Source organism: Microbacterium sp. Cr-K32 (assembly GCF_000708345.1).
GTDB lineage: Bacteria > Actinomycetota > Actinomycetes > Actinomycetales > Microbacteriaceae > Microbacterium > Microbacterium maritypicum_A.
The window spans coordinates 110,500-167,640 of record NZ_JARD01000009.1 but is presented as its reverse complement, the minus strand read 5'-3'; the positions used below and the strand labels follow the sequence as shown (position 1 = coordinate 167,640).

Sequence of the window (57,141 nt, the reverse complement as noted above, 5' to 3'; positions counted from 1 at the left end):
GGAAGTCCTTCGCCTCGTCGCCCATGTTCGCGAGCAGCGGGGTGTCGATGAAACCGGGGCCCACGGAGTTCACGCGCACGCCCTTGGCGGAGTACTCGAGCGCCGCCGACTTGGTCATGCCGACCACGCCGTGCTTGGCGGTGACGTAGGCGGGCGAGCCGGCGAAGCCGACGCTGCCGAGGATCGAGGCGATGTTCACGACCGAGCCGCCGCCGTTCGCGAGGATCGAGGGGATCTGTGCCTTCATGTTGCGGAAGACCGCGTTGAGGTTGATCGCGATGACCTTGTCCCACGCCTCGTCCTCGTACTCGGCCGTCGGAGCGCTGGCGCCGCCGATGCCCGCGTTGTTGACGCCGATGCGCAAGGGAGCGAGCGAGTTGGCGAGTTCGATGGAAGAAGCGATCCAGGCCGCATCCGTCGCATCGCCGACTGAAGCCTCTGCCGTGCCGCCGGCAGCGCGGATCTCTTCGACGACCGCGTTCGCGTGCTCCGCGTTCAGGTCGTTCACGACGACGGATGCGCCGTTCTTCGCCAGCAGGAGAGCGGTCGAGCGTCCGATTCCGCTGCCTGCTCCCGTCACGATCGCCGAGCGGTTCGAGACGTCGTACTGAGCCACGAGTGACTCCACTTCCGGGCGGGCGCGGTGCCGGGAGATCTTCTCGGACGGTCCGTCCTTCACTCCAGCCTACGCCTCAAAATGTGGAGTGGATTCACGTGAATGGATGTCGGCGACGCGAGGCCGCCGGCACCAGCGGACTCTGCCGGAGCAGGCGTCCCGACGAGCCTGGCCGGGGCGGTCGTTGGTCGCGCCCGTCGCGACGGAGCGTCCTCGACCGATCGGCGAGGACGCTCCGCGGCATGTGGTGGACGGTCTTCGTCGCCGTTCAGAGCACGCGCACGAGGCGGAATCCGAACATGTTGGTCGCGGTCTCCGACGAATAGTAGGCACTGCGATAGTCCAGTCGCAGATTCTGGGGCTGATAGTTCCACGCGCCCCCACGCACGACGGGGAACGGTACTCCGCCGTCATGCGGGCTCCCGTCGTTCGCTGCGGCGGAGAGATCCTGTACCCAGTCGTCCGCGACGAATTCACGCGCGTTCCCGGTCACGTCGTACAGCCCGTACCCGTTGGGCGCGAAGCTCGCCACCGGCGCGGTGTACGGGTAGCCGTCATCGACGCCGGTGCTGTCCCAGCCGAATCCGTTGGTCTCCTTCGACGAGAGGTCGAAGCTGTTCGCGTACTCGTTCACGCGAGAGAGGTCGTCACCCCAGTAGAACGTCGTGGTCGCACCGCCACGCGCCGCCCACTCCCATTCATCTTCGCTGGGGAGTCGATAGGTTTCCCCCGTCTTCGCACTGAGCCATGACGCGTATGCGCTCGCATCTTCACGCGTGATCGCGACGACGGGAGAATCGGCCGTCTGGGGGAATCCAGGATTCAGGTAGTCCAGCGCAGCGTTGAACTGCATGGCGGAAGGATCCTGCGGGTTCCACCATCGAGCTCCACCGCGAGGACGATACTTCGTCTCTTTGACGAACGCACTGAACTGACCGACCGTCACCTCGGTCGTGCCGAAGGCGAGTGCCTCACTGATCGTGACGTCGCGCTGGGGCGTCTCGAAGTCACGCCGGTTCTCCGGGACGTTCCAGATCTGCTGTTCCTCGGCTGTCGCCCCCGCAACGTAGTCGCCCTTCGGCACCACGACCATCTCCGGGAGGCCGGGAAGATCGCGGAACACCGTGCCCGGCTGCGTCTGAGCGCTGACATCGGCGCGCGATCCTTCCACTCGCGCCGGGCGGGTCTTGTCGCGCTTCTTCAGAGAGTCGTCCATCGAGGCCACGCGGTACTGCCATTCCGCCACAGAACCCTGAAGGAACATCACGGAATCGAGCACGCCCGGCTGGTATCCGGGCTGCGTGGCGAGATCGAGCAGATAGGTGGATTCCACCTGAAGCCGCTCCAAGGCCGTCTTGAAGCTCTCGTACTGCGGGATCCTCGAGCGATCTTCGTCCAGAGCGAGGATCGCTTCGTTCACGGCGGGAACGACGGCGCCATAGGTGGTCTTCGCGTCGGATCGCCACACCAGCGACTCCTCGAGATCGTCGAGTGCGCGATGGGCGGCATCTGCTCCACCGCGACCCATCGGGGATTGGGCGAAGACCGGCGTGGTCGAGGTGGCGACGAGAGCCAGCGTCAGAGCGACCGCGGCGGAGACCCGCGCCGCCGTCGTGGAACCCTGCGTCGGCCCGGAATCAATATTACGTAACATGTTAAGTGTTCCATTCTGTTGATCGGGGAGTATACCCACCCCGTCTATGGCGCGAGAGTGCGATCTCGACACTTTTGTCGGAAACGGATCGAGATGACACGGAATGTCACTCGACTGAGACTGTCTGACGCCCTCGAGCTGTTCTTTGCCGTGACACTTTCCCGATCGCGCTGCCGCCTTTCGCATCCCTGCGATCGCGACGTCTAGCGTCCTGCGCAGCGCAACACGCTCTAGGCCTCGATTCGCGCTGAAGGCGAATCGAGCGGGGGAGTGGTCCGCATAGTCGAAATTATGTCAGTCGACTCGGTGGACCGTCGCCTAACACCCGAGGACAGCGCTGGCATGGATCAGACGCGCCCGCCCATTGGGTGAAAAGGCTCAGTTCCCGCCGTTTGCTGCACGCCCAGCCCGCGCAGAGGGCATTGTCCGGCTAGAAGATCGGCGAGTTCAGTGAGCACCGGAACGTCGTAGAGTTCCGCCATGGCACTTACACCTGATGAGATTGCAGCCCTTGATGAGCGCGCCCGCGAAGTAGGCGAGAAGATCGGCTGGCGCCTTCGGTTGTGGTAGCCGGAAACCCGGATTTTGTGGGAGTAACGGCTGGCCCGAGCAACATTGTGGTGCTCGGGCCAAACCGCCGTTCCGAACTAGCAGCGTACGAGGTCGACCTCACACTCGATGCACTCGAGCGTGGCGAGCAGGTGCTCTTTCTCGACGAGGACGGCGATCCTCGGCTCGGTACTCCAAGTCAGAGATAAGACTTCACGTCTTCGCGGAGCAACAGCCTGCGAAGAGAACACCGTCCCCTGCGCCTCCGAGGTGTCCGCCACGGAGCAGCCACGCGAACTTTCAGGCCGTTGAGCTGCTGCCTCGACTCCAGCGGGCCGCTGTGAACGCTGCGTCCAGCCCCGAGTGCAGCGTTCACGCGACACTCACATACGCAGTGGCCTCTACAGCGGCGGGAGGTTGTCCAGGTTGTTCTTCGTGGTGGTGTCGGCGGTTGTCTTGAGGAACTTGTACCCTCTCGCGGTCTTCGCGATAACGACGTTCGCCCGCTGCGGGCACATCACGAAGAACGTGTTGCTCCCTGCCTCGATCGACGACACTACCTGGGCCACGGTCCAGTCCCAGCGTCCGGTCACGCCTACGTGGGTGATGTCGCCCTCTCGGTTCTTCCGAACGTTCTTGATCTCTGCATCTGCCATGTTGCTTCTCGCTTTCGTTATCTCGAACCGGATCTGGTTCGCTGTCGACTCTTAGATCACTCTGTAGCCGCTCTCCGTCAGCAGCGGCGGGGACAGGCCATGACGACACTCATCCCCACCGCTGCAGCGACTAGTCCCGCTCGGTGAGGCTCGTCTTCGGGTGTCTCCCCGCAGCAGCCGGAGAAATGAACTGTCCCGAGATAGCGCTGCGGTGGTGAGTTCCGCTGGACCGGTTCGCTCCTCCTTCCGTCACGCTCGTGCGCGGGTGCCGCGCTGCCGCGGCGTTTGAGATGTACCGACCACTGATGGAGCTGCGATTCGCCATGATGTTGGCCCTTCGTGTTGAGACGTTCTGCAGGCCTGTGCCTGCATTGCTTAGTATTCTAAGCAGACATGTCGACCGTATGCAACTTCTTCGATGCGAAGCTTGGCGAACTACGCAAGAATAGAGCTATGACCCCTCGAGCCGCTCAGACCACGAATGACCTCGGCCCCTACCTCAAGAGCGCACGACGCTCAGTTGGACTCACGCTCCGAGACGTCGAAGCGAAGACCGACATCACCAATGGCTACCTCTCCCAGATCGAGAACCAACTCATCGCGAAACCATCTCCTAACGTCCTCTTTCAACTTGCAGAGCTCTACGGAGTCGAATACTCCGACTTGCTCGTGAGAGCCGGCCATCGGGTGCCGACCGCGGTGTCCGGTCAACGCGCCGACCTGCTCAATGGAATCCCGCTACGCGCCCTGGAGGACCTCACCGAGACAGAGAAGGACGACCTCATGGACTATTTGAAGTACCTGAAGAGCAAGAGGTAAGTGCAGTGGTTGATGGCGCCGCACCCAAAGCGAAGATCCGACAGTATGCGAAAGGTGCGTTGAACGCGGCCGGCATCGAGGATGTCTCGCGTGTTCCGGTGGATCAGATCGCGGCCGCAGTTGGGCTGCATCGGAGAGACCTGTTCGAACTTGGTGAGGAGGTGCCCCGACGCTTCCGGGATGTCGTAAGCAAGTTGAAGGGCAAGGTTCTTGGCCTGCTCGCGATCGAGAAGCGAGAGTACTTCGTCGACAGGACCGTCCCGATCGCTCGGCAACGGTTCACCGAAGGCCATGAGATCGGGCACGACGCATTGCCGTGGCACGAGGCGGCATTCTGGGGCGATGATCACACCACGTTGCATCCCTCGACGAAGAATGTCTTGGAGAGCGAGGCGAATCGGTTCTCAGCAGAGCTTCTGTTCGGCGCAGGCCGATTCACCAAGCAAGCCGATCAGTATGCGCCAGGTCTTGAGGTCGCCTTGTACCTAGCGCCCGAGTACGGTGTCTCCGCGCATGCAGCCATACGAAAGTATGTCGAAGACAGCGAGCACGCCATCGCGGTACTGGCACTCGGGCAATACCCAAGTCAAGCTAGGACGGTCAGGCACATAGAAGCCCAGAGCTTCGAATCTCCCCGCTTCGTCAAGCGTTACGGACGATTGAGCGCCATGCTCCGAACCTTTGTCGGGGCCGCCACGTACCCCGAGCTCGAAGCGTTGCTCGCACTATCGACCGGAAGCGTGCCGCCTTGCGAAGTCGTCCTCGACACAGCGCGCGGATCTACTCGATTCACCGCCGAGGGTTTCACCAACGGCCGCCTAAACTTTGTCGTTCTACATAAGAAGAGTCGACTGGACGGTCAGAAGCTTCGCCTAATGTCAGTCGACGGATTTGAACTCCTGCCCGCCAGCTGAGTTCAGTCTCGCTGAGGAACCTCACGGCTGAGGCATTGGCAGTGTCATTCGTAGAGTGGCCGCCGCAGGCTGGAGTCACCGAACCCGAGCACTTGTCCGACGCCTTCCCAGCTCTGCTGGTTAGCGCGCCTCCGCTCCGCCGCCACGAGACGACTTCGAGCTCAGGACTCCTTGCGGACTCCTTTGAAGCTGCCACCGGACTTCTTGGCCTGAACGAATCGGCCTGTCGAAGTGTCGCGCTTGACCCAAGTCCCGGATGCTGTACGGACCTGCGATCGATTCGTTACAGCGCCTTGCCGGGACCCGCGACCTGTGTTCTTTGCCATGCGTTCCTCCTTCTCTGGATGCTAGCTGAAACTACGGACATGAGGACCCCAACACGTACAAGATGGCGGCAGTTCCAATGAGGGCAATCATCGCCACGATCAGACAGGTTGAGCTCCAGAACCGCAGACGTGACCCGAGGGTCGTCGGATCTCGAGTCAGAAGAACGGAGGCCGCCAGAGCACTAGGACCAACTATGAGTGCAAGGTCGCCCAGCTGAGTTGGTCGATCAATCCACAGAGCAACAGTGAGCGCAATGAGCAGAAGTGCAGCGAGATACGGCACGACCTGAAGCCGCCGCAGAGACGCCAGACGGAAGCTGAGCCTGATTCGGTAGTCGCGGTCAGGGTCATGAGCGTAGAAAGCGCGACTTTGAGCATCAGTGCGCGACTGGAATGCGCCGTATGCCGGGGTTGAAGAAGAAGGATGATCGGCCCGGAACTCGGTGATCCTAACGTTGGCGTCTGGCACGCGGAACGTCACGTGATTTGATTGCGCGTCGGCGATCACCAGATCCTGGTGCCCGCGGTTTCCAAGAGTCAGTGTGAGGTCCCGCCGCTCCGAGTACTTCACGAGGAATGGCTCATCAAGAGGAACCTTCATGGCGACGATGAGGTCGTATGAGTTCGAGTAATCGGCGAGTGCGACCAGGAACTCTTCCGCGGCTCCTCCGCTGTTGCTCTCCTGTGCGTGTGCATCAAGTCGCTCGAGAGCCGCAGCGTAAGAGCCGAGGAGGGCCGTTGCCTCTTCATCCGTCGAAACCAGCCCCGTTTCGTACAGTTGAGGAAGTACGAGCGACGGATTTTCCGGCGCCGAGTACCCATGAAACTCGTCCAAACGGGGGCGAAGAATGGTGCGGCATCGGAGTGCGATATCGTTCCAGCTCGAAAGAACCTGACCCGCAACGGGCCGCCCGAGCCCGTCGCGGAAGTAGGCGCCAACGTCGGTCGGTTCGCCCTGGGCGAGGAGTTCACCGGTAAAACCGAGTACCGCGATGAGTAAGCCCATCACCTCGTGTGAGAGCTCTACTCGCGACGAACTGGCAAGCTCCTGCAGATACCTCGCTTGTCGTACAGCGATCTCGGTGCGAGGTAGAAGCCAAGCATCGCCATCTGGCCCCTCGACATCAAAATCCATCAAGGGTCCGCGCGGCATCGGCGCAACGTTCAACGCCAGTAGGGCATGGGTTGCTCGCCGCGGTGCGAGACCGCCCAGAAGACTGCGGAGCGGGGCCGACTGCAGCGACCGACGACGAGTGCAGGATGTCGCCGAGTCGATGTGGATCTCTTCGACTACGCGCACGCGCCAGCCGAGCGGATTTGCCAGAAGAGCCACAGTCACAGCGCGGTTGTCTATGAGGTTGGCGGTACCACCTACCATCGCTGCCTCTCTGTCATGAGCAAGAAAACCCGCGACCGGGTGCTAGTTAGCTCCGCGGACACGAGTCCCCAGACTGACGCGATCCTATCTGGACCCCCGCGCGAGGAGGTGGAGATGTTTTGAACCGCTAGCGCGGCAAAGCTGGCGAACTGGGACCGAGCGCTGGTGTGACACGCGCAGAACGCGCATGCCGGCCTTGCTGAAATTGTGGCGCGTTCAGGTTGGGGCAGGTCGTTGTCAGCGAGTTGCGCGGCTGGTCAGTGACGCCGCTCGCCCTCCGGAACGATCGTTCCTGCCAGGCGACTCGATCGCGTACCGTGGCCGTCATGACTGAGCTTTCACCGCCGACGCCGACGCCGACGCCGCCGGACAGGCGGAAGCACGTGCAGCCGTGGTGGCAGCCCCCCGAAGATGGTGTGCCCGCCATTCTTCCCATCGTTGCTCCGATCGTGAGGACCTCGACGGCCGCGCTGACTCTCGTTGGCGCCCACGTGTACCGCGAGGGCGTTGAGCTGTTGCTCGAGCGACGGATGCGACGTTGGGGCGAAACGGATGATGAGTGGCAAGCGAAGATTCGCGAGTTCCTGCAGACGCCCGACAAACCGGCTGTGCCTGGTGGAACCGAGAGCTTGCAGTACTCCATCATCACGGGCGGCGAAGAGGTGTTCGCGAACTCGCTATTCCGCGGCCTCGCCGACGTAAACGAAAAGCCGTCGAGCCTCTCGGTGATGCACACAGGCTCTGGGGCCAGCGGCGACCCGTGGCTGTGCAAATCGAGTGAGGGGCTATGGCTGTGGACGATGCCGACCGTTGATCATCTCGAGCTAGTGGTGCGATGGCCCGCTGTCGGAGTCTCAGTTGCTTCGATCTTCGTCCAGATCGCACAGCTCGAAGAGATGTCGCAACGGTCCTCGCTCCTATGGGAAACCACGCCATAGCGGCGTCTTCAAATAGACGCGCGCTGGACTGGCGCATCGGGACCATGGGTTGCTTTCGAGCCCTCAACGGCTGACTCGTACCTGACGCCACGCAGGCGGGAGGACCGAGTGTGGGGACCCGCCGAAAACGGTAGTGCTGAGGTTGCGGCGGAATCCGGTTTCGGCAGGGGGTTTCGGCGGCTCGTTCCTCGGCGAGTCGCGCTCCTGGCTGTCGGCGTGACCAGCCTGCCGTAAACCATCGTTTCCGGTGGGCGCAGGTGGAAGTCGCGACGCTTAGGAGCGAAGCCTTGCGCGCCCGCCTACCGCCCTGTCATCGGCCCGACGTCGTCATCGTGCTCGATGGCTCGCAGGGCTCGAAGTACTCGCGAGGGCCGCCAGCTTCCAGAGAGCGTCGACCGAGGAGTCGACCTGTTCGCGATCAATAGCGCCGCTCACGAACTGCAGTACGAGCCCGTCGAGTGCAGCGAAGACGGCGCGTGCGAGAGCGTGGTCCTCATCATTGGCCGACTGGCCGAAAATGCTGCGCGAGATCTCGGAGGTGTACTGGTCGTACATCGCGACGATCTGATCTCGGATCGCTTCGTCACGACTGGCCTCGAGGACCATCTCGAATTGGTAGACGTGAAGGTGCTTCTCTTCGCTGAGCGTCGACCATAGCGCGGACCTGTAGTCCTCCCCCGAGTCGAGGAACCCACCGAGATGCGAGTCGTTCAGTGCGGTCGTCGCGGACCACGCGAGCGCAGCAGATGCCAGCGATGACAGCGAGCCGAAATGGTGGGCGACGAGAGAATTGTTGACGCCGGCTTCCTGCGCGACCTTACGAAACGTCATACCGTGCAGGCCATGGCGGGCGACGACGCGGACCGCCGCTTCGATGAGGGCCTCACGACCCGTCCCGTATTTGATGCGCTGTGATTCCTCGGCCATGTTGGCACCCTACCTCTCCCGGGGTTCCGTTGCCGGCACGATTTGAGCAAATGCTTGACATTGAATTCAGCAGCTGCTCAAATGGCTTCACCATCCGCCTTGTTCAAAGGAGAACGCCATGGCGTCGACCAGCACTGAATCACCCGCTGAGCAGACCACAGCGCTGAAACGCAACAGTCTCGGCGTCGTCGGCGTCGCGTTCTTCGTTATCGCCGCGGCCGCACCCATGGCCGCCTTCGTGGGTGCCGCCCCGGTCGTCTTCTCCATCGTCGGCAGCGGCGCACCCGCCGTGTACATCATCGTCGCCGCCATAATCGCGGTGTTTGCCGTCGGGTACTTGAAGATGAGCCGCCACATCACGAACGCCGGCGGGTTCGTCGCCTATATCGCACGGGGACTGGGATCGCGCGCCGCGACCGGATCCGCGGGCATCGTCGTGGTGACCTACCTCGCGCTCCAGATCGGGCTCGTCGCCCAGTTTGGAGTGTTCGCACAGCAACTGGCGGCGAGTGCCGGACTCGACGTTCCCGTGTGGGTGTGGGTCATGTTGGCGATCGTCATCACGACCGTGCTGGTCATGCGTGGCGTCGACCTCAACATGCGCGTGCTCGGCATCATCATCGCGCTCGAGGTCATCGTCGTGGCGGTGCTCATCGTCGGCATTCTCATCGCCTTCCCCGGGCAGGACGCGTCGCTGGTGAGCTTCAGTCCCGCCGTGCTGGCGAACCCCGGCGTGGGAGTCGCAGGCCTGTTCGTCTTCACCTGCTTCACGACCTTCGAGGCGACGACGGTGTTCGCCGAGGAGGCACGGAACCCTCGCAGGACGATCCCCATCGCACTGTTCGTCGTCATCGGTTTCGTCGCCGTCTACTACACGCTCGCCACGTGGGCCGTGAGCTACGGGCTCGGCGCCGACAATGTCCAGCAGGCCTCGGCCGACAACCTCTCCGGCGTCATCTTCGATCTCGCGTCACGCGCTGTGGGACCCTGGCTCTCCCTCGTCTTGCAGATCCTGGTCCTGACGAGCTTCCTCGCGATGTTGATTGGCGTGCAGAACATGTTCGCCCGGTACTGCTTCGCGCTCGGTCGTGCGCGTGTTCTTCCGCAGATCTTTGCCCGTGTCTCGAAGACCAAGCGTGCACCCCACGTCGCCGCGCTGGTGGATGCCGCCGTCTGCGTGATCGTGTTGGGGATCTTCTTCGCCGCTGGCGCCGACCCCATCGTCGTTATCTACGCGTGGTTCGTTGCACTGGGCACCATTGGATTCATCACGATGATGACGCTCGCTTCGGTGGCCATCCTCGCCTTCTTCCTTCGCGAACGCCTCGAGACGGGGTTCTGGAGCACCAAGTTTGCTCCCACTCTCGCGCTGCTCCTGAACGGCGCCGTGCTGGTGATCGCGTTGTCCAACTTCGACGTCCTCTTGTTCGGCGACGGCACGGTCGCGAAGGCGATGCTCTGGCTCATTCCGATCGCTTTCATCATCGGGTTCATCGTCCCGAGCTTCCGCAAGGACATCGATTTCAAGGTCGTCGCGATCGCCTGACGAACGCCCGTCCCGACATCTGCCGCCCCCGAAAGGAATCTCCACTGTGAACATCTCCACCGATTCGAAGGTCCACACGCAGGGCTTCATCGCCCAGGAGGACTGGCCCGACGTCTCCGCGATGATCGACGGCTTCGGTGAGCCGAGCCTGCCGGCAAGCGACGCGCTGGCCGGTCAGACCATCGACGTCCGCTTCGACGACGGTCAGACGATCCGATACGAGTTCCACTCTCCGCGGGAACTCACTCGAACGGTTCTCGTCGGCTCCGGCACCGGCTTATCCGCGACGCTCGCCTATCGAGCCGTGGAGGTGCGACCGGGAGTCCAGATCATCGATGTGGTGGCGGGCGAAGGCGCGGACACCCGCGCGATCACATTCGTGATCGACCTCGCGGACGGCAGGGTCACGGCCGCTGAGAGCGCCATCACGCTCACCGATGGGGTCGGTCGCACCAACACGCTCTTCGTCTCCGGGCGCATCGAAGGGATGGGCGAGATCGAGCCGCGGCAGAGCTCCGATGCGCTCGTCGGCAAGCGGATCTATTACCGCTACAGCGAAACGGAACGCTACGAGCACATCTACCTCAACGGCGGCACGTTCGTTTGGCATTGCATCTCAGGAGCGGAATCCGGGCTCGCCGACGTCGACCAGACGAAGACCTTCGAGTTGGCCGACGGCCTCGTCATCTTCTTCTGGAAGGAGAGCGTGATGCCCGTGGAGAGCTTCCTTGTCGTGGATCTGAATGAGAAGCGTTCCATCGGCCGGATGTTCTGCTGGGAGAACTCCACGCAGAGCGTCGTTCACATCCCGTTCGACAGCCGATTCACGATCCTCAACGACACCACCTATCCCAACGACTGATCCGCGCACGGACGAGAGAGACGACGATGTCCAACTTCACCACCACAGCACAGTACGACCGCTCAGCCGCCGAGCCCTTCGAGGTCGGAACAGTTCAATGGACCCGCCGCCCCGGGCAAGGCGAGCGCGAAGCGCTCTCCTCCGGGTTCTGGTTCATCACCCCGGAGGAGACCCCCGGCCCGATGCGAGTGGTCGGGCACGCCGACGAGACGGTGCACATCATCGAGGGCCACCTGAGGGTCGAAGTGGAGGACGGGGACGCATTCGAGCTGACTGCCGGATCCGTGGCGACGTTCAACAAAGGAACGGCCGCGCTCTGGACCGTGCTCGCCCCGACCGTCGAATTCTTCGTCTACTCCTGACGGCCCGGTCATGACAGAGCAGGAATACGACGTCGTCGTCGTGGGAGCCGGGTTCGCGGGCCTCACAGCTGCCCGCGAGCTCACGTGGAGCGGTAGACGCGTTCTCATCCTCGAAGCGAGGGACCGCATCGGCGGAAGGACCTGGCTGGATCGCCGCCTCGGGCTCGACATCGAACTCGGCGGAACGTGGGTCCATTGGGTCCAGCCCTTCGTCTGGGCGGAGCTGCACCGGTATGGGCTCGGCCTGGTGCCCAGCCCCGAACCGGTAGCGGCCTGGCGGCCGGTCGACGGGCGCCCTGCGCCGATCGCGCCCGACGCGCTCCTCGAACTGCTCGACGAGCCGAACCGGGAGCTCGGACGCACGGCGCGCGAAGTCTTCCCGCTGCCCTACTCGCCTCGTGTCTCAGAGCAGGGCGCCTTCTTGGACGACATGCGGCTGATCGACCGTCTCGATGCCCTCGGACTCGACGAGGAACGAAACGCGTTGCTGCGATCCTTCTGGGCGTTGAACTTCAACGGGCGACTCGAGGACGCCGCCTACACGCAGGCGCTGCGATGGCTGGCGGTGGCGAACGGCGACTGGCGTGTCCTGTTCGAGGCGTGCGCGAGCTACAAGATCGATGGAGGAACGCGGGCGCTCGCGGAAGCGATCCTCTCGGACACGGATGCCGACCTTCGGCTCGGCGCCGACGTCTCCTCCATCACGGATCGCCCCGAAGGCCTCACCGTCGTCGTCGCCGACGGCACCTCCGTCAGCGCTTCATCGGTCGTCGTCACGGCGCCTCTCCACGCTCTCGAACGCATCCGCTTCGAGCCAGAACTCTCCGTCGACGCAGCGGGCACGCTCGACAACGGACAGGTGGGACTCGGAACGAAGATCTGGTTCTCCGTCGAGGGTGAACATCCGCACTTCGTCGCTTTCGGCGAGCACGACGCACCCCTGAATTTCCTGCAGTCGGAGTATCACATCGACGGACGCACCATCATCATCGGATTCGGTTCCGACGCTCGCGCGATCGACGGCGACGACCGGTCAGCCGTGCAGCAGGCCGTCGACCGGCTGGTGGACGGCCTCACCGTCGTCGATGTCGCCGGACACGACTGGACGAGCGATCCGCTCTCCGGCGAGACCTGGCCAATGCACCGCGCCGGCTATCTGAAGCACGGGCTTCCTGCCATGCGCGCACCGCACGGACAGGTGGTCTTCGCGGGCTCGGACTTCGCCGATGGATGGGGTGGATTCATCGACGGGGCCATCGAGAGCGGACTCTCTGCAGCGCGCAGCATCCTCGAGCGTCAGCCATCCGAGTCCGCCGCCGAGTCGGTCTCGATTCTCACCTCACACGATCAGGAGTCATCATGACAACCGCAACCAGCATCCTCGACACCATCACCGTTCCCGAATCCGTCGGACGAGCGATCCCCGACGCCGCGACTCGCGAGACCATCGGTCACGCACCTGTCCACACGCTCGCAGACCTCGAGAAGGCGATCGCGTCAGCTCGAGATGCGCAGCCCGCATGGGAAGCGCTCGGCCACACCGAGCGCAGCCGCATCCTGCACGCAATCGCCGACGACCTCGAGGCCAACGCCGAAGAACTCGCCGTGCTCCTCTCCCGCGAACAGGGAAAGCCGCTCAGCGGGCCCAACGCGCGCTTCGAGGTCGGTGCCTGCGCGGTATGGACCCGAAATGCCGCCGACACGATTCTCGAACCGGAGGTCGTATTCGAGGCCGGAGCCGCACGGGCCGACGTCCACTACGGCGCTCTCGGCGTCGTCGGCGCCATCGGTCCCTGGAACTGGCCGATGATGATCTCCGTCTGGCAGATCGCCCCCTCTCTGCGCATGGGCAACACCGTCGTCGTGAAGCCCAGCGGATTCACACCGCTCAGCGTCCTCGCTCTCGTCGAGGTCTTCAACCGCCACCTTCCGGCCGGCGTCCTCACGGCGGTGACCGGGGACCGTGAGATCGGATCGACTCTCGCCGCCCACCCCGGCGTGGACAAGATCATGTTCACCGGTTCCACTCCGACCGGACGCAAGATCGTCGAGGCCTCAGCGAACAACCTCGCGCGACTCACCCTCGAACTCGGAGGCAACGACGCGGGTATCGTGCTTCCGGGAACGGACATCGCCGCCCACGCAGAGGATCTCTTCTGGGGCTGCTTCATCAACGCCGGGCAGACCTGCGCCGCCTTGAAGCGCCTCTACGTGCACGACTCCGTGTACGACGAGACTGTCGATGCCCTCGCGCAGCTCGCGCGCACGATGCCGATGGGGCACGGCCTCGACGAGGCCAACGTCCTCGGGCCACTGCAGAACCAGAACCAGTTCGACATCGTCGCTCGTCTCGTCGAAGAGGCACGTGCGGCCGGCGCTCGGATCGTCGCGGGTGGCGAGGCGGCGACACACCTCGGACCGCTGTTCTATCAGCCGACAGTCGTGGCTGACATCACCGACGGCGCATCGCTCGTCGACGAGGAGCAGTTCGGTCCCGCGATTCCCGTCATCCGCTACACCGACATCGACGACGCGGTCGCTCGGGCGAACGCCAGTGAGCAAGGTCTGGGCGCCTCCGTCTGGTCGGACGACCCCGAAGCGGCTCTCGCCGTCGCCCACCGACTCCAGGCCGGCACGGTATGGATCAACCAGCACGGCGCGCTCAACCCGCAGGTGCCCTTCGGGGGCACCAAGGCCTCCGGCTACGGACAAGAGTTCGGTGCCGCGGGCCTGAAGGCCGTCGCCGCGCCGAAGGTCATCAGCCGATGACGTTCGCCGGCGCCGGCGTCGAGAACGACGTCGTCGTCATCACCGGTGGCGGCACCGGCATCGGCGCCGCCATCGCCGACCGGTTCGCCGCCGAACGAGCCCGCATCGTGCTGCTGGGTCGGCGTGCCGGGCCACTCGAAGAGGTCGCCCACCGCACCGGCGGACTGGCGATCGTCGCCGACGCCAGCGACGCTGCATCGGTGGCGGCCGCCGTCGACAGGATCATCGAGACGCACGGAAGGGTTGACACCTTGGTGTGCAACGCCGGCGGCGGCGGGTTCGCAACGGTCGGCAATACCGACGACGCCGACTGGGCCGCGTCCATGCACGCCAACCTGAACACTGCGTTCACGAGTTCCCGCGGGTTCCTCCCCGCATTGGCGACCTCGCACGGTCGCATTGTGATGATCTCCTCGCTCTCCGGGCTGTTCGCCGGTCCGGCCATGGCGGGATACACCACAGCGAAGCACGCCGTGATCGGACTGACAAAGTCCCTCGCACGGGACTACGGAGCGTCAGGCATTCGCGTCAATGCCATCTGCCCCGGCTGGGTCCGCACGCCGCTGGCCGACGAAGAGATGGACGAACTCGTCGAGCATCTCGAACTCAGCAACCGCGACGAGGCCTACGACCTGGTGACAACCGACCTTCCGCTGCGTCGCGTGGCAGAACCGGCGGACATCGCTGCCGCCGTGCGGTTCCTCGGCTCGGAAGAGTCGTCCTACATCACCGGCGCGACGTTGGTGGTCGACGGCGGCGCGCACATCGTCGATCTCCCGACCCTCGCGTTCGAGAAGGCGAGGGCGCGATGAACCTCGAAATCGACGGACGGGTCGCCGTCGTCACCGGAGGCGCATCCGGAATCGGTCAGGCGTGCGTTGCAGCTCTGGCCGCCGAAGGCGTACGCGTCGCCATACTCGACCGAGATCCACGAGGAGCGGCGGTTGCGGCCGAGCATGCTCGCGATGGAAAGACGGTCACCTCACACGAGGTGGACATCACCGACGAGGACAAGGTCGGTTCCGCGATCGCCGAAGTGATCACGCAGCACGGCGGAATCGACATCATGATCGGCTGCGCGGGCATCTCCGGCCCCGTAGGCGTGAAGCTGGCGGAGACGGACGCAGCCGACTTCGATCGGGTCCTCGCGATCAACGTGCGCGGGAACTTCTTGATGGCCAAGCACGCGATGCCGCACCTCGAGAGAAGCGAGGCAGGCACGATCGTCCTCGTCGCATCTGATGCGGCATTGGTCGCCTTCGAAGGCATGGCCGCCTACAGCACGTCGAAGGCCGCGGTCGTGATGCTGACCAAAGTAATAGCGATCGACCACCCAGGTATCCGGGTCAACGCCATCTGCCCCGGAATCGTCGACACCCCGATGTCACGAACCGACCTCGGCCGAGTCGAACTCGGTTTCGAGGACAGCGCACTGCCAGTCATGAAAGCCTCGCAGCTCGCCCGCCACGTCCTCTTCCTCGCATCCCCCGCAAGCGCTCCGATCAACGCAACGACCCTTGTGTCAGATTTCGGGTACGTATCTCGATCAGCGCTCGGCGAACTGGGCTTTTCTGCGCTCACACGCTGATCAGGAGAGAAGCTCAGGCTCTTGGGGGCGCGGATCTGTCTGCCGAAAGAGGCTTGTGGCACCCCTTTACGGCCCAGCTTCCTAGCGCGACGCTCCGGCGCGCCGAAAACGATCGTTTTCGGCAGGGCTACGGTCGATGGTAGAGCTGACGATGCCGCGGCCTTCCTCAGTCGATGAATCGCCGCTTCGCCAGCCAGGCGTGGATCACCAGGCGGTCATCGCTTTTCGTGAGGTCGAGACCGATCAGCTTCGCCACGCGATCGAGCCGCTGATAGATCGTCGCCCGGTGCACACCGAACCGCGCAGCGATCGCTGTGGCGCTTCCCGCTTCGTCGAAGTACGCGACGAGCAACTCCGATACTTCGGTCGGTGCCGATTCGAGCCGGTGGATGGAGTCGGTGCGCAGGTGCTCGGGGACGATCGGCCCGAACATGGCGGCCAGGGATGCTTCGACCGGTGAGTCGATCCAGTACGAGTAAGGACTTCGCAGTGCCCGAGCGACCTTGGTGGCCACCACTGCCTGATCGTACGACTGCCAGGCATCGGCCAGAGCATGAACAGTGCCGCCCACGCCGACACGACCGGGAAGAGCTTCGCCACTCCGGGCGCGGGTGAGTTCGGCGGCGAGGCCACTCACGATGCTGTCCAAGGCCTCGCGCGCAGGAGGCCTCTGAAAACCAATGAGGATGAACGTCGCGGGCGCCGTCGGAACGAAGGCGTACGAATCGATACGAGGCGTGGTGATTGCGCGAGAGACCAAGCGGGTGAGCACCTCTCGCACCGGCGGCCCGTCCCATGGCCCCCATTCGAGGTCGACCTCCACGCACAGCGAGACCAGATAGTTCGAATGCGGGAACATTCCGAGCCCTAACAGCTCATCCGCCGCCATCGCGCGATTTGTCTCCTCGTCCGTAAGGAGGGCCATCATCTCGGCTTCGACCTCCAGGTTCACGTCCTCGATGGAACGCGAGGCGTTCTCCATCAGATGTCGTAGCACATCGGCCGCCTCGAGCATGCTCAGGTACTCCAACGGGGTGAGTGGCGTGGACAACGTGATGATCAGATAGCCGAAGGTCTCCGCCGGAGATCGCAGCGTCAGAACCATGCGAGGGAAGTGGATGCCTCGGTCGGCATCGGCGTTGATCACAACCGCCGAGGCCGCCGAAAGAGTCGAGTGGCCGATGGCGTCTTGCGCGTGGCGAGTGGTCAGCAGAGTGATCTGTGCGGGATCGACGTCGTCGTGGTGGCGGCTGCTGGCGACCAGGGTCAGATCGGCGTAGACGAGGGATGCGGAACGACGCAGCGACGCGGCGAGCCGATCGATGGTCTCTTGCACTGCGTCGAACAAGCGGCTCGCCTTTCTCGCGGCGATCGGGCTCCGCTAAGGGATGACGTGGCCGGCCTGGATTACGAGCCGAACGTCCTCGAACGCTCGCATGTCATTCAAGTCGACCCCTGGAACGGCGATGAGGTCTCCGACCGCGCCGGGCGCGACCGTACCCAGATCGTTTCGAGCCAGGCAGTTCGCCGCCACCACTGTAGCCGACCGCAGTGCGTCCATCGGAGTCATCCCCGCGTCGACGAACTCGGCGAGCTGTCGGGCATTGAGTCCGTGGGGGTAGACGACTGCGTCGGTCCCGTAGGCGATCTTCACCCCGGCGTCGATGGCGTCACCCAACGCGTCTCGGGCCGCGCCAGCCACCGAACGGGTCTTCGCGAGCATCTCGGCGGGGAACCCAAGCTCCTCGCCGTGGTCGAGGATCCACGTCGCCACATACGTGGTCGGCACGTAGTAGGTCTCGTGCTCGACCATTGCCGCGATCGCCGTGTCCGAGATCATCGTGCCGTGTTCGATGGTGCGTACGCCGGCGCGGATCGAACGAAGCGCGCCTTCATCACCATGAGCGTGAGCCGCGACGGCGAGTCCGTATCCCCGCGCTTCATCGACGCAGGCTGCAAGCTCTGCCTCGGTGAATTCGGGAGCACCAGGGATGGTCCCACTCGTCATGACCGCGCCCGTGGCGATCACCTTGATCAGGTCCACACGACGGTGCGCGATCATGCGAACCGCTCGTCGCACCTCGTCAACGGAGTCAGCCACGCCGAGCCGGTACTGGGGCGGCAAGGGGATGTCGGTGGCGAGATCCGTGATCTCGCCACCGCCGGAGGAGGAGGTCACGAACGCTCCCGCGGCGAGCATGCGCGGGCCCGGCACGTGACCGGCGAAGATCGCGTCGCGCAGATCGCAGTCCACGAACGCACGAAAACACCCCACATCGCGAACAGTGGTGAATCCCGCACGCAACGTCGTGAGCGCGTTCGCGGCCCCCAGGAGCGCGTCGCGCGCCGCCGAGCCGCTCAGGAAGTCCGCGTAGGTGCCCTGGGCGGCGGCGCCGGGAAGATGCGTATGCATGTCGATGAGTCCGGGGGTGACGAGATGACCGCGCAGATCGAGATGGTCACTGGCGTTCGATCCCGTCGACCAGGGCGCGACCTCGGTGATGGTCCCCTGCTCGATGCGAATGCCATGGTCGCGCAGGATCTCTCCGGTTGCGACGTCGGCCACCGCGCCCGCGCGGACGAGCAGATCTCCTCCTCGACGGTGCCAGCTCATGGTGCGACCTTTCGTCCGAGAGTGAGCCTCGCGATCAGCATGCCTACCGCGACGGCGAATCCGAGACCGCTGAAAGCGGCGAAGTACGCGCTCGGGTCGTCGGGATTGAACAGGTCCCCGCCGACTCCGGCGAGGGATATGCCGAGGGATATCCCGACATAGTGCAGCGACAGCATCCGGCTCTCGTTGCCCGCGGGGGCGAGTTCTGTGGCGAGCGACATTCCGGACGGAGAGACCACGACGTCTGCCACCCCGAAGACGAGCACCACGATGGCGAGCACCAGCATCGGCGTCACGGGCTGCGCCGAAGAGGCGGCCAGCAAGCCCATCGCGAGACCGCAGCACGCGAAAGTGAAGATGAATTTCACGGTGAGCGAGGGTTGGCGCGTGCCCAACTTCGCCCACACCGCGGCGAGGATTGGTGCGGCGACGACCACGCACAGCGGCGCGAGACCCAGCACGGTGGCCGGCGGCAGTTCTACGCCGAACAGGAAGCGGTCCGTCCGTACATCGGAGAAGATCGCGATCGTCGTGTAGATCTGCTGGAAGATCAGGTTGAACGCGACGGTGGCGACAAAGAACGGCAGGTATCGCAGGACGTTCTTTCGGTCGTATGTCGTGAAGGTGGACGAAGTGAAGTACCTCGTCAGCATCGCGACGACGTAGACGGCGGTCCCCACCGCGATCACCGTCGACGGATTGATCCCTTGCGAGACCATGATCGACAGCGCGACAGTCGCCACGACTGCTGCGGCGATGGGGAGAGCCAGTGCCAGCCCGCGGGGCCGCTCTTCGGCTGGAGGGGGAGGACTGTTCGCCTCCACCGCCTTGCGGAACGGCAGGTAGAAGAAGAAGCCGAGAAGGATCACCGCTGCCGCGACGAGGAAGCCTGCCTGGAAACCCCACGCCGCCTGGATGAAACCCGACACCGTGAATCCGACGAAGGCACCCAGGGCACTCCCGAGGTAGTAGATGGTGAATCCGGATTCGCGCCGGGACGCAGTGCCGTTCATCACACCGCTGGTCAGAGTGCCTTCGCTGACCAGTGTCAGGGCGGGCGCGAGGGTGAGGAGAACGAGTCCTGCTCCGAGGCCGACGGGGCCGGGAACGAACGCGAGAGTGACATACCCGGACGCGGCGATGAGCGCCCCGGCTCGCAGCCCGATTCCGGCGCCGATCACCCGGTCCACCAGCCAGGAGGTGAAGATCGTCCCCAGCAGACTCATCGCGACCCAGGCGGAGATGATCGCGATGCTCTGAGCCGGCGGCAGCTCGAGGCCCCCGTCGGATACGGCGAAGTACACGTAGTAGGTGATCAGCGCTTGCGCGCAATACTGGGCGATCGTGTCGAAGGTCGTGAAACCGGTGACCGGGTACAGCGGCCGTGGAAGGCCCGCGAAGGTCCGAACGGATGAATCGGGAACGACGTTCGACATCGATGCCTCCCTTACTGAGTGTTGCGATGGATCGAGTAAATCGGACGCAGCGAATCTCAGTTCTTCACAAGTGTCGCGTTAACCGCGGTCACATACCGACGGTTGTCGACTGTCTGAATCGTCGGTTCCCCTCCACGATGGGTCCATGCATAGGTCCCCCGAGTCTGTCGATGCCAGCCCGCTTGTTCCCCCTTGGCGGCAGAGCTACGACCTCCCCGTCGCTGGGGGGTCGACGATCCATGTCCGCGAATGGGGTGATCCGAGCGGCCCGCTGGTCATCTGGCATCACGGCACGCCGAGTTCGTCCGCGTCGATACCCGGAGGGTGGGACGCCGCGCGAGACAGCGGCATCCGGCTCTGCTCCTTCGACCGACCGGGGTATGCGCGATCCGCACGGCGCCCAGGACGAAGCGTCGCCGATGCCGGTCACTGGTCGACGGCGATCGCCGATCACCTCAGTGCCGAGAGATTCGTATCCGTCGGCACCTCGGGCGGTGGTCCCTTCGCGGCGGCAGCGGCAGCGCTGCATCCCGACCGCGTGAGCGCGCTCGGCATCATCGTCGGCATCGCGCCGGGCGAGAACGGGTTCGATCCGGCGACGGACATGGTGGAGGCGACGGTCGAAGAGATCGCGGCGGCTCGCGTGGGCGAAGAGCGTCTGCGCGCGTTCATCGACGATCTCGGTTCCGTGGATGATGCCCTGCACGAATGGCTGGCACGCTATCCCGCGAGCGATGTCGAGGTCTCCTCACGCCCGGAGGTCAAGGCGGAGGAAGACCTCGAGCAACGGGAGTGGGGACTGCAGGGGATCGACGGGTGGGTGGATGACGAGCTCGCGCTCTTCCAGTACGAATGGGGCTTCCGCGCAGATCAGATCGTCGCTCCCACCGAGCTGCTCTTCGGCGATGCCGACGTGTTCGTGCCTCCGTCCCACGCCCGCCAATGGTCGCGACTGATCCCGCACGCCCGACTCACCTGGGTGCCAGGTGGAGGCCACTACCTGAGAGACCACGAGACGCCGCTCCTTCGGCGCCTCGCCGGATTCGCCTGAGCCATAGCTTTACGGTCGCGCAAGAAGACGACGCGGCCCGACCATCAACGGAGAAAGAAGGACGAGATGACCGACCTGACACGCCAGCCAGCCGACACCACCCCCCACGAGGTGGCAGGATATCCCGATGGGATCGGGAAGTTCGTCGCGGAGGAACTCGCCCGAGTCGCGCAGTTTCCGTCTGATGTCGCCTTCGACACCGGCGAATACGACGCCCGTCGGACCCGATTGCGCAGCGCCATGGCGGATGCGAACATCGACGTCCTCATCGTCACCGCGCCCGAGGGGTCGGCATGGCTCCATGGTTTCACGTCGCGCGTATACGAATGGCAGGCTTCCACCTACTTCCCGCCATCGGCCGCGACCGTCGTCACCGCGGAGAACGACACGATGTTCTATGTCGACAGCGCGCTGCACACCGACCTCATCAGACGGACGTCGGTCGTCTCTGATTTCCGCCCCGTGCCCGAGAGCACCCTGACGACGAACACCACGGGCAAGGCGTACGTCGACTTCATCGTGGAGCAACTGCGCAGCGAAGGATGGCACCGCGTTCGCGTGGGCATGGAGTTGTGGAGCGGCATTCCCAATCCCGCAGTCATGCAGCTCTACCGCGACGCGCTGACCGACGCCGGCTATACGGTCGTCGACGCGACGGACGTGATCCGCAGAGTACGCCGAGTCAAGTCGCCGGCCGAACTCGACCGGATCATGCGGGCACAGCACGCGGTGGACAGCGGCATCCGGGCCGTGCAGGCGCAGGTGGAGCCCGGCATGACGGAGTACGAGGCTCACGGCATCTATCTGCGGGGCGTGATGGAAGGTGGCGGTGAGCAATCCGCCATCCATGACACCGTCTACGCCGGCCCCCCGGAATCGTTCGGGCACGAGGTGAGCTCACGGCGCTATCGGTTCGACAGGAACGACTACATCCATGTCGACGGTGCGGCCGCCTCCGCGGGGTACCACGCGCGCGCGTGCCGAGTCCTCACTTTCGGCAAGCCGCGTTCGGAGCTGCAGCGTCTGAACGATATCTGCGCGGGGGCGTTGGAAGTGCTGACCGTCGTTCCCGAGGCGGGGATGCCGTTCAGCGAACTCGACCATGCCTTGGAGGACTACTTCCGCAAGGCGGACGTCGGCGAGGGGATCGGCTTCGTTGGCGGCTATGAGTTGGGCATATCCATGGGCGCCGACTACGTGGGCGAGTTCGTCTGGGGGTCGACCCTGCCCGAGCGGGGCGGAGTGATCGAGGCGGGTCTGGTCACCAACGTCGAGAGCCTCTCGTTCATCGCGCTGATCGACACGGTGCTGTTCGAGCAGAAGGGCGCACGTACGCTCTCGGAGCTTCCGCGCGACATCCTGCAGGTCGAAGCGCCCGATGAACGCGGCTAAGCCCGCCGCCTGCACGAACGACTCAGGTCGCGATAGCGAGTCGCGCCAGGCGACGTTTGTCGCGGCCGCACCGAGACCGGATGCGATTGACTCGCCCCACCACACACCTTCGACGGAGAGGGCCCATTGATGCCGCAGAACGCAGCGACCACAGCCACACCCCGCACGATCGCGGGCCTGCCACGGCCACTTTTCCCCGTGACGGGATTCACATCCTTCGATTGGTTCGCGTTCTACGGCACGCAGACCCTCATCATCTACTACGTGTACTTCGCCGCAACGGACGGCGGTCTTGAGCTTCCGGAGACCACAGCGATCTCGCTGGTCTCAGCCTTCACAGCGGTGACCTTCCTCGGCACCATCTTCACGAGTTGGCTCGTCGATCGGCTTCTCGGCGCGGGGCTGGGCCTTCGGGTCGGGGCGGTATCGGCTGTGCTCGGGTATCTCGCCCTTGCCCTCATTCCCGGCGCCGTCGGACTTGCAGTCGGGTTGACATGCCTGACGCTGTCTTCAGCGCTGACGATGGTCGCGGAGGGAACTCTGACGAGTGGCATCATGGATGCCACTCCCGCCAAGCGCGAAGCCGGGTTCACCATCTATTACTGGGGCAGCGCCCTCGGCGCCTTTGTCGGCGTGACGGTCAGTGGCTTCGTCCAGGCCGCCTGGGGTTTCCAGGCGGGGTTCCTGATCTCCGCCGTGGCGATCTCAGTCGCGCTGGCCATCTACCTGCCGTTCCGCAGGTCGGTCGAGGCGGGCTCTCCTCCGCCCGCGCGCGACTCTCGGCCACGGGGTGCCGCCATGATCCTTCCGTTCGCCGGTGCCTTCTGCGCTTATGCCGTCCTCGTCGTCGCAATCGTGATCGGGTGGAATCCGGCCATGCTCATCGCGATCGGCAGCCTGGTCTACGTGCTGATCGTGTTCTCGCGATTCTTCACATTGCCGACCTTCACGTCCACCGAACGAGGACGAGTCGCACGCTACATCCCGTTCTTCTTGGCCACTGTGGTATTCAACCTTCTGTACCAGCAGCTCTACACGACGGTCGCCATCTATTCGGAGGCCAGAACCGACCGGTTCCTCTTCGGATTGGAACTGCCGCCAAATACGGTGTTGGGCATCGCGCCACTGTGCACCATCATCGTGGCTCCCTTGCTCGCCGCCTTGTGGGGGTTCCTCGGAACCCGGCAGCCCAGCCTCGCGACCAAGTTCATGATCGCGTTCGCCTGCTGCGGCGCGGCCATGGCCTCCCTCGCGATCTCCAGCCTGCAACCCATCACACCCCTGATCATCCTGGCTCTCATCGTCTTCGTCTTCGGCGCAGCAGATGTCGTGGTCTCACCGTCGGGCCTGTCGTTGGCCACCGAATCTGCGCCGAACGGAAACAAGAGCCGGATGCTGTCCTTGCAGTACGTCGGTATCTCGCTCGGGGTGTCCATCGCAGGAGTCGCCGGTGAGTGGTTCGTGACCGGCGCTGAGAGCGGGTATTTCGCGGCCTTCAGCCTCATCGGTTTCGCGGTCGCAGCCGGCATGCTCTTGGTTCGCATCGTGCTCGGCCGCAGGTCGGTCGTCTGATGTGGAGTTCGCAGACGTCGTCCCGGCCCGAGAGTTCCTCCGCCGCGCTCGATCCGGCGCGCTACCGACAGGTGATGGGTCAGTACCCCACCGGTATCGCCATGGTCACCGCCGCGAGCCAGGACGGGTCGCCTGTCGGCATGATCGTCGGCACCTTCGCATCCGTCTCGCTGGATCCGCCGCTCGTCTCCTTCATGCCCACTCGGACATCCACGACATGGCCGCTGATCCAAGCGGCGGGATCGTTCTGCGTGAATGTGCTCACGGTGGCTCAGGAGCCTGTCTGCCGGGCATTCCGCGCCGAGGGCGTCGAACGGTTCGCGGGCGAACCATGGCGTATCGGCGCGACCGGGTCGCCGATTCTCGAGCGATCAGCAGCATGGATCGACTGCGAGATCGTGAACGTCCTCGATGCCGGGGATCACGTCATCGTGTTGGGTGCAGTGGTCGAGATGGACTCGCCGAACGCCGAACTGCCGATGCTGTTCTTCCAAGGCGGGTATGGGAGCTTCACTCCGCAGACGATGATCTCGCCCTACCTCAACGTCGCGAGCAACCTGGCCTTCGTCGATCGAGCGCGACCGCTGATGGAGGCGCTCTCATCAAACCTGGGCTGCGAGTGCGTCTTGGCGACATCCGAAAGCGACAACACCCTGGTCATGGCCAGTGCCGGAGTGCCCTCCGACTCGCAGCGAGCAATGATCGTCGGCGAAAGGGTCCCGCTGGTTGCCCCGTTCGGACGAACCGCGATGGCGTGGGCGACGGAATCTGATGTCGCACGCTGGCAACGCAAGGCCGTGGACCCTGAAGCGGCCGAAGCAGCGCTCGACATGCTCGATGTCATCCGCCGCCGCGGATACTCCATCTCGATCGAGGACCCCTCGCACCAGCCGTCCAACAGATGGAGTGTCTCGGTCCTGGACCCCGGAGCAGAGTTGCCGCTCGCAGTCACCCCGGCGGAGGGACAGGTGCAGAGCATCAGTTCACCCATCGGACGTGATGGGGGCCCGGTGGAGTTCGTCCTCGGCTTGTACGGAATGGCCGACACGAGTCCCGAGGGCGTGGACAACGCCGCCCGAGCCTTGATCGAAACTACACGTGAACTCGCCAGACACCTCAATGACCACTGACCCGGAAGGAAACCACTCCATGAGCGACGCGGAGCGCGACGAGAAGATGATCCTGGGTGCCCTGCTCTCACCGACGAGCGCGCACATCGCAGGGTGGCGCCACGAAGGGGCACTGACGAACGTCGACGTGACGTTCCCCGAACTGGTGAAAGTGGTCAAGAACGCCGAGCAGGCGATGCTCGACTTCGTCTTCATCGCCGATGAGCTGAGCATGCCCGCAGGCGACGACGAGATGCTCAGCCGCGATCCTCTCGTCTACCGCTTCGAGCCCCTCACACTCGTTGCCGCTCTCGCCGTGGCGTCGAAGAACATCGGGCTCGTGGTGACCCAGTCGACGACGTACAACGAGCCGTACCACGTGGCCCGCAAGCTCGCCTCGATCGACCAGCTGAGCGGTGGCCGTCTCGGGTGGAATCTCGTGACCTCTTACGTCCCCGAGGAGGCGCGGAACTTCAGCCGATCCGAGCACCTCGCGAACGTCGACCGCTACGAGCGGGCCGAGGAATTCCTTCAGGTGGCGCAGGGGCTCTGGGACAGCTGGGACGATGATGCCTTCGAGGTCGACCGCGAGTCCGGCCGGTTCTTCGATCCCCGGAAAATGCACCGGCTGAACCATGAAGGCAAGCATTTCTCCGTGCGAGGACCACTGAACGTCCGCCGCCCCGTGCAGGGCTCCCCCGTGCAGGTCCAGGCCGGCTCCTCCGAAGCCGGTCGAGAGCTCGCGGCGAAGTACGCGGAGATCACTTTCACCGCGCAGAACTCCCTGGACGCGGCCCTCGCCTTCACCAACGACATCAAGACCCGCGCGGTCAAGTACGGCCGTCCGGCATCCAGCGTCCGCGTGATCGCCGGAGTGCAACCGATCATCGGATCGACGATGGAAGAAGCGCAAGCCAAGTACAAGGAGATGCAGTCGTTGATCCACCCGGAGGTCGGTCTCACCCGACTCTCCCAGCTGCTGGACTACGACGTCACCAACCTGCCCCTCGACTCGCCACTGCCCGACAATCTCCCCGAAACCGAGAACTACAAGAGCCGCCGCGCCCTGATCATCGAAACCGGTCGACGAGAGAACCTGACCCTTCGAGAGCTGTATCAGAAGGTCGTCAGCGCCTACGGACACCGCGTCGTCATCGGCACTCCGCAGTCGGTTGCGGATGAGCTTGCCGAGTGGTTCGTCGCTGGTGCGGTGGACGGATACATCCTCTCTCCGGCCTACCTGCCCAACGGGCTCGACATCTTCAGCGACACCGTCGTACCCGAACTGCGGTCTCGGGGTCTCTTACGCTCCTCCTATGAGGGGGCGACCTTCCGCGAGAATCTCGGGCTGGCGCGCCCCGAGCGCGGGTCCGCGGCGGTGACCGAGCCAGTTTCCGCACGCTGAGAGGAATGCTGCCTTACAGAGACCGTCCGCAGTCTCAGCTAAAGAGCTGGTGTGGTACCTCCCGATCGATTGCTGACGTCACAGAGAATCGCCCGCTTCTCAGGGAATTAGGTCGCTAGTGTCCGAGCCCTCGCCCGCTGAGTGGATTCCGCACCGTCAGGGCCATCGGAGCACGGACGAGCGCTCGGTGTGATCGATCTCGCCCTCGTCATCACCGGCTTCTTCGCGACCTGACGAGGGCTCCCGCTCGGAAGAGCCAGGAGAAGGTTCCCGACCGGGTGCGCCGCATGATCAGGGCAAACTCCTCGGCGCTGCCGACCATCGCGTTCGTGGTGATCGTCGTCGGCATGATCGTGTTCGGAGAGATCGCCCATGGCCGCATCGTGCAGGCGATCGCGGCTGAGCAGCTTCATGATCGGCATCGGCGCGGCGTTCAGCCGTGGTGTCCGGAGTACTGATCCGATTCTTCAATGTACAGCCGCTCATCGCGACCCAGCCATGATGTTCCCCATGCGCGGTCTCGCGCCGCTGCACAGCGCCAAACCGAAGCGCCTCGGAGATCCCCTCGCCGACATCGGTGTTGCGGAAGCACTCCGCCCACTTCGCGCTCGACGACGGTTTCGCACACCTGAAGCGCGAGCCTTCCGTCTTCCGAGACGCTGCGGTCGCTCTTCGCCGATTGCTATCGAACCCATCGGTGTCTGCTTAAGGTCACTATCGGCGCCGCCCGAAGCTAACTCTTTGCGATTCGGACACCCAGAACCTCCACTTTGGGATTCCCGAGGCGTGCTACCTGAGGCGATACCGACGACCTTGCGTCACGAGGAGCCACGGAATACGACGCTCTGATTGTGCGATCGGTGACGGCTTCTGCCCAGGGCTGCGAAGGGGAACAGTTTCCCGGCGCCTGCCGCCGAGATCAAGAATGGCACCTACGGCGCCCCCGGCACCATCTCTCACCAAGACAGCGCGCGTAACAACGCTCTACACGTGCAGTGGCCAGTTCAACCGTGCCCGCTTCGCTGCCACTACCCATCGGCAGTGCGCCTTCGTGGTGAAACTCACGCGCCGTCCGAGTCGACACTTTGGATCTCGCGAGTGACCACCGCCTCGTACCTTCCGATGCGCCGGTACGTCTCGGGGCGACGAGTCCGATAGATGCCTGCTGCGACAACTCCACTGAGGAGCGTCAGGTAAATGACGGCCATCACTGTAGGGGTGATCCATCCGGTCGCCCCGGTCAGCACCGTGAAGTTGCCGGTGGCGAGTACGAGCGCTGTCGACAAGAATACGAACGAGATGCCGGCGCATACTGCTGCCCGCGTAGCACGACGAGGCTGGGAGCGGTCCTTGAATAGGAAGATAGTTACGGCGAGCGACGCGAGAACCAAAAGAATCAAGAACATGTAGGAGAACACACCCGCCAGAACCGCGTAGGCGGCGTCGCCGGACATGTTCATCGAGACAAGCGTAATGAGCGCGATCAGCACCGCGATGCTCAAGACGATCGAGGCCTGGTGCGGTGATGAGTAGCGAGAGTGTGCTCGTCCGAGGAACTTGGGCAGGGCTCCGTCGACACCCAGGTTGAATAGATATCGCGCGGCGATCCCGTGGCTGGCCAGCATCAGAGCGAACGCGCTTGTGATGAGCATGATGGAAGCGGCGACGTAACCCACCTCGCCCGTGTACTGCCGCACACTCTCGGTAGATGCCGTGATGACGTTGTCCGAGAGCACGCTCATCACCACGTCCGCGCCGTAGGCGTTGATGAAAGTGAAACTGCTCACCGTGTAGAGGAGGAGAAGGCCGATCACGACTGTGTAGGTGGCGCGAGGGATGGTCTTGTTCGGATTCTTGACCTCGCTGCGAAAGATGATCGTCGCTTCGAATCCGCCGAAGATTCCAACGCCGAAGACAAATGCGATGCCGAGCGATCCGGAGAAGATGTTCTCCGGACGGAAGCTGTCGAACTCGAACCCTCCGGCTCCACCCTGCGCGAACACGGCGACGATGTAGATGATCATCAGTGCGACTTCCAGCGCCAGGAAGACGACAAGAAGGTTCGCCGACAAGTCGAAGTTCAGGTAGCCCAGGATCGAGACGATCACGAAGTAGCCCATGGCGAAGATCCACCACGGGATGTCCGGACCGCCCAACGCATCGCGGACGAAGCTCTGGGTCGCCCCTCCTCCCAGGCCGTAGGCCGAGAGGTTGCAGGCGTAGTAGGCCAGGACCGCCAGGAACCCTGTGCCCAGGCCGAGTCGCTTGCCCAGACCAGCTGTAACGAACGTGTAGAAACCGCCAGGCCTAGGAATCCTCAGACCCATCGCGACCAACCCAACCGCAAAGAGGAGCGCAATGACCCCGCAGACGATGAACGTGACGGGGGTGCCGGTGCCGTTGCCGAGGAGGATCGCGACGGGAATGAAACCGAGGAACACCACCATCGGGGCGTTGTACGCCACGACTGTAAAGACGAGATGGAAATAACCGAGATTCCCCTTCAGGTCAGGGTTTGTTGGCTCGGTGTGGGCCACCGGGGGGCGATCTGCTCGATCAATGGTCATTGCAACTCCTCTATGAGTGGTCGTTCGGTAGGTGACTGGTGCTGTCAGCGCCAGTCCGATCCTCAGTAGCGCGCGACGAGTGCCACGTTGCTGAGAGCGGCATTGCCGAGTTCTCTTTCGGCTCGAATCAGGAAATTCAGCTTCTCGATGCGCTCGCCGGTCCTTGGTGCCCCATTCTTCTGAAAGGGGACCTGCAGCCCCAGCGAGAGGTCCATCACGATGTCGTCGATCACGCCACCCGACCTGCCCGAAGGAAGCGCCAGTAGCCCGGCTTCCTCTGCGAGATCGAATGTCTCCAGGGACTCCGTCACAGTACCCACCTGGTTGGGCTTAAGGACGAAACCGTCGACCGCTCGTTCGGAAATGGCTCTCTGCAGTCGCTGCTTATTCGTGACGATGAGGTCGTCTCCGAACACGAGGGTCCGGGAAAGCTCTCGTACAGCGAGGGAGAATCCATCCCAGTCATTCTCGTCGAGCGGGTCCTCGATGAAGAGGAGGTCGAACTCCTCCGTCAGCGACTTAAGGCGATCGACCATCTGTTCGCTACTGACCCGCTGGCCGTCGAGCTCATAGGTGTTCGTCGTAGCGTCGAACATTTCGCTCGAGGCGCAGTCCAATGCGAACGCGACCTGCTCGGTGTAGCCGGCGGCCTCAACGGCCTCGCCGATGAGGGAAAGGACTTCTGCGGGATCGCTGTAGGGAGCAACGTAGCCGTAGGAGCCGCCTACGGCGGCCACCTTCTTCGTCCGACGTTCGATGACGGCCGGCAACCGCTGGAATACCGAGACGCCGATCTCGACCGCATGCTCAACGCTCTCCGCTCCCTGCGGGACGATGAGAAACTCGTTGAACGCCTGCAGAACTTCGTTGCGGCCGCCATTCATCACGTTGAAGCAGGGCACGGGCAGCGTGCTGAGGTCACCGCGGGCGATGTGTTGATAGACCGGACGCCCCGCCTCTGCCGCTTGCGCTCGCAAGAATGCGACGGAAGTGGGGTAGATGGCGTTGCCGCCGAGGAGACCCTTGTCCGCCGAGCCGTCGAGCGTGAGCAGGGCAGCATCGAAGTCGGCTTGGGACTCGAACGGTCTTCCCACAATCGCGGCCGCAATCGTGTCGGTCACGTTTCGCACGGCGGAGTAAACGCTCATGCCGCCGTAGCGAGCCGCGTCACCGTCTCGCAGGATCTTCGCTTCGTGCATGCCGACGGACGACCCGGTGGGTGCCGCGGCTCGTCCGCTCCAGCCAGAGGCGGTCACGAGTTCAACCTCCACCATCGGGCGGGCCTTGGAGTCGAGGACCTGACGGGCGGCCACGGAAGTAATGACGGTCATGATTTCTCCTGAGCTGCGATCTGCTGCTGTCGGTCGGGGATGAAGAGAATGTTGAGGTCGCAAAGGTTGGTGCCGGTGTTGCCAGTGAGCACGACGTCGTCGATGGCGGACAGCGCCTCAAAACTTGCGTGACCTCGAAGGTGCTCACGCAGGTCAACTCCCGCCTCGGTCGCCCGGCGCAACGATGTCGAGTCGGTGACGCCGCCCGCGGCGGGCGATGTGCCGTCGGTGCCTTCGGAGTCCATGGAGTACATGCACGCTCCGGGGATGCCGGCTGATGCAAGGGCGAATCCGACAGTGAGCTCCTGGGATGGTCCACCGTGCCCGGTGATCGTCGTCCCGGGTCGAATGTGGGTGGTCGTCTCTCCAGCGCTCACAACGATGCACGGGGCCTCGAAGGGACGGCCAGTTGCTTGGATTTCATGCGCCAGCGACGCCATGAACGTCCCCGCATCGCGACTCTCTCCTTCCAGATACGTGGTGAGCAGGTGTGCGTCGATCCCGCGAGATCGGGCCGCACCGAGGGCCGCCTCCGCGAGGTCGGGGAGCGTGTTTATGAGGAAGTATGTGTTGTCGGGAAACGCCTTGGGGGTCTCATCGCCAGCGCCGGCCTCGTCGAGGTGTCGGGTTACGGTTTCTGGCAGTCGACCGCGAAGTCCATGTCCGTCGATCGCGGCGCGAGCATCGTCGAGCGTGGTCGCGTCGGGTCCGAATGGTGTGCTCGCATATGTCGGGTCGGGTTGCGTCACGTCGCCCGTCGGCGGCTTTCCGACGGCGTCGGAGATGCCAATCGTGATCAGTTCCGCTCCTCGCGAAGCGATGCGCTGCGCAAGGCGGCCACCGTTCGTCCGAGAGATATGTCGCCGGACCGCGTTGACCTCGTAGATCCCGAGGCCGGAGGTGAGCAACACTTCTGTCGTGACAGCTTCGTCCTTCACCGTAATCGGGGCGATGGGCGCGTTCAGCAACGCCGAGCTGCCTCCGCTCACGACTGCGAGAAAGAGATCCCCTGGACCTGCCGAGTCGACCATCTCGAGGATGCGCAGGGTGGCTCGGTGGCCTGCCGCGTCGGGCAATGGGTGGCCCCCAACGTACACTTCGGTGCGATGGTAATGATCGTCAGGCTCGGCAATTTTTACGATTGCGATCCCCCGCGTCAGTCGGTCACCGAGTGCGTGATCGACCGCCATGGCCATAGCGTTGCAGGCCTTGCCCGCCCCGATCAGATAGACATTGCGCTTTTGGGTGAGATCCCACGATCGGGCGCCGATCTGCAGGAGGTCGCCGTCGATTCTGATGAGGTCTCGGATGCGTCGGTAGGAGTCAACCTGCTGGAGTGCGTCGTCGGCGATGCCGAGGACGAGCTCCCGCGATGAGACATCTCCGACTGCGGTCAAGGCATCGTAGTTCTTGATCTTCATGCGGAAGCACCTTCGGTGGCGGGAGAGGAGGCGGCGTCTTCGATATCGAGCGAGGCACCCCAAAGTTCGAGCTCGGTTCCAATTCCTCGCTCGCGAGCGGTGCGGAGAATATCGGCACCCCACGCCACGTCAAAGACAGCCATGCCGCTCGCGATGAACACCGTGCGTCCTCGATGCGGTGTGGTGTCGGCAGCGATGACGCCGCCAAGATCCTCGAGCTGCGTCAGGGGTGGCAGGCGGCCGGCATCGATGAGCTCGTAGACCGGCCCGCCAATCTGCGCGGCGAAGGATGCGTGGACGTCTTCGCTGCGGCGTGCGTCATTGACGTAAGACTCATGGAGAGGAACATGGTCGAGGACGATTCTGCTGCTGGTCCACAGATCCGTATCAGCGCTCATGGGCCCGCTAAGCAGGATGCACGCATGCGCCGTAAACCAGGACGCCTCCACGTGGAGTGGCGCCGTGCGAGAAGCAGCCACCGACACCAGGTCGGCAAATTCGACGCACTCCCGGGCCGTGTCGGCAACTGCGGTCTCAAGGCCGTACTCGTCCCGCAGCCAATCGGCGAATTCGTGCGCGGTCGACGTGGTGCGGTTGTGGCACACGACGTGCTCGATCCCGGGGTGTTGCGAGAGCAGTGCACGCACGATCGCCCTGTTGATGACCCCGCACCCAATCACAGCCAGGGTCCGCGGCGGACGCCCCGGTAGGTACCGGCTCGCCACCGCGGGGACCGCTGCCGTTCGTGAGGCGCTCAGCGCGCCAGCAGACATAAGAGCGAGCGGCTCACCGGTGTCTTTGTCGTTTAGCATCAGCGTGAGGATCGATCGCGGTAGGTCCCGCTCACGGTTGGCGGCGTTCGAGCCGTACCACTTGACTCCACAGAGGTCGAAACGACCGCCGAGGTATGCCGGCATCGCAGAGAATCTGCGGTCCGGCCCCGCGACCGGCATCTGCGGAAACGGTGACCACTTCGGGAACACCAGGGCAAGGCCATGACTGTTCTGGTCGAGACCGCCCATCACGTAGTCGCCGGTATGCAGCAGCCGAAAGACCTCGTCCGCTACGTCAACGCTTCTCCCTGCGTCGCTCACCCCAGCCGTGAACATGTCCGTCTCGGAGAGGAAGAGAAATGGGCTGTAGTGGGCCATGAAGTTTGCCTTCAGTTCGCGTTAGGTCGTTTTCGCATCACGTGCGTGATAGGTCAAGGATGAGTGGACTGATCCTCAGTGACAAGCGAATGATTTGCTGGTGTTCACTTCGGTTTCATCGAATGGTTAGAATGACGAATGCTCAATTTGCACCGGCTCGCGCTCCTGGAGGAACTGCAACGGCGAGGTTCGCTTGCAGCGGTCGCCGACGCACTCTCTTTCACTCCATCCACGGTGTCGCAGCAACTGAAGGTGCTGGAAGCTGAAGTCGGAGCACAACTCGTCGAGAGGGTTGGACGAGGACTGCGACTGACGAAAGAGGGAGAACTTCTCGCTTATCACGCGATTGGAATCTTCTCGCGAGTTGAGATCGCGCGGGCCGAGGTCGCAGCTGTGCGAGCCGAGCCAGCCGGCAACGTGCGGGTGGCCGCGTTGCAGACCGTTGCGCTCGCACTCGTGCCTCACGTGCTTCAACGTCTGGCGAGTACATCTCCGCAGCTCCGGATGCTGGTGAGTCGAATCGAACCGGCCCGAGCGCTTGGCGCGCTTGCAGCTCGCGAATTCGACCTAGTGATCGGTGAGGAGTATCCGGGTCAGCCGGTGACACGCACTGGCCTGCTGCATCGCACAACCGTCCTGCTGGACTCCTTGGATCTCGTGCTGCCTCCGAACTATGCAGGAGGCCGAACGATTGCCTCGGCCGCCGAGAGCCTGCCCTGGGTGATGGAGCCGGAAGGCAGCGATGCTCGTCGCTGGTCGGTGTCGATGTGCAGGGACGCGGGAATTGAGCCAGATGTGCAGTTCGAGTCCGACGACCTTCTGGTGCAGATGCGTCTGGTCGAGAAGGGCCATGCGATGGCTTTGCTTCCACGGCTGCTGATCGATAGCGAGCGCCCCGCCCTGCAGTCGGTCAGGCTCGATGGAGCGCCGGCGAGGACGGTGTTCGCGGCCTATCGTGCCGGGGCGGAGGTCGCTCCGGCGATCAGCACCGTGCTCGAGGCGTTCGCGTCTGCGGCGTCGCGAGCGTCTAGACCGACAGGCGCTGCAGAAGGCGAAGTCTCGTCTGCTCGATATGTCTGATGATTAGATCAGCGAATTCCTCGCCAGCGCCCTTCCGGAGGGCATCAAGCAGTCTCCGGTGCTCGTCCAGGATGCTCCCGCCGCTGAGATTTGCGATGGCGTTGTCGAGTCTGATGTAGATCCGAAGTTGGTTGGAAACCTGCTTGAAGACTGACAGGAGCCAGGTGTTCTCGCTAGCTCGGCAGAGCTCTTCATGAAACGCGACGTCAAGCGACAAGATTTGGTTGGCGTCGCCGCTGGCGATTGCCGCCTCCATTTCGATCAAGACGTTTTCGAGGAGCGCTTCCCACCCGTCCGGACGATCACGGAGGATGATTTGTGCAGCCCGTACCTCCAGAGCGACTCGCACATCGAGGATTTCGCCGATTTGCTGAACGCTGAGCTTCGTGACGAATGAACCACGTCGTGGGATCTCCTTGATCAACCCCTCGCCAACAAGCAGGAGGAGCGCTTCTCGCACGGGTCCGCGACTAGTCTCCAGTTGCCGGGCGATCTCAGCCTGTGACAGTTGCTGTCCAGGCTGGTAGGTGCCATCAAGGATGGCGTTTCGTAGCTTCGCCGTGATCTCACTGGTCAGTGCGCCGCTGGCTACCGGCTCAAGAACACTCATGCTGCTCCCTCGTGTGCTGGTGGGATTCATCCCGTGAGTGTGTTCGCAAGTTGCTCCGGCGGACCGCCCCCACTCTACGCAGGAGGCGTTCCGCCGGAGCGAGTCGGCATCAGTCCGCCGCGAAGAACACGGACTTCGTCTGGGTGAATTCGAAAGGTGCGTCCGGTCCCAGCTCGCGGCCGAGGCCCGACATCTTGTACCCGCCAAAGGGTGTTGAGTAGCGTACGGCGGAGTTGGAGTTCACCGATATGACGCCCGCTTCGATGGCGCGCGAGACGCGCACCCCGCGAGCGAGGTTGCTCGTCCACACTGTTCCGGCGAGGCCGAAGGGAGAGTCGTTCGCTTCCCTGACCACATGATCCTCGTGATCGAACGGGACCACGGTGGCGACAGGACCGAAGACCTCCTCGCGCATGATGCGCGCGTCACGGCTCGCGGGGGAGATGACGGTGGGAGGGAACCAGAATCCGGGCCCCTCTGGCCGGGCTGCCTGGATGAGCACTTCGTCGCTTCCATCCACGAATGCTGACACGTGCTCGAGGTGTCGACGGCTAATGAGTGGTCCCACATCCGCTCCGCCCGGCAGGTCAGGAGGGCCAATCCGAAGCGACTGGATCGCACGCTCGTACTCGCGGAGGAACTCGTCGTATGCTGGCCGCTCGACATAGATGCGTGCGCGCGCACAGCAGTCCTGACCCGCATTGTGGAACACGGACGTCGCAGCCTTGGCTGCCTTTGCGATGTCGGCGTCCGCGAAGATGAGATTGGCGCTCTTGCCCCCGAGTTCCAGCGTCACCTTCTTCATCAATGGCGCCGCCAAGCTCGCGACTCGCGCTCCCACTTCGGTTGAGCCGGTGAAGACGATCTTTGCGATCCCGGGATGGGTGGCGATTCGTTCGCCGATCTCCCCACCGCTGCCCACGATGACTTGGAAGAGCCCTTGTGGGAGTCCAGCTTCGACGAAAAGCTCCTCCAGCCGCTGAGCGGACAGTGGCGTCAGCAGAGCGGGCTTCAGGATGACCGCGTTGCCAGCTGCGAGGGCAGGGATTGCCCCCCATGCGGTGATCATCAGCGGGAAATTCCACGGCACGATGATGCCGATCACTCCGAGCGGCTCGCGGAACGTCAACGTCATGCCACCGTCGACGGGAATCTGCTCTCCCGACATCCTCTCTGGAGCGTTTGCGTAATACTCGATGACACTCTGGACGTGGCGGGCATCAGCGACACCATCCGCCAAGGGCCGGCCCGTGTTGAGGCACTCGATGCGTGCGAGTTCGTCGACGTGATCTTCGATGGTTCTTGCGAGCCGGTGCAGCGCGCGCGCCCGCCCACTCGGCCCCATGTCGTTCCACGCGCGTAGCGCAGGCTGCGCACGCTCTACCGCTCGGTCAACCTCACCTGCATTTGCGAGCTCGATCGTCGTGATGACGTCTTCGGTCGCGGGGTTCACCACTGCATGCGTCATGCGTTCGTCCGTCCTGTTGCTTCGTGCTGGGAGATGGGCTCGGGATGTGCGATCAGGCGACCGTTGTCGGCAGCATGGAGGGGAAGGCGTCGACGCCTGGACGGATGTGCCTCATCGTCGAAGGAAGCCGGGATGATTCCCTTCAGCTCCGCCGCGATGCGGAGCGCGACGGGAGGCGTCAACTGTCGCGCCATAGGGATGCTGCCCATCATGATCCACAGACCAGCCTGGGCCGTCGGCTTGAAGACGTTCGACATCTCGCCGTCGGTGTCATGTCCCCAGATCTTCCCGACCTTCGCGACCAACTCGTCTCCGAGGATCCGGCGCAGGCCTTCGGCCGGCGCCTCCGACCCCGTGGCGAAGATCACTGCGTCGAGGTGTCGGTGACTCCCGTCGCTCATGATGAGGCCGGACTCGTCAAACCGCTGGACCTCAGTGGCCTGAACAACCTTGATGTCTCCACGCACTATCGCGTCGGACGCGCCGACGTTGATGTAGAAGCCACCCAGCGTGCGTAGGAAGCTGTAATAGAAGCCAGTCTGATCCTCACCCTTCCATACCCTCATTCCGGCTCGCTCGAGCTCGGACGACAGCTCGACGTCGTCGACATCAGCAACTTCACGCTGGAAGTCGAGGAATGCCTGCCGCTGCTTCGGGTACACCGTCGCAAGGCTCCTCATATCGACGAGATCGGTGGGGATCTCTGGATTGTTTAGATCGCCGTACATCTTGTTGGCGGTGGGGAGGTCGATCACGATCAGTGGGCTGCGCTGGAGCATGTGCGTCCTCCCGCCAGCCAGGGTGATGTCGAGGGCGATGTCGTGCGCGGTAGTACCCATACCGACAACGAGAACGTCCTTTCCGACATAGGGTGACGGCTCGCGGTAGTCCACGGCATGTACTTTCTCGCCTGCGAACGAGTCGAGACCGGCCATCTGAGGGAACGAAGGGACACCGAGCCCTCCCGTTGCCATGACCAGTTGCGTCGGCCGCATCGTGCGCCGCGTACCGTCTGCGAGCTCGAGTTCGACCGCCCACCGCTTGGTGTCCTCGTCGTAGGTCGCGCCGAGAACCGTCGTCGACGTCCAAAAGTTCAAGTCGAAGGCCTTCACGAAGACTTCGAACCAGTCAGCGAATTTGTCCTTCGGAAGATACTCCGGGAAGCTCTCGGGGTACTTCATGAAGGGGAACTGAAGAACGCCGTAGCTCTGATGCAACAGCAGGGCCTCATAGCGCGTGCGCCACACGTCCCCGACCCGCGGCAGTCGGTCAACCACAAGGGCTTCAATGCCGAGTCGCGCGAGCGAGGCAGCTGTCATGACGCCGAATTGCCCGCCGCCGACGATCAGGACTTCGGGATCCTTCTCGACGAACGACGACTTAGCTTCTATGTGCGACGACCACCTCTGACCCGGGTTCTGGATGTCGAACCTTCCGTGGCGGGGCCATACGGGCGGTGCGTCGTGCAGACCGTCGAGCAACGTGAGCACGTTGCTCACCTTCCCGTTGCCATCGACATAAGCCAGCGCGCGAACGCGCCCGATCGTGGTGTCGAAACGGAAGAAGACCTCGACTGTCCCGTCAGCCGTGCGAGAGGGCGCAGGGCGATCAACGTCGATCTCGAATCCGGTAGGCGCCATCTCGTCGCTGACCGCGATGAGAAGCTCGTTGACCTCCTCCCGAGAATGGCACTGGCGAATGTTGAGCGTCAGTCCATACACGTCGCGCCATCCGACGTTGTCAACGAACAGCTCGGCGAGCTTCGCCGCATCGGGCTTTGCAAAGGCAGTCTCGAGCGCAGGGATGAGCGCTGCGGCGATTGCCTCGGGGGCGGTTTGGCCTGATCGGTTCACTGTCTTCTCCAATCCATAGTCCCGCAAGCGATCGCCGCTTGTGTGGGGACGTTCTGTGTGATGTATGAAATTGCTGGCGTACGACTCAAGGAGTGCTATCCCCGTCGCGCGAACTTGTCTGCGATAGTCGCTAGAGTCGAGGTTCGACCGTCGGTTCGGTGTCGCTCAAGGCGGTCGGCCCAGCCATACACGCCGTACAGGGCGTTGGCGCCGATCCATCGCAAGGGTTCTGGTTCCCATTTGCTGGGCAGTGGCCGTACCCACGGCGAGTCGGAGAGTTCTGTCCTTCGGCTGAGCACGAGCTCGGCCGCGATCAGCCCGCCGAGGTAAGCACCGGTAACGCCCTGGCCCGCGTAGCCGCCGACCCGCAGGATACCCGCCTCTTCGTCTGCATCTACGTACGGCGACCAGTCGCGGAGGATCCCGAGGATTCCGCTCCACGCGTGCGCTGGCGTCATGGAGACGTCCGGGAAGAGGTCGTTGAGCGTCGCTTGCAGTGCTTCGATCGTCTTTCCATCTATCCTGCCTGGGCGGTCGAACGAGCCCGCGAAATTATAGGGTGTGCCACGTCCTCCGATTGCGATGCGTCCATCGATTGTCGGCCTGCCATAGAAGTATGTGTGGGCGGTCGAGGATACGCCCTCGTGCTCAGACCAGCCGATGCGCTTCCAGTCGGCCGGTGCGATGGGTTCGGTGATGAGCATGGAGCTGTTCATCGGGAGCATCGTTCGGCGTTGTCTTGGCTGAAGGGACGTGTAGCCCTCGGTCGCGATGACGATCCATCTCGCCCGGATCGTGTGCTCCTCGACCGTGAATGACCCCGAACGGATGCCCGAGGCCCGGGCTGATGAGCGCAGTTCGGCTCCGGCGTCGCGAGCGAGGCGCGCAAGGCTCGCGACCATGCGAGCTGGATCCACAGTGAAGCAGTGCGGGGAATACATCCCACCGACCAGACGAGTCATGTTGACCCGTTCCGACGTCTCCTCCGCGCTCAGAAGGCGGAGGTCTTCCTCGGGCACGGACCATTGGCGGCTCTTGTCGACGTATGCTCGCAACCGCGCTAGCTCGCTAGTGCTCCGGGCCACCTGAAGAGCTCCGCCGCGTCGTGCGTGGATCGTTTCCGCCCCGAGCAGGTCAACGACCTCGTAAACGGCGAGCTTCTGCCGCTCGTTCATCGCGACCACACCGGCCCTGCCGCCGGCTCCATTCGCGAGGACGTTGCGGAGGCCGATCTGCTTTGAAGACAGCCAGCCTCCGTTACGCCCAGACGCGCCGTAGCCGAACTGCTCGGCCTCGTAGACATGGACAGACACATGCGGGTCCAACTGCTTGATGGCCCAAGCGGTCCAGAGACCCGTAAGCCCGCCGCCGATGATCGCGACGTCGACCACCTCATCGCCGTCGACACCCGGAGCCGTTGGCCAGTCGAGGTCCGGTTGCGCCATCCAGTACCCGATTTCGCCGTTGCGCATCCGAACTCCTCTTCATCTCGATCGCGACGCATTCTGCCGAACAGATCCAGCGGATCGTTGACAGAGCCCTGCTGAGCGCATCGTCGCTTGTGTGAATCTAGAGACGAAACTGCAATCTGTCAACAGTAGACAGGTTGAGGTTAACCGCCTAGCATCCGAACGAGGACTCAATGACTCGCACCTCGAGCACTCGCAGTCTGACCTACCATCTCTCAACCAGGAGGAACCGATGAACCGCATGGCACAGAAGACAGTGATCGTCACTGGCGCGGGAAGCGGCATGGGCGCGGCCCACGCACGCCGGCTGCACAACGAGGGCGCGAAGGTCGTTCTGACTGACATCAATGTCGACCGCGGACGCGCAAACGCCGACGCCCTTGGCGAACGGGCTCTCTTCGTCGCCCACGATGTCAGCGACGAGGCGAGTTGGTCGAACGTGATCTCCGAAGCGGAGCGAGTATTCGGCGGCGTGCACGGCCTGGTCAACAACGCCGGAATCAATCTGGAGCACAGCATCGACGAATTCAGCGTCGCCGACTACCAGCGGGTCGTCAGTATCAACCAGATTGGTGTCTTCTTGGGCATGCGCGAGGTCCATCAGGCCATGGCGCGTACGGGCGGAGGTCGGATCGTTAATGTGAGTTCGACATCCGGACTGCGCGGAACGGTTCACGGAGTCGCATACTGCGCCTCGAAGGCCGCCGTGATGGCGATGACCCGAGTCGCAGCCGTCGAGTTCGCGGACGACGGCATTCTCGTCAACGCCATCTGCCCTGGTTTTATTGACACGGAGATGGACGCCGGCATCGATGCGGACGTCCTGGCGCACTATGTCGGAATGACCCCGCTGAAGCGTCGCGCCCAGCCGGATGAGGTCTCATCGCTGGTGCTATACCTGCTGTCCGATGACAACTCTTTCTCCACGGGAGCGGAGTTCGTCATCGACGGCGGATTGACGAAGTGGTATTGAGATCGATGCCACCCTCCGCTCTGCGCGGCTGAGCTGCACGACGTGATCGGCGAGACCGTCATGCAGAATCCTTGAACCCCACGGGCGCTCGCCCAGCGAACGACCAGTGCCTGGGAGGTACCTCAAGCCGTCAGGTCACACCAGGCCACTGAGCTGTCGATTTGGTCCGGCGCTGATGCTCCCTCGCGTCATCTCCCATCTGCTTGGCGCCACGGCCGCATCGGCTGTCGCGTGGTCGCAGCTCGCCGATGGCGATCGGTCCAGGAGGGGACCGCTGGTGGGGGAGGTCTCGAAGTCTTGCACGACACAACGTCAGCAAGGATGACCGCGGGCCCGACGCCGAAACGGAGGATCTCCGCCTCGTCGGGATGACCAACCGGGCGCCAAATCCGCGCCGAACAAGCATGCGGCGAGAGCCTCCGGGCGGCTGAATCCCATCCGGAGGCTCTCGTCATTCTCAGACAGACATCGTGCAGGTCGGTGCCTTGGTCAAGGTGGCTTTACGAGTGGAGCACGAGCCCTCGCGTGATCCCGAAACCAGCGCGGAAGAGAGGTGCCTCGGTGTCGAAGGGAACGTCTTCCCGGGAGTTCTCCACTGCTTCCATCGATGAGGGGATGTCGAAAGGCAGCTGGCCGGTAAGCGGTGCGTGCCCTGTGAGTGCGTCGATGACGACCTCATCGCTCGCTCCGAAGTCGCCGATGATGGTTGCTCCGAGTTCGAGGAGGGGGCTGAGGATGGCTGGGCGCTCGAGGAACACCGAAACGTAGAGTGGCGCGTGGGCAGCGTAGAAGCGTAGCCGGGCCATGGTGTCATCCGAGAACTCGAGGGTGCCGCCGTGGAAGTACTCGGCAACAACCGATCCGTGTCCGGGCTCGAAAGGCGCTTCGAGGCGGACAACGATCGCCTCGGCGTCTTCGAGCCTGTCCGCGATCTCGAGTCCGGACACGCCCTGCACGCCGACGAGGAACACGCGACTATCCGCGCTCAGTACACCCGCAGCATCGGACAGCAGCACGAGCGATGCCCGTTGCGCTGCGACGCCCTTCTCGAAGTACACGGGGGCGCCGCACGTGGTCTGAGCGTTGTCCACGTCAGCATGCCGATTCTCGAAAATGCCGAGCTGGAACTTCTCCCGAAGTAGTCGTCGCACGGACCGGTCGATGCGCTCCTCCGCGACCATGCCCGAGTCTACGAGCTCTTCGATGAGGGTGATGTTACGGTCCCCGCCGAATTGATCGACACCGGCATCGATGGCGATCTTGGCTCGCTCTACCGGGTTGAGATGTTCGAGTCCCCACCCGTTCGGGCCGAACATGAGATCGCCCATCTGCTCGCCCTCGAGCACGTTCCAGTCGGTCACGACGATTCCGTTGAAGCCAAGGCGCTGGCGGAGGATGTCTCGCAGGACAGGGGCGTTGAATGACATCGCGACTTCGTCCCACTCGGTGCCGACCGGCTTGCCGTACGAGGTCATCACCTGCGTCGCCCCTGCGGCGAAGGCCTTCTCGAACGGCTGAATATGCAGTTCTTGCATCCCGCCGGGATACACCTGGTCGGGGTACCGCGAGTCGTGCGGGTCGTCCCCGCGCAGCTGTGGACCGCACCCGGGGAAGTGCTTCGCGACCGCGGCGACGGAGTCACGACCCAACCTCTCCCCGCCACGGAGTCCCTCGATGAAGGCGACGGTGAGTTCGGCGACGCGGGCGGGATCCTCCCCGAACGTGCCGAACCCGCGTGACCAACGCGGCTCGCTGAAGATGTCTGCCATCGGCCCGAGATAGACCCGGATTCCCATCGCCAGGAACTCACGTCGAATGATGTCGGCGTACTCCCGGGCGACGTCGGTGCCGGTGATGGCTGCGATGCCAGTCGTTTCCGGCCAACGCGAGAGGCTTTCGAGGGACTGTCCGGTGAATGGGTTGCTGCGGAACCCGTGGCGAGGATCGGACGAGAGCGTGATGGGGATGCCGAGGCGAGTGCTGGAGGCGAGCTCTTGGAGGGTGTTGTGCCAGGTCGCGACTCCCGTGCTGTCTCCTCCGCCGAGGATGTTGAAGTGGTTGATGCCGCGGGTCACCACGTTGAGCTCGGCGTCGCGAAGCGCGTCGACGTCGGTGATCGAGTCACCGCCGGGCTCGGTGGTGGGGTGGAACATGAGGCCGGCCTTTTCGGCGACCGTCATTCGACCGAGGAGGTCGTCGACTCGGCGCTCAACGGGCAGGGTCGGGTCGAGGTAGTCGTTCATGGAGATTCCTTTCGTGCGGGATGCTCAGCGCATCCGCACCAGATCGGGTAGGGGTCAGCGCGCGGTGCGGATGCCGGCGAGCGGGAGGATGCCCAGGAGCGTGAGTGCGCCACCGAATAGGACGAGGGCGATGTAGTTCGACGTCCCGCCGCCGATGCCGAGGAGCAGAGGGGCGATGAACGGGATGATCGAAAACGGCAGCGTGATCGCGATGTTGATCACGCCGAGGTTCCTTGCAGCCGACAGCTTGTCCCGCATTACCGCGACGCCGAAGGCGATATACGTGCCCATCATGACACCGGCACCGACGCCGGACACGAGAGTCACGCCGATGAGGAACTGCACGACCGTAGACGCCGTGGCGATGGTGACCATACCTGCTGCGCCCGCCAGGGCGGCGAAGATCAGGACCGGCTTCCGTCGGCCGATCCGGTCCCCTACCCAGCCGCCGAGCGGGCCCACGACGAACGCGACGATCCCCGGAATGACGTACGAAAGGGTGATCGCCCCGCCGATCTGATCTTCAGGCACGGCCAGCATGTCCTGCAGCAAGTAGACCGTGTAGGTGGATGCGACGCCCCACGCGGCGAACATGAGGAAGAGGGCGAGCAGCAGCCAGGTGAAGGCAGGCTCGCGGCGCGGGTTGACGACGAATGAGCCGAAGAATTCCTTCACGCCGAAGGGAGGCAGCGGCTCGGCGGCCGGAGTGTCGTCCTTGAAGACGGCGATCAGCGCTGCGCTGAAGACGATCGCCAGCGCCACCGGCAGGCCGATCTGGGCGAGGATGTTCGACGGGAACGCCTGGATGAAGAAGATACCGATCACGATCGACGCGGCGGAGGCAGCTCCGGAGAGCGAGCCGATGAATCCCTGCTGCGACTCGGGGATGCGATCGGCGACGATGGCGAGGATCCCGGCGATCGCGGCGTTGACGAACGCCTGCATCAGGATCCATCCCAGCAACAGCAGCGGGAACGAATTCGAGAGGCCTATCACCGCAGCGCCAACCGTCATGCCGAGCACGCCGATTGCGATCCAGGGGCGGCGTCGCCCGAACCGGCTGCGCGTGCGATCGGACAGCCGTCCGAAGAACGGGTTGGCAAGCACTGCTGTGAGCGTTCCAACGCCGGCGGCGATCGAGTAGCTCGTGGTCTTCCCTTCGGGGTCGATCTCCGAGATGCGCAGCGCCAGCGTCACGGAGGCCGGAAGGTTGATCGCCATCCAGACGCCGAACATCGCCAGCGCGTAGATCGCTATGAAGCCTGCACTGACCGGAGTGAGTGTGGTTCGGCCGTCAGCGGCCGGAGTCGTCGTGGACATCGGGTTTCCTCGTCGTTGAGCCTACTGAGTAGGTGATGATCATCGTTTCCGGTAACGTTTCCGGAAACGCTATGGATAAGGTAGCGGGTGAGTGCAACGCAGTCAAGAAGAGCTCCGGGAGGCGCAATGGCACGACGGGTGACGCTGACCGATGTGTCGCGGGCGGCAGGCGTTGGGATCGCGACCGTGTCCCGGGCGATGGGTGATCATCCGGACGTCAGCGAGGCGACAAGGGATCGGATCCGAACCATCGCCAGGGAGCTCGGATACCGGCCCTCGGTCGCAGCACGCGCGTTGCGGCGGGGTGGCTTTCATGCGATCAGTGTGATCGTACCGAGCACCGTGTGGACATGGTGGGAGCTCATCGCAGACTCTTGCATCGAGACCGCCGCCGCCGTCGACTATCAAGTATTCATACATCCCGTTCGTGGTGGTGAGACGGTGGCTGAGGTGATCGCCGGGCTGTCCAACGTGCCGACCGAGGGCGTGATCGTCATCGGCGTTCCCGACCAGAGGTCTGTTCGAGACGCCTGCGACAGCCTCGGCATACCCGGGGTTGCGATCGACGACTCGAGCGTCGACATACACCTTCCGTCCATCTCGGCGGCGAACTACGCTGGCGCCCGGGAAGTGGTTGAGCACCTGTTGGATCTGGGGCGCTCCCGAATCGCGTTCGTGCGGTCGCGGTTCGCAGGAGGCTCACCGGTTTGGGGCGACTTTTACTACGTCCAGGAGCGTGAGCGGGCGTACCGTGACGCGCTGATTTCTGCTGGTATCGCGGTCGACGAGAATCTCATCGTCGAAACCGTTTACGACGAGACTGCGCCCGGATGCCCGGAACTCGGCGAGACCTTGGATCGCGGCCACAGCGTCGATGCCGTCTTCTGCGCTTTCGACGTCCTCGCGGCGACAGTCCTGCATGAACTGGCCGCGCGTGGCCACCGGGTCCCTGACCGTGTCGCGGTCGCGGGCTTCGATGACGAGCGGGCCGCAGTTCTCGTGACACCTCAGCTGACCACCGCGCGCCAGCCCTACATCGAGATGGGTCGCACCGCAGTCGAGCTGCTTCTGCAATCACTGTCCGACTTGCCGCCGCCCGTTCGGCGCTACGAATTCCCCACACAACTCATCGTGCGCGGCTCCACCACGGCGAACATGGACGGCCCTCACCGGTTCGACCCAAACAGGAGCGAATGGCGAAATCCCCGATTGCTTGGGTCTTAAGTCTGCAAGCTGAGTGTCGTCCCCGACGCATGCTCAACGGCCGAGAAGAGTTGCGCGGACCGAGCTAGGCCGAATCGCGGCCGCGTTGAGAGCCGTCGTTGCTAGCCGTACGAGGGCTCTGATGATGGGTTTCGAACGCGCATATAGCTACTTATAGGCATGTATAGGGAATCGCTACACATGCCTATAAGTTCGTATATTCTCCGGGCCCTCGCGCGACGGCATAACTGTAGGCATCCGAGCTCAGCAACTTAGCGAAGCGTCGGCGTTGGATACTGCTGCAGGCCAACGAAGTCTCTTGATCGATTCGATCAAGCGTCCACCGAAGACGAATCTGGACCTGGACCGTCGCCGTTCGCCTCCCCGGCGTGGACAGGGCAGAGCGTTGAGACCCACATCCTGATTACGTACTGCCTCGCCGGAGACCCGCATACCTCGCATATCACCGTACTTTTCCACTCTGCGGCGCGAATCGCGTCCGTGAACGCCTCATCGAAGGTCGACGGGTCCGAAGTCGGGTCGGCATAGAAGCTCAGGGTGCCGAACTTTGACTTCACCTGCTGCACGACGTAGCGCGGAGCGATGACGGACAGCGTTGCGTCGAGTCTCGCCAGTAGCGGGTGCCAGCCGACTCCAACTTCGAGCAGCTCTGGCCAACCGGGAGCGATCCGCTTGACGAGGCCTTGCAGTTCCGGTGGAAATTCGTCCGTCATGTCACTCCTCTCCTTCTGAGGCGGCCACAGTGTCCGCGAGCCCGGCGATGGTCTCGCGCTCGGTTCCGCACGCGCGGCGCGCGGCGTCACGGGCTTGCTGACGTCGCCGAGACCTCTCACGAAACTCGCGACCCACCCGCAGGCTACGCATGACTCCCTTGTCGAAGCTGATCATTCCTCGGCGACGCCATTCGATGGCCGCGTGAACACGGAAGCCCGCGACGGCGCGACGCCGCTGTGCGAAGTCTAGATTCCGTGGCAGGGGGCCAGGGAGTCCGTCCGTATCTGGCAGAAGATGTGTGAAGAGCTCCGCGAACGTCGGGCCCGCTGCGGTGCGGCGACGTGTTTGAGCGACGAAGACCGCCGCGGCCAACGCCCACTGTTCTGCCGTGTCGTCACCGGTGAAACCCTCGAACATGTAGACCCATTCGGCTGGCGGAGGCGAGTCGATGTCCTGCCACCAGATCGGGTACGACTCGGGCATCTCAACCATCACAATCGCGGTCGCTTGCACGGGCCCTTCCGTGACGCGACCGCCTGTCATCGGGATGGGCAGCACACGTGCAGAGGAAGCGGAGCGATCCGACGAGGACGAGATTGTTTCGTATGGCCTTCCGAATTATGCCATACCGATTAGGCCATACGCGGAATGGCTGATCGAGACGCTTGACAGGTGCCCCGACGGAACGAAGAGATTGAAGCGGAGTGGAGCGCGTACTCCCAGCGCTTCGCGACCTCGCTCCGTTCTGCGCGCGAGCGCGCTGGGCTAAGCCAGGAAGACGTCGCGTATCGGTCCGGACTCACGCGCTACACCTACCAGAAGTACGAAAAGGGGGAGTCGCGCCCGGGAAGCCCCGCGAACCCTACGCTTCGCACGATGCTCGCACTTTCGCAGGTGCTCGGAGCCTCGCTGGCGGATTTAGTCCCAGAGGACGCGCCCGACCTTCGGAGTCGTTGAGGCGCGATTAGTGACCCTAGGGTAACGGAGGGCCCGCTCTCGTGTCGTGCCCCGAGCGCACCCCACATTCGTTCGCGTCGATGCCTCCGAGTTCACGCCAGGTCCACGCAAGCAGGGGCTGGACACGATGGGCAGCTGCGGCCTGAAGAGCGGCTTGCCACCGTCGCCTTCCAGAGGTGCCCTTTCGGACATCGCCAAGCTGCCATGATGGTCGAAGTGGGCCTCAGCGTGCCCGGTGCGCGTCTATTGCTGACATCCCATTCGACAGCGAGGTCAGGCCGCAATGTCGACAGGTCGTTCACGCCCGGAACCACTTGATGTCCATTGCAGAGCGGGCATCCGCTGCCACGCCGGCTCGTTCGGCTGAAGACCCTCGCCGCCCAGACGTGCCCCTCCACGCATTTCCACATGGCGCGGTGCTTCGAGTGCGCCGTCACCTCGTGCGGGCTGAGCGCATTTGATGCGTCCCATTCCGGCACGAGCTCGGGTCGCAGCGTGGCGAGATCCGTCTTGCCGGGCACAACAAGTTTGCCCGCGCAGTAAGGACACCCGCTGCCGCTCGAGCGGCTATAGATTGCTGCTTCCCAGACGTGGCCCTCTTCACACTGCCAGGCCACCTTTTTGCCAGCACTAGGGCGTACTTGCTCGGGCCGCAGCTCGTTGCTGATGTGCCACTGAGCGGCGAGGTCGGGGCGGAGTGTGCCGAGGTCCGTCACCCCAGGTAGGGCTCGCTTGCCGGCGCAGTATGGGCAACCATTGCCGCGGGTGCGATTTGCGATCGACGCCTGCCAATTGTGGCCGCACTGTCCCGCCCACCAGGCCCTCCTCGTGGTACGGGCGCCGACGACGTGAGGCGTGAGCTTGCCGTTGCGATCGTGGTCCCACTCGGCCGCAAGGTCGGGGCGCAGGGTTGCGAGATCGGTCTCCCCTGGGATCGCGCGTTTGTTCGCACAATAAGGGCAACCGGAGCCGTTCCGCGCCCTGTTGTTGATCGTGGCCACCCACCGGTGCCCCCTTCGGCAGACCCACTTGACGCGGCGATTAGATCCAGGGCCGACATCGTCAGGTCCGCCAGCGTTCGCCCCAGGTGACTTGTCCCACTCTGCCGCCAGATCGGGAAATTGAGTACCGAGGTCTGACTGCCCTCGCCAAACTGCGAGTCCCGCGCAGTGCGGGCAACCTGCTATCGCGCGCACGTACGGAGTCGTTTCCCAGGAGTGGCCTTCGTCGCACACCCACCATGCCGGCACTGATGTCCGACGTGGTTCCCATGGATCGTGGGCCTCGTCGTTACGACCCCAGTCCCATTCTCCCACAGCACGTGGGCGCCGCTGAATCCACAGTGGGTACGCTGCCGCCGAATCGATGATCGCTGACGTGTCTACGATGTCCAGCGGCAGGCTCAACGGGTCGATGCGAGTTGGACGGACCGCGCGGCGGCGTGGGCGTAGCCACAGCACTATTCGCTCAACGAGCACCCGGATCGCTCCGGCCATTGGCGGCAAAGCCTCGAGGATGGCAGGACGTAGCTCGTCGGCAGGAAGCCCAGACCATCGTGCAACATTGTCGGCATTCGAAAGCGCGGCAAGTACTGCGATGGTCTCCGGGTATAACTCGGCTCGACCACGAACCTCGTGATCTTCGCGGCACACGGCCAACGCTGGCTTCCATCCGTCGGGCTGGGTCAACCACGCATTGTCTCGCACCATCTCCCACACCCGCGCGTGCATCCGTGCGTCGACCCGGTCAATGGCGACGAGGTGCCTGAAAAGGTGCTCGGCCTTCGCCAGTTCGCGGTCGAATGGGAATATTCGCTGCGACTCCGGCGTCGTTCCGGGGCCCGTCCAGACGAGCTGGCCCGGGTGCCGCAGACACCAGTTCTCGCGATCGTGCGGTATCTGCTGCACGCGATCGCCGGCGGCGCACAGTCGGCAGAGGAACCGGTCCGAGTACAACTGGTGAGGCTTGGGCTGAGCGAGGCGCTTGAGGCGCAGGTAGTGGCCTTCAGGACGGCCGGCTGCAGCCTCGATTGTGCTCGCCGTCCCAGCTTCATCAACCCATACGCGGTAGATGTATGGCCGGGCTTCGGTCGTGAGTCCTCGCTCGACGTAGTCGAAGGGAACACGTGCAGCTTCGCATTGACGCTGGGCGTACGATCGCGGCGACTCGAAGCGGTGCCATTTAGGTCGGATGGGCCATGCCCGAGCGTCGGTCACGCGGCTTCCACGAGGTCGCTGAGTTGCACTCTGTGTTGGACGCGCGTGGTCTGCCGTAAACCGTCGAGGACCGCGAATAGCCGCTCGCGGGTCACCCGTTCATCCGTACGCTCGGGTTCATCGAGGATCGATGCGACAAGTCGCTCGATGATCATCGCGAGCACCGAAAGGCGTCCGTCGGCGGCGGCATGAAGAGCGGCAGAGTTCTTGGTGAGCATGCCCCGGCCGTGCTCGCACAGTGGAAGATTGCGGTCGAAGATCGCGACCCAGCGACGCCACAGGGCGAGCCCTTCATCGCTTTGGATGTCGACCCTCCGCAGTTCGACCAAGTCGCATCTCATCGTGACCTGGAGGCCGTCGCCGGAGCCGAACGCCTTGCCTCTGGTGAGATTGATCCCAACCAGCACGACTGTGGCTGAGGACTCGTTCTGTAGCGCCTTGATGACGCTCGACGGCTCGCTTCCGCCGAGATTGTGGGCTTCGTCGACCACAAGGAGCTTCGTGCGATGAACGTGCAGCAGCTCCACCGCTCGCCGCCGGAGGTTGTCCGTCGTGATCTGGGTCGGCAGCGTGATCGTCGGGGCGAGAAACCTGATTATCTGACTGAGCAGCGCCTTGCCCGTAGCGTGGTCCGTGACCTCCACCCATACGACAGGGACTTCACCGTCATCGGCGTAGTCCGGGAATCTCTTGGCATGATCGTTCTCCACCGAGCGCGCAAGAAGCAACGCGAGCTCAGTCTTGCCGTAGAACATGGGCGCTGAAACCATCAGCCCGCGGCGCGAGTTCTTGCGGCGCGGGTTCGCGGCGATGTGCTTGGCGAGGATTCTCGTACTGAGATCTTGCTCGGGCGTCGGTACTCGCAGTGTCAGCCGCAAATAATCATCGCGGGCCTCGTCGTAGAGGCTGCGCTCGGATGCGCTCAGCGCGGCGTAGTCCGAGAATGAGATCGACGTTGGCATCGGGGGCAGCGCCGCAAGCGCTTCACGGAGGCCGGCGAGCGTGGTCTTTCGGTCGTGATGCAGGACGAGTGGCTCGATGATCACGGGTGCAGCTCTTTCGACGTGACGATGTCGTACGACGACGAGTTCCAGTCGATGTCATCGACGTCCACGGGATTGTTCCACTCGCGTAGTCCAATCGCCACGGGTTCGGTGAGCGGTGCGTCGGTCTCCGGCTCGCCGGTGGCTTTCGCGGACGCTTCTCGGAGGTAGCGCTTGCGTGCCTGCTTGTCGCCGCGCGCTCGTCGTTCGATCTCATCGAGAAACTCCGACGTCTTGGGTGTATCTCCGGGGTCACCGATGCCGAAGCGCTCGACGAGCTTCACCTGTGCTTCGGCGACCATCCACGCGGCTCGTTCGTCGATCAGCTTGTCCCAGCACTCGATCCATTCGTCGGTCTCGGGATGCTGCACCCACACGGCGTTTGAATTGTAGGGGTCGAAGCGAATGTCGAATTGCCGGGCCTGTCGTGATCCGGCGGTGGCGCCCGTCAGCGAACGATTGCGAAGATCCGCCAGGAGAGGGGAGTCATAAACCCGGTTCTTGAAAGTGATTCCTTCATTACTGATGACTCGAGGTTCGCTGGGCAGCAGCGCGAAAAAGTCTTCCGCGCGAAAGGGGAGCTGCACGCCCGGACCAACTTCGAACAGAGCCGCATACATCTGATTCGGCGTCCATTTTCGCCCTGGGAACAACGGAGATCTCAGCCCGCGGTGCTGCGAGTTGAGGAACACTGTGGTGATCCAGGCGTCGAAAGCGAGACGAACGGAGTCCAGTGTCAGAATCGGCACAGCGTGTTTGCCGCGGTTGTGTACAGAGTTGCCCGTGGAGCCGGCTAACCAGGTGGCAAAGTCTGAGGAGGTTGTGCCGAAGTTGCGCTCGACGTGTGGCTTGACGGTCGGCGCGTTGGGAGGGGCGAGGACGAGATTAATCCCAAACGCCCGGCAAGCGGCCTCGAAGGTCGCCGACCGGAAGTCGGCGCCACCATCGATGGTGATCGAGTGCGGGAAAATCCACGGCACGGCGAGCGAGTCATCGTCGAGATACGGATTGATCTTCTTCATGAGTTCGACCGGAAGCGTTGCTGAACCGGACAGCGTTGCGGCGGCGGAACCGGGTACGGCCCTGCGGCCGACTATTGCCCGGGCCAGCAACAGTGCATGATCGTAGCCGTTGGGCGAATCGGCGTGGATCGCCCAGGCCATCGGGATCCGGCTGCCCACGCAGAAGAGCCCCGTCACGGTCGGACGGAAGATGTTGCCCTTGTCATCCCACACTTGGACGTCAAGCTTCGTCGAGTCGATCTCACAGACTGCGCCGAGTCGGTGCGCGTTGCCGGAGAAGTACTCGCGGTCGGGACTGTTGGATGCGGTGCGGCGGGTAGTCGCCTTGGCGAAGCTGTACCTGCCTGCGTCGCGCTCATTGATGTACCCCTGGAGCGTAGTGTCCTTAATCTCGCAGATAGCGTCGCCCGGGTACATGGACTCTAAAGCGCGCCGGACGAGGGCGGCACAATGGCGTCGGCTACTCGTCGACATGTTTACCCGGCTGTCGAGTTCTCGGTCAATGGCGGCGACCAGGCGAGGATCAGCCTTCGCGATCATCAGCCGCTTCTTGCCTTTCGGATGCAGTCGCGCATCTACCGCAGCGACGCCCTCCGATCGATACGCCTTCCAGAAGTTGAAGAGTGCCTTCCGTGATCGGCCGAGAGAAGTACCGGCCAGCTCCTGAACCTTTGACGCGATCCGCTGTTCCTGTGTCGTTCGCTCAAGGTCGTACTGCGGACGTGAGGCGGTCGCAGTCGGATCCATCGGTATGCCTCGGAAAACCTCCTGCAGATGCTTCTCCATGTCGAGGACGTCGGCCGGCCAATCGCCCGAGACCGCTCGAAGACGAGTGCTCGAGCTGCGTCGCGCGGTGCCTGCATGCGCGAGCAATTCCGGCATTGACAAGCTCAACCAGTCGTCGGCGGTACCGTCGCGACGGAGTCGGGCCTCGGTGCCACGGCGGACGCCTTCCCAGACCCAGAGTTCCTCCTCGATCGCGACGGTGTCGCCGAGCTGGAGCTTGTAATCGTCAGACATCACGCAGCCTTTCCCTCGTGCGCTGAATCAGAGGTGGTGTAGACGGTCTCGCTGCTGAAGACGGCAGCTAAATCGAGGTGAAGCAAGCGGCGCCAAGCCATGTTGTCGACCCATGCGCAGGCCAGCGGTGGGCACTCAGGGGACACGATTCTGCAGAGCTCACCGCGTGGTCGGCCACTGCGTGCGGTCTCCAGGATCAGGCTCTCCATAGAGGGCGTCGGCACGCAACGATCGTGGCGAGATGCCGAAAGGCAATCGAGATTAGCTGTCGCCAGATCGTCGTGTCCAGTGAGTGCCAGGTATCGCCAGCCGAGCACCTCGCAGATCTCGGCTGTCGCTTTGAACTGGACGAGCGCGTCGTCGTCGACTCGCTTGGCCGGGCGCACATCGAAAAGCCCGAGGCTGCCGTCCGTGAACTGGGCCAAGAAGTCCGGGAAGTGCGAGAACCCCGACAACCGTGAACTGCGCCCGAACGCAATCGCCAATGGCTGCGCCCACAGCCGCTCCACCTGCCCGCCGTAATCCAGCCAAAGAACCTCCCAGCGTTCCTGCTGAGATTCGCACCATACATGCGATCGGGTGCGCTGCCAGAAGTACATCGCCGGCGTAAAACGATGACGAACGCCCTTCGACTTACGCACTCGCATCGGATCGATTGCAGCCCAGTCCCTGCCGCCGAGGTCGCGACCGACAGCTTCCCACTCGTGCAGTCCGGCCGTAGGGCTGCCATCATTTCTGCGAGAGAGCCAATGTAACTCGGTGGACGACGTGCGGCGCCGAGGGATGATCGGCCTGGCTCCATCGACTGGCCGCATCGCAGCCCCTTTCGCAAGCGAATCCGCGTTCGGATAATGCGAAGACGAGGGGGCCCATCGGAGCCCCTTCGCTCCTGTATCCACTGCTGATGCTCCTCCGCGTCGGCCCGTCCCGCAGGAAGGCCGTCGGCGTTTCCTGACACACGGTGTCACCGCAGCCAAACTGTGTGTCACCTAAAGCGGGTTTGTGTCACCTCAACGCGAGTCCGACAACTTTCCCTCTTGACACACCCGCTCCGCGGGCATAACGTACAACCAAATGGTTGCACAAAGAGAACTGAGCGAAGCGGAGGTCGACCGTGTCTTCCACGCACTGGCGACGTCGACCCGGCGCGACATCCTGCGCCGGACGATCGAGCGTGAGCAGTCGGTCTCGACCCTCGCCTCCGAATACGAGATGTCGTTCGCCGCGGTGCAGAAGCACGTCGCCGTGCTCGAGGCCGCAAACCTCATCGTCAAGCGCGCCGAGGGACGCGAGCGGCTCGTTCGCGCGAACCCGGAGATGATCGCCCGCGCCAGGGCGCTCCTCGCCCGATACGAAGAGCTGTGGCGGTCGCGCATCGCCCGACTCGACGATCTGCTGGCCGAGACGCCTCGGCCCGGCTCATCCGACACCAGCGACACCACGAAGAACGAACAAGGAGACTGAACATGCCTGTCACCGACGTCACCACCGATGCCGAGAACCTGACCATGACCGTGGTCGCCGACTTCGCGGCCCCCATCGACCGCGTCTGGAGCGCGTACTCCGACCCGCGTCAGCTCGAGCGCTTCTGGGGTCCTCCCGGATGGCCGGCCACCTTCACCGCCTGGGACCACACCGTCGGCGGGCGTGCCGTCTACTCGATGAACGGTCCGCGCGGCGAGAAGTCGTCGGGTGCGTGGGAATTCGTATCGATCGACGCGCCGAACGGCTTCGAGGTCATCGACTCGTTCGTCGACGAGGAGGGAAAGCCGCTCGACGGATTCCCCGCACAGCGGATGTCGTTCTCGTTCGAGCCCACCGCCGAGGGCACCCGTGTGGTGACCACGAGCCATTTCGACTCCGTCGACGCGCTCGAGCAGGTCGTCGAGATGGGCCAGGTCGAAGGCATCAAGATGGCGATGGCGCAGCTCGACACCGTGCTGCAGGATCTCCGCGAGTACGCGCAGGGCAAGGGCACACGGGTGGAGCTGCTCGACGACACCCACGTGCGCATCACCCGCCTGGTCGAGGGGCCGCGGGAGCTGGTCTGGCGCGCGCACTTCGAGCCCGAGCTCATCCGCAAGTGGATGCTCGGACCCGACGGCTGGGAGATGACGGAGTGCGTGGCCGCCACCGAGGTGGGCCAGTCGTACCGGAACTCCTGGGCGCCGGTCGGCGACACCGAGGGGCAGCCGTTCGGCTTCGAGGGTGAGGCGCTGCTGATCGACGCCCCGCGCCGGGCGGTCAGCACTGAGCGGATGCAGGGCATGCCCACCGAGACGCTCAACGATCTGAACCTGTATGAGGAGGACGGCGCGACTCTCGTCACGCTGCTCATCGAGTATCCCGACAAGGAGACGCGCGACATGATCCTCGCCACCGGCATGGCCGACGGCATGGAGTCGTCGTTCGCCCGCCTGGAGCGGGAGCTGCTCTCCGTCTGACGCTGCATCTGCGCGCAAGCAGTCGCCGTTTCAGGCGTTCACGCCGGGTCAGGCCGATCTCCCCCGAGACGGCCTGACCCGGCGTTTCGGCCTGACCCGGCGAGGCCGAGCATCGAGGCGCCACGCCTCCACGCAGGTGTTCGGGATAAGGTGGCGACACGATGAGGATCACGCGCCGCACTCTGCTCCTCGGCGCCGGAGCCGGTGTCGCTTCGGTGCTTCTCGCCTCCTGCACTCCGGAACCGGCACCCACGCCGACGCCCACTCGCACGCGCGAGCCCGAGCCTCCGCCCGGTGTCCCGGCGGCAGCCGGGAGCATCCGCAGCACCTGGACCACCGATCCGTTCGCGCTCGGCGCCGCCAGCTTCACGCCAGTGGGCGTGCTGGCCGGCACGCGTCTCGCGCTGGGGAAGCCCGTCGACGGGCGCCTGTTCTTCGCGGGGGAGGCGACGGATGAGGATGCTCCCGGAACGGTGCGCGGCGCGATCGGCTCCGGTGCGCGCGCGGCTGAGGAGCTCCTGATCCCGGCGACCTCGGGAGAGCGTGTCGCCGTCGTCGGCGCAGGGCTCGCCGGAGCCACCGCTGCCGCTCTGCTCGCCGAGGGAGGGCTGGAGGTGACGGTCTTCGAGGCCAGGGATCGCGTCGGTGGGCGGGTCTACTCCCGCGTCGACGAATCGTGGCCCGTGCCGGTGCAGCTCGGCGCCTGGCTCTTCGGCGCAGACGACGCCGACGTGCTCGACCGGATGAGTGAGGGAGAGGTCGGCGTCGTCGAACTGGCCGGCGAGATCTGGCGCGGACCCGACGGAGCTGTCGACTCGGTCGACCCTCAGCCCTTCGACGCGGCGATCACGACGGCACAGGCCGCGCCCGAAGACTCCTCGGTGGCTGATGCTCTGACCGCCGCCGGAATCGATACCGCTGACCCCGCGACGACTGCGCTGCTCGCGATCCTCGCCGCCCGCACCGGTGCCGGAGCCGACGAACTGTCCAGCTGGTTCGCGCCGCCACTGCCGACAGGAGACCCGAAGGCGGCGACCGGCGACGTCACGCCGTTCATCGAGCAGGCCCTGGACGGCGTCAAGGTGGGGCTCAACTCCCCGGTCGCTCGCCTCGCGTACGACGACTCCGGAGTGAGCGTGCGCCTCGGTACCGGAGAGGCGCTGTCGTTCGACCGTGTGCTCGTGACCGTGCCGCTGGGTGTGCTCCAGGACCGCAGCATCGAGTTCGACCCACCCCTGCCGTTCTCCAACCGCGGTGCGGTGTCGGCGCTCGGCATGGGCGCGATCGAGACCGTGTGGCTGCGGTGGGACGAGCCGTTCTGGGAGAACGAAGAGGCGATCTGGCACGCGGTCGGCGCCGATGTGGTGATCCCGACCTGGATCAACCTGCGACCCGCGACCGGCGAGAACGTGCTCGTGGGCATCGTGGGAGGTGCCGCGGCCGCCGAGTTCGCGAAGCTCGACGAGGACGAGGCCATCGAAGCGGCTCTCGCCTCGCTGGCCCTCTACGTCTGACCGATACGTTCACCGATCGGCGCCTGCTCGGGTGTCGGGGTCTCGGAGCTCGCGTCGACGTCCACGCGCAGTCGTCTCGGCAGCGGCATGCGGCTGACGAGCACGAGGACGGTGGCGACCGCGGCGAAGGTGCCGAGAGCGATCGCCGACGAGAGGATGAACTCCATCGGGCCGTTCACCTGTCGCGGGTCGAGGAAGTAGTACGGGTACCAGCCGATGAGCGGCCCGCGGATCATGGTGGCGACACCCCAGATCACCGGGTAGGCGAGTGTCACCGGAATCACCCGCCAGGGGACGGAGCGGTGTCCGGGGGCCAGCGCCCACGCTGCCACCGTCACGGCGGGGAGCCAGAAGTGCAGCACCTGATCCGACCAGGGCACATCGATGCGGATGCCGCGGATGCCGGCCTGCCAGACCAGGATGGCGAACACGAGTCCGGCGGTGATCGTCCAGGTCAGCACGAGCGCCAGGGCGACCGTGAGCCAGCGCGGATCGCGAGCCGTGCGCAGGGCGATGACCCCCGCGATGCTCAGCAGCACCACGAACGCGATGTTCGACTGGTTGGTCAGATACGCGAAGAAGTTCTGGCTCGCGATGGTGTTCGACGCCAGTCCCCAGGCGAGTCGATGGATGAGTGCGACCAGGCAGACGGCGGCAGCGCCGAGGCGGAGCAGGCCGAAGACGGTGCGGGCCTTCACCGCTGCGTCACCACCCATTCCGTCATCAGCCGAGTCTACGGACCGCAGCTCGGAGGACCCGTCATGCGCGGAGGGTCAGCGTTCTGGTGGTGGAGAGGGCGTGGCGTGAGTCAGCGTCGGGGTTCGCGGGTCGACCACAGGGCCAGCGCGACGAGCACGGGCTGGAAGAACAGCCGGACGAAGCGCTTCATGTCCGTGTCGAGCCCGAATCCGTCACGGTGGTGCATCCACTGCGCCACGTTGCCGGGGAACACGGCGACGAAGAACAGGGCGGCGAACGTGCCGACCGCACGTCGGCGGCGCCGTGCCAGCAGCAGCGC

At 64.0% G+C, this 57,141-nt stretch carries 49 protein-coding genes (2 of these 49 cut by a window edge); 23 read left to right on the top strand and 26 right to left on the bottom strand.

Annotated elements, in window-relative coordinates; all coding sequences use genetic code 11:
- The 3 genes from GZ64_RS0103935 to GZ64_RS0103920 all read right to left on the bottom strand — a co-directional run.
- Positions 1–616: the 5' portion of an SDR family NAD(P)-dependent oxidoreductase gene (locus GZ64_RS0103935; RefSeq protein WP_029265225.1), read on the bottom strand. It extends 137 nt beyond the left edge of the window; 616 of the gene's 753 nt are visible here — the first part of the coding sequence; it begins with the start codon at positions 614–616; the stop codon falls past the left edge of the window.
- A 268-nt stretch (positions 617–884) separates the two neighbouring features.
- On the bottom strand, positions 885–2,270 hold the full coding sequence (locus GZ64_RS18960) for a formylglycine-generating enzyme family protein (protein WP_168441088.1): 1,386 nt from the start codon (positions 2,268–2,270) through the stop codon (positions 885–887).
- 950 nt (positions 2,271–3,220) lie between these two features.
- Positions 3,221–3,475, bottom strand: coding sequence for a DUF3892 domain-containing protein (locus GZ64_RS0103920; protein WP_029265222.1), 255 nt, complete (start codon positions 3,473–3,475; stop codon positions 3,221–3,223).
- A 453-nt stretch (positions 3,476–3,928) separates the two neighbouring features.
- Here GZ64_RS0103920 and GZ64_RS0103915 point away from each other — a divergent pair, with 453 nt between their 5' ends.
- A complete protein-coding gene (locus GZ64_RS0103915) occupies positions 3,929–4,294 on the top strand; it encodes a helix-turn-helix domain-containing protein (RefSeq protein WP_029265220.1) in 366 nt (121 codons plus the stop codon).
- 5 nt (positions 4,295–4,299) lie between these two features.
- On the top strand, positions 4,300–5,208 hold the full coding sequence (locus tag GZ64_RS19385; RefSeq protein WP_168441087.1) for an ImmA/IrrE family metallo-endopeptidase: 909 nt from the start codon (positions 4,300–4,302) through the stop codon (positions 5,206–5,208).
- Positions 5,209–5,565: 357 nt separating this feature from the next.
- On the opposite strand, the gene GZ64_RS0103905 is transcribed toward GZ64_RS19385, so the two are convergent.
- The gene (locus GZ64_RS0103905; RefSeq protein WP_136025485.1) at positions 5,566–6,873 is read right to left on the bottom strand and encodes a hypothetical protein; all 1,308 of its coding nucleotides are present in this window, start codon (positions 6,871–6,873) and stop codon (positions 5,566–5,568) included.
- 365 nt (positions 6,874–7,238) lie between these two features.
- Between GZ64_RS0103905 and GZ64_RS0103895 the strand changes: the two genes are divergently transcribed.
- A complete protein-coding gene (locus GZ64_RS0103895) occupies positions 7,239–7,850 on the top strand; it encodes a hypothetical protein (RefSeq protein ID WP_136025484.1) in 612 nt (203 codons plus the stop codon).
- 327 nt (positions 7,851–8,177) lie between these two features.
- On the opposite strand, the gene GZ64_RS0103890 is transcribed toward GZ64_RS0103895, so the two are convergent.
- Positions 8,178–8,777: a TetR/AcrR family transcriptional regulator gene (locus tag GZ64_RS0103890; protein ID WP_036331038.1), complete on the bottom strand. Its 600-nt coding sequence runs from the start codon at positions 8,775–8,777 to the stop codon at positions 8,178–8,180.
- Between the two features lie 118 nt (positions 8,778–8,895).
- Here GZ64_RS0103890 and GZ64_RS0103885 point away from each other — a divergent pair, with 118 nt between their 5' ends.
- Genes GZ64_RS0103885 through GZ64_RS0103855 form a run of 7 tightly spaced genes read left to right on the top strand, consistent with a single transcriptional unit; the run spans position 8,896 to position 15,904 of the window.
- Entirely contained in the window at positions 8,896–10,323 is a 1,428-nt protein-coding gene (locus GZ64_RS0103885) for an APC family permease (protein WP_081859665.1), read from the top strand.
- Positions 10,324–10,369: 46 nt separating this feature from the next.
- A complete protein-coding gene (locus GZ64_RS0103880) occupies positions 10,370–11,185 on the top strand; it encodes a MoaF C-terminal domain-containing protein (RefSeq protein WP_081859664.1) in 816 nt (271 codons plus the stop codon).
- 26 nt (positions 11,186–11,211) lie between these two features.
- Entirely contained in the window at positions 11,212–11,547 is a 336-nt protein-coding gene (locus GZ64_RS0103875) for a cupin domain-containing protein (RefSeq protein WP_029265210.1), read from the top strand.
- A 10-nt stretch (positions 11,548–11,557) separates the two neighbouring features.
- Positions 11,558–12,910: a flavin monoamine oxidase family protein gene (locus GZ64_RS0103870; RefSeq protein ID WP_051667837.1), complete on the top strand. Its 1,353-nt coding sequence runs from the start codon at positions 11,558–11,560 to the stop codon at positions 12,908–12,910.
- Positions 12,907–14,316 (top strand): aldehyde dehydrogenase family protein, encoded by a 1,410-nt coding sequence (locus GZ64_RS0103865; protein WP_029265208.1) that lies wholly within the window; start codon positions 12,907–12,909, stop codon positions 14,314–14,316. Before GZ64_RS0103870 ends, GZ64_RS0103865 begins: the two co-directional genes overlap by 4 nt.
- Positions 14,313–15,128 carry an SDR family NAD(P)-dependent oxidoreductase gene (locus GZ64_RS0103860; protein ID WP_029265207.1) on the top strand — a complete coding sequence of 272 codons (816 nt, stop codon included), beginning with the start codon at positions 14,313–14,315 and terminating at the stop codon, positions 15,126–15,128. Before GZ64_RS0103865 ends, GZ64_RS0103860 begins: the two co-directional genes overlap by 4 nt.
- Positions 15,125–15,904 carry an SDR family NAD(P)-dependent oxidoreductase gene (locus GZ64_RS0103855; protein ID WP_029265206.1) on the top strand — a complete coding sequence of 260 codons (780 nt, stop codon included), beginning with the start codon at positions 15,125–15,127 and terminating at the stop codon, positions 15,902–15,904. The genes GZ64_RS0103860 and GZ64_RS0103855 overlap by 4 nt, the downstream gene beginning before the upstream one ends.
- 166 nt (positions 15,905–16,070) lie before the next feature.
- Here the strand turns inward: GZ64_RS0103855 and GZ64_RS0103850 are convergent, their stop codons facing one another.
- Genes GZ64_RS0103850 through GZ64_RS0103840 form a run of 3 tightly spaced genes read right to left on the bottom strand, consistent with a single transcriptional unit; the run spans position 16,071 to position 19,954 of the window.
- Entirely contained in the window at positions 16,071–17,252 is a 1,182-nt protein-coding gene (locus GZ64_RS0103850) for a PucR family transcriptional regulator (RefSeq protein ID WP_029265205.1), read from the bottom strand.
- 33 nt (positions 17,253–17,285) lie between these two features.
- Entirely contained in the window at positions 17,286–18,518 is a 1,233-nt protein-coding gene (locus GZ64_RS0103845) for a metal-dependent hydrolase family protein (protein ID WP_029265204.1), read from the bottom strand.
- On the bottom strand, positions 18,515–19,954 hold the full coding sequence (locus GZ64_RS0103840; RefSeq protein ID WP_029265203.1) for an oligopeptide:H+ symporter: 1,440 nt from the start codon (positions 19,952–19,954) through the stop codon (positions 18,515–18,517). The genes GZ64_RS0103845 and GZ64_RS0103840 overlap by 4 nt, the downstream gene beginning before the upstream one ends.
- Before the next feature lie 145 nt (positions 19,955–20,099).
- On the opposite strand from GZ64_RS0103840, the gene GZ64_RS0103835 reads away from it, so the two are divergent.
- The 6 genes from GZ64_RS0103835 (at position 20,100) to GZ64_RS19815 (ending at position 26,941) form a co-directional block, all read left to right on the top strand.
- Positions 20,100–21,005, top strand: coding sequence for an alpha/beta fold hydrolase (locus GZ64_RS0103835; protein WP_029265202.1), 906 nt, complete (start codon positions 20,100–20,102; stop codon positions 21,003–21,005).
- A 66-nt stretch (positions 21,006–21,071) separates the two neighbouring features.
- Entirely contained in the window at positions 21,072–22,397 is a 1,326-nt protein-coding gene (locus tag GZ64_RS0103830) for a M24 family metallopeptidase (protein WP_029265201.1), read from the top strand.
- 129 nt (positions 22,398–22,526) lie between these two features.
- Positions 22,527–23,969 carry a peptide MFS transporter gene (locus GZ64_RS0103825; protein ID WP_081859663.1) on the top strand — a complete coding sequence of 481 codons (1,443 nt, stop codon included), beginning with the start codon at positions 22,527–22,529 and terminating at the stop codon, positions 23,967–23,969.
- A gap of 74 nt (positions 23,970–24,043) precedes the next feature.
- On the top strand, positions 24,044–25,099 hold the full coding sequence (locus GZ64_RS0103820) for a flavin reductase (RefSeq protein WP_051667836.1): 1,056 nt from the start codon (positions 24,044–24,046) through the stop codon (positions 25,097–25,099).
- Between the two features lie 19 nt (positions 25,100–25,118).
- Positions 25,119–26,483 (top strand): LLM class flavin-dependent oxidoreductase, encoded by a 1,365-nt coding sequence (locus tag GZ64_RS0103815; RefSeq protein ID WP_029265197.1) that lies wholly within the window; start codon positions 25,119–25,121, stop codon positions 26,481–26,483.
- Positions 26,484–26,770: 287 nt separating this feature from the next.
- Positions 26,771–26,941, top strand: a complete 171-nt coding sequence (locus GZ64_RS19815; protein ID WP_156040311.1) for a hypothetical protein — start codon at positions 26,771–26,773, stop codon at positions 26,939–26,941.
- Positions 26,942–27,544: 603 nt separating this feature from the next.
- Here the strand turns inward: GZ64_RS19815 and GZ64_RS0103800 are convergent.
- From GZ64_RS0103800 to GZ64_RS0103785, 4 genes are all read right to left on the bottom strand, one after another.
- Positions 27,545–29,050: an APC family permease gene (locus tag GZ64_RS0103800; protein WP_051667835.1), complete on the bottom strand. Its 1,506-nt coding sequence runs from the start codon at positions 29,048–29,050 to the stop codon at positions 27,545–27,547.
- Positions 29,051–29,112: 62 nt separating this feature from the next.
- Positions 29,113–30,381, bottom strand: coding sequence for a phosphopyruvate hydratase (eno, locus tag GZ64_RS0103795; protein WP_029265195.1), 1,269 nt, complete (start codon positions 30,379–30,381; stop codon positions 29,113–29,115).
- Complete coding sequence (locus tag GZ64_RS0103790; protein WP_029265194.1) at positions 30,378–31,802, bottom strand: glycerate kinase type-2 family protein; 1,425 nt, start codon at positions 31,800–31,802, stop codon at positions 30,378–30,380. The genes eno and GZ64_RS0103790 overlap by 4 nt, the downstream gene beginning before the upstream one ends.
- Positions 31,799–32,953 (bottom strand): tyramine oxidase subunit B, encoded by a 1,155-nt coding sequence (locus GZ64_RS0103785; protein ID WP_081859661.1) that lies wholly within the window; start codon positions 32,951–32,953, stop codon positions 31,799–31,801. Before GZ64_RS0103785 ends, GZ64_RS0103790 begins: the two co-directional genes overlap by 4 nt.
- 138 nt (positions 32,954–33,091) lie before the next feature.
- On the opposite strand from GZ64_RS0103785, the gene GZ64_RS19640 reads away from it, so the two are divergent.
- Positions 33,092–34,033: a LysR family transcriptional regulator gene (locus GZ64_RS19640; protein WP_081859660.1), complete on the top strand. Its 942-nt coding sequence runs from the start codon at positions 33,092–33,094 to the stop codon at positions 34,031–34,033.
- Here the strand turns inward: GZ64_RS19640 and GZ64_RS0103775 are convergent.
- The 4 genes from GZ64_RS0103775 to GZ64_RS0103760 all read right to left on the bottom strand — a co-directional run bounded on the left by GZ64_RS0103775 (position 33,981) and on the right by GZ64_RS0103760 (position 39,436).
- On the bottom strand, positions 33,981–34,643 hold the full coding sequence (locus GZ64_RS0103775) for a GntR family transcriptional regulator (protein ID WP_029265189.1): 663 nt from the start codon (positions 34,641–34,643) through the stop codon (positions 33,981–33,983). The genes GZ64_RS19640 and GZ64_RS0103775 overlap by 53 nt on opposite strands.
- Positions 34,644–34,752: 109 nt before the next feature.
- Positions 34,753–36,111 (bottom strand): aldehyde dehydrogenase family protein, encoded by a 1,359-nt coding sequence (locus GZ64_RS0103770; protein ID WP_029265188.1) that lies wholly within the window; start codon positions 36,109–36,111, stop codon positions 34,753–34,755.
- Positions 36,108–37,964 (bottom strand): flavin-containing monooxygenase, encoded by a 1,857-nt coding sequence (locus GZ64_RS0103765; protein WP_051667834.1) that lies wholly within the window; start codon positions 37,962–37,964, stop codon positions 36,108–36,110. The genes GZ64_RS0103770 and GZ64_RS0103765 overlap by 4 nt, the downstream gene beginning before the upstream one ends.
- 95 nt (positions 37,965–38,059) lie before the next feature.
- Positions 38,060–39,436: an NAD(P)/FAD-dependent oxidoreductase gene (locus GZ64_RS0103760; RefSeq protein WP_029265185.1), complete on the bottom strand. Its 1,377-nt coding sequence runs from the start codon at positions 39,434–39,436 to the stop codon at positions 38,060–38,062.
- Between the two features lie 229 nt (positions 39,437–39,665).
- On the opposite strand from GZ64_RS0103760, the gene GZ64_RS0103755 reads away from it, so the two are divergent.
- Complete coding sequence (locus GZ64_RS0103755; RefSeq protein WP_029265184.1) at positions 39,666–40,406, top strand: SDR family NAD(P)-dependent oxidoreductase; 741 nt, start codon at positions 39,666–39,668, stop codon at positions 40,404–40,406.
- Between the two features lie 500 nt (positions 40,407–40,906).
- On the opposite strand, the gene GZ64_RS0103750 is transcribed toward GZ64_RS0103755, so the two are convergent.
- Together GZ64_RS0103750 and GZ64_RS0103745 are read right to left on the bottom strand one after the other, a co-directional pair.
- Positions 40,907–42,649 (bottom strand): glycoside hydrolase family 3 protein, encoded by a 1,743-nt coding sequence (locus tag GZ64_RS0103750; RefSeq protein WP_029265183.1) that lies wholly within the window; start codon positions 42,647–42,649, stop codon positions 40,907–40,909.
- A gap of 54 nt (positions 42,650–42,703) precedes the next feature.
- A complete protein-coding gene (locus GZ64_RS0103745) occupies positions 42,704–43,969 on the bottom strand; it encodes an MFS transporter (RefSeq protein WP_029265182.1) in 1,266 nt (421 codons plus the stop codon).
- A 138-nt stretch (positions 43,970–44,107) separates the two neighbouring features.
- On the opposite strand from GZ64_RS0103745, the gene GZ64_RS0103740 reads away from it, so the two are divergent.
- Positions 44,108–45,193, top strand: a complete 1,086-nt coding sequence (locus GZ64_RS0103740) for a LacI family DNA-binding transcriptional regulator (RefSeq protein ID WP_231479822.1) — start codon at positions 44,108–44,110, stop codon at positions 45,191–45,193.
- Positions 45,194–45,504: 311 nt separating this feature from the next.
- Here GZ64_RS0103740 and GZ64_RS18950 read toward each other — a convergent pair whose 3' ends face one another.
- A complete protein-coding gene (locus tag GZ64_RS18950; RefSeq protein ID WP_036331034.1) occupies positions 45,505–45,906 on the bottom strand; it encodes a hypothetical protein in 402 nt (133 codons plus the stop codon).
- Position 45,907: 1 nt separating this feature from the next.
- Entirely contained in the window at positions 45,908–46,420 is a 513-nt protein-coding gene (locus GZ64_RS0103730) for a hypothetical protein (RefSeq protein ID WP_029265178.1), read from the bottom strand.
- Positions 46,421–46,579: 159 nt separating this feature from the next.
- Here GZ64_RS0103730 and GZ64_RS0103725 point away from each other — a divergent pair, with 159 nt between their 5' ends.
- Positions 46,580–46,864, top strand: a complete 285-nt coding sequence (locus tag GZ64_RS0103725) for a helix-turn-helix transcriptional regulator (RefSeq protein ID WP_029265177.1) — start codon at positions 46,580–46,582, stop codon at positions 46,862–46,864.
- 92 nt (positions 46,865–46,956) lie between these two features.
- Here GZ64_RS0103725 and GZ64_RS20310 read toward each other — a convergent pair whose 3' ends face one another.
- The 4 genes from GZ64_RS20310 to GZ64_RS19380 form a co-directional block, all read right to left on the bottom strand.
- Positions 46,957–48,360, bottom strand: a complete 1,404-nt coding sequence (locus GZ64_RS20310; RefSeq protein ID WP_442922228.1) for a zinc-ribbon domain-containing protein — start codon at positions 48,358–48,360, stop codon at positions 46,957–46,959.
- Between the two features lie 716 nt (positions 48,361–49,076).
- Positions 49,077–50,126 (bottom strand): TniB family NTP-binding protein, encoded by a 1,050-nt coding sequence (locus tag GZ64_RS0103720; protein WP_029265176.1) that lies wholly within the window; start codon positions 50,124–50,126, stop codon positions 49,077–49,079.
- Positions 50,123–52,165, bottom strand: coding sequence for a Mu transposase C-terminal domain-containing protein (locus GZ64_RS0103715; RefSeq protein ID WP_029265175.1), 2,043 nt, complete (start codon positions 52,163–52,165; stop codon positions 50,123–50,125). The genes GZ64_RS0103720 and GZ64_RS0103715 overlap by 4 nt, the downstream gene beginning before the upstream one ends.
- Positions 52,165–52,806 carry a hypothetical protein gene (locus tag GZ64_RS19380; RefSeq protein WP_136025481.1) on the bottom strand — a complete coding sequence of 214 codons (642 nt, stop codon included), beginning with the start codon at positions 52,804–52,806 and terminating at the stop codon, positions 52,165–52,167. The genes GZ64_RS0103715 and GZ64_RS19380 overlap by 1 nt, the downstream gene beginning before the upstream one ends.
- Before the next feature lie 433 nt (positions 52,807–53,239).
- Between GZ64_RS19380 and GZ64_RS0103705 the strand changes: the two genes are divergently transcribed.
- From GZ64_RS0103705 to GZ64_RS0103695, 3 genes are all read left to right on the top strand, one after another.
- Positions 53,240–53,629 (top strand): ArsR/SmtB family transcription factor, encoded by a 390-nt coding sequence (locus GZ64_RS0103705; protein WP_029260134.1) that lies wholly within the window; start codon positions 53,240–53,242, stop codon positions 53,627–53,629.
- Positions 53,630–53,631: 2 nt separating this feature from the next.
- Positions 53,632–54,609, top strand: coding sequence for an SRPBCC family protein (locus tag GZ64_RS0103700; protein ID WP_029265172.1), 978 nt, complete (start codon positions 53,632–53,634; stop codon positions 54,607–54,609).
- 161 nt (positions 54,610–54,770) lie between these two features.
- The gene (locus tag GZ64_RS0103695; protein WP_029265171.1) at positions 54,771–56,123 is read left to right on the top strand and encodes a flavin monoamine oxidase family protein; all 1,353 of its coding nucleotides are present in this window, start codon (positions 54,771–54,773) and stop codon (positions 56,121–56,123) included.
- Here the strand turns inward: GZ64_RS0103695 and GZ64_RS0103690 are convergent.
- Positions 56,114–56,839: a Pr6Pr family membrane protein gene (locus GZ64_RS0103690; protein WP_029265170.1), complete on the bottom strand. Its 726-nt coding sequence runs from the start codon at positions 56,837–56,839 to the stop codon at positions 56,114–56,116. The genes GZ64_RS0103695 and GZ64_RS0103690 overlap by 10 nt on opposite strands.
- Positions 56,840–56,931: 92 nt before the next feature.
- Positions 56,932–57,141, bottom strand: partial view of a DoxX family protein gene (locus tag GZ64_RS0103685; protein ID WP_029265168.1) — the 3' portion only. Its footprint extends 180 nt past the window's final position; only the last 210 of its 390 coding nucleotides appear in the window; the start codon falls outside the window, past its right edge; its stop codon occupies positions 56,932–56,934.

What these genes read in the sequence shown, in the direction of transcription:
- GZ64_RS18960 (WP_168441088.1), bottom strand. Translation starts at nt 2,270, where the DNA reads ATGTTACGTAATATTGATTCCGGGCCGACGCAGGGTTCCACGACGGCG.
- GZ64_RS0103920 (WP_029265222.1), bottom strand. Translation starts at nt 3,475, where the DNA reads ATGGCAGATGCAGAGATCAAGAACGTTCGGAAGAACCGAGAGGGCGAC.
- GZ64_RS0103915 (WP_029265220.1), top strand. Translation starts at nt 3,929, where the DNA reads ATGACCCCTCGAGCCGCTCAGACCACGAATGACCTCGGCCCCTACCTC.
- GZ64_RS0103895 (WP_136025484.1), top strand. Translation starts at nt 7,239, where the DNA reads ATGACTGAGCTTTCACCGCCGACGCCGACGCCGACGCCGCCGGACAGG.
- GZ64_RS0103890 (WP_036331038.1), bottom strand. Translation starts at nt 8,777, where the DNA reads ATGGCCGAGGAATCACAGCGCATCAAATACGGGACGGGTCGTGAGGCC.
- GZ64_RS0103885 (WP_081859665.1), top strand. Translation starts at nt 8,896, where the DNA reads ATGGCGTCGACCAGCACTGAATCACCCGCTGAGCAGACCACAGCGCTG.
- GZ64_RS0103875 (WP_029265210.1), top strand. Translation starts at nt 11,212, where the DNA reads ATGTCCAACTTCACCACCACAGCACAGTACGACCGCTCAGCCGCCGAG.
- GZ64_RS0103870 (WP_051667837.1), top strand. Translation starts at nt 11,558, where the DNA reads ATGACAGAGCAGGAATACGACGTCGTCGTCGTGGGAGCCGGGTTCGCG.
- GZ64_RS0103865 (WP_029265208.1), top strand. Translation starts at nt 12,907, where the DNA reads ATGACAACCGCAACCAGCATCCTCGACACCATCACCGTTCCCGAATCC.
- GZ64_RS0103860 (WP_029265207.1), top strand. Translation starts at nt 14,313, where the DNA reads ATGACGTTCGCCGGCGCCGGCGTCGAGAACGACGTCGTCGTCATCACC.
- GZ64_RS0103855 (WP_029265206.1), top strand. Translation starts at nt 15,125, where the DNA reads ATGAACCTCGAAATCGACGGACGGGTCGCCGTCGTCACCGGAGGCGCA.
- GZ64_RS0103845 (WP_029265204.1), bottom strand. Translation starts at nt 18,518, where the DNA reads ATGAGCTGGCACCGTCGAGGAGGAGATCTGCTCGTCCGCGCGGGCGCG.
- GZ64_RS0103840 (WP_029265203.1), bottom strand. Translation starts at nt 19,954, where the DNA reads ATGTCGAACGTCGTTCCCGATTCATCCGTTCGGACCTTCGCGGGCCTT.
- GZ64_RS0103835 (WP_029265202.1), top strand. Translation starts at nt 20,100, where the DNA reads ATGCATAGGTCCCCCGAGTCTGTCGATGCCAGCCCGCTTGTTCCCCCT.
- GZ64_RS0103830 (WP_029265201.1), top strand. Translation starts at nt 21,072, where the DNA reads ATGACCGACCTGACACGCCAGCCAGCCGACACCACCCCCCACGAGGTG.
- GZ64_RS0103825 (WP_081859663.1), top strand. Translation starts at nt 22,527, where the DNA reads ATGCCGCAGAACGCAGCGACCACAGCCACACCCCGCACGATCGCGGGC.
- GZ64_RS0103820 (WP_051667836.1), top strand. Translation starts at nt 24,044, where the DNA reads ATGGGTCAGTACCCCACCGGTATCGCCATGGTCACCGCCGCGAGCCAG.
- GZ64_RS0103815 (WP_029265197.1), top strand. Translation starts at nt 25,119, where the DNA reads ATGAGCGACGCGGAGCGCGACGAGAAGATGATCCTGGGTGCCCTGCTC.
- GZ64_RS19815 (WP_156040311.1), top strand. Translation starts at nt 26,771, where the DNA reads ATGATCAGGGCAAACTCCTCGGCGCTGCCGACCATCGCGTTCGTGGTG.
- GZ64_RS0103800 (WP_051667835.1), bottom strand. Translation starts at nt 29,050, where the DNA reads ATGACCATTGATCGAGCAGATCGCCCCCCGGTGGCCCACACCGAGCCA.
- eno (WP_029265195.1), bottom strand. Translation starts at nt 30,381, where the DNA reads ATGACCGTCATTACTTCCGTGGCCGCCCGTCAGGTCCTCGACTCCAAG.
- GZ64_RS0103790 (WP_029265194.1), bottom strand. Translation starts at nt 31,802, where the DNA reads ATGAAGATCAAGAACTACGATGCCTTGACCGCAGTCGGAGATGTCTCA.
- GZ64_RS0103785 (WP_081859661.1), bottom strand. Translation starts at nt 32,953, where the DNA reads ATGGCCCACTACAGCCCATTTCTCTTCCTCTCCGAGACGGACATGTTC.
- GZ64_RS19640 (WP_081859660.1), top strand. Translation starts at nt 33,092, where the DNA reads ATGCTCAATTTGCACCGGCTCGCGCTCCTGGAGGAACTGCAACGGCGA.
- GZ64_RS0103775 (WP_029265189.1), bottom strand. Translation starts at nt 34,643, where the DNA reads ATGAGTGTTCTTGAGCCGGTAGCCAGCGGCGCACTGACCAGTGAGATC.
- GZ64_RS0103770 (WP_029265188.1), bottom strand. Translation starts at nt 36,111, where the DNA reads ATGACGCATGCAGTGGTGAACCCCGCGACCGAAGACGTCATCACGACG.
- GZ64_RS0103760 (WP_029265185.1), bottom strand. Translation starts at nt 39,436, where the DNA reads ATGCGCAACGGCGAAATCGGGTACTGGATGGCGCAACCGGACCTCGAC.
- GZ64_RS0103755 (WP_029265184.1), top strand. Translation starts at nt 39,666, where the DNA reads ATGAACCGCATGGCACAGAAGACAGTGATCGTCACTGGCGCGGGAAGC.
- GZ64_RS0103750 (WP_029265183.1), bottom strand. Translation starts at nt 42,649, where the DNA reads ATGAACGACTACCTCGACCCGACCCTGCCCGTTGAGCGCCGAGTCGAC.
- GZ64_RS0103745 (WP_029265182.1), bottom strand. Translation starts at nt 43,969, where the DNA reads ATGTCCACGACGACTCCGGCCGCTGACGGCCGAACCACACTCACTCCG.
- GZ64_RS18950 (WP_036331034.1), bottom strand. Translation starts at nt 45,906, where the DNA reads ATGACGGACGAATTTCCACCGGAACTGCAAGGCCTCGTCAAGCGGATC.
- GZ64_RS20310 (WP_442922228.1), bottom strand. Translation starts at nt 48,360, where the DNA reads ATGGCCGGAGCGATCCGGGTGCTCGTTGAGCGAATAGTGCTGTGGCTA.
- GZ64_RS0103715 (WP_029265175.1), bottom strand. Translation starts at nt 52,165, where the DNA reads ATGTCTGACGATTACAAGCTCCAGCTCGGCGACACCGTCGCGATCGAG.
- GZ64_RS0103705 (WP_029260134.1), top strand. Translation starts at nt 53,240, where the DNA reads ATGGTTGCACAAAGAGAACTGAGCGAAGCGGAGGTCGACCGTGTCTTC.
- GZ64_RS0103700 (WP_029265172.1), top strand. Translation starts at nt 53,632, where the DNA reads ATGCCTGTCACCGACGTCACCACCGATGCCGAGAACCTGACCATGACC.
- GZ64_RS0103695 (WP_029265171.1), top strand. Translation starts at nt 54,771, where the DNA reads ATGAGGATCACGCGCCGCACTCTGCTCCTCGGCGCCGGAGCCGGTGTC.
- GZ64_RS0103690 (WP_029265170.1), bottom strand. Translation starts at nt 56,839, where the DNA reads ATGGGTGGTGACGCAGCGGTGAAGGCCCGCACCGTCTTCGGCCTGCTC.